The 49634-nt window shown below is 42.0% G+C and carries 44 protein-coding genes, 1 tRNA gene and 1 pseudogene; 36 read left to right on the top strand and 10 right to left on the bottom strand.

Annotated features, from left to right (window positions below; all coding sequences use genetic code 11):
• The first annotated feature begins 374 nt into the window (after positions 1–374).
• The 3 genes from TY16_RS24625 to purB all read left to right on the top strand — a co-directional run bounded on the left by TY16_RS24625 (position 375) and on the right by purB (position 2772).
• Positions 375–1070 (top strand): DUF421 domain-containing protein, encoded by a 696-nt coding sequence (locus TY16_RS24625; protein ID WP_043934340.1) that lies wholly within the window; start codon positions 375–377, stop codon positions 1068–1070.
• Between the two features lie 55 nt (positions 1071–1125).
• Positions 1126–1314 carry an NETI motif-containing protein gene (locus TY16_RS24620; RefSeq protein ID WP_043934339.1) on the top strand — a complete coding sequence of 63 codons (189 nt, stop codon included), beginning with the start codon at positions 1126–1128 and terminating at the stop codon, positions 1312–1314.
• 165 nt (positions 1315–1479) lie between these two features.
• Positions 1480–2772: an adenylosuccinate lyase gene (purB, locus tag TY16_RS24615; protein WP_043934338.1), complete on the top strand. Its 1293-nt coding sequence runs from the start codon at positions 1480–1482 to the stop codon at positions 2770–2772.
• A gap of 19 nt (positions 2773–2791) precedes the next feature.
• Here purB and TY16_RS24610 read toward each other — a convergent pair whose 3' ends face one another.
• A complete protein-coding gene (locus TY16_RS24610; RefSeq protein WP_231505729.1) occupies positions 2792–3151 on the bottom strand; it encodes a YgaP family membrane protein in 360 nt (119 codons plus the stop codon).
• A 157-nt stretch (positions 3152–3308) separates the two neighbouring features.
• Here TY16_RS24610 and TY16_RS24605 point away from each other — a divergent pair, with 157 nt between their 5' ends.
• From TY16_RS24605 to TY16_RS24595, 3 genes are all read left to right on the top strand, one after another.
• The gene (locus tag TY16_RS24605; RefSeq protein ID WP_043934337.1) at positions 3309–5051 is read left to right on the top strand and encodes an adenine deaminase C-terminal domain-containing protein; all 1743 of its coding nucleotides are present in this window, start codon (positions 3309–3311) and stop codon (positions 5049–5051) included.
• A 69-nt stretch (positions 5052–5120) separates the two neighbouring features.
• Positions 5121–6158 carry a DUF3048 domain-containing protein gene (locus TY16_RS24600; protein WP_043934336.1) on the top strand — a complete coding sequence of 346 codons (1038 nt, stop codon included), beginning with the start codon at positions 5121–5123 and terminating at the stop codon, positions 6156–6158.
• Between the two features lie 40 nt (positions 6159–6198).
• Positions 6199–6513 carry a YerC/YecD family TrpR-related protein gene (locus TY16_RS24595; protein WP_043934335.1) on the top strand — a complete coding sequence of 105 codons (315 nt, stop codon included), beginning with the start codon at positions 6199–6201 and terminating at the stop codon, positions 6511–6513.
• Positions 6514–6555: 42 nt separating this feature from the next.
• Here TY16_RS24595 and TY16_RS24590 read toward each other — a convergent pair whose 3' ends face one another.
• The 5 genes from TY16_RS24590 to TY16_RS24570 form a co-directional block, all read right to left on the bottom strand.
• Complete coding sequence (locus tag TY16_RS24590) at positions 6556–7236, bottom strand: ABC transporter ATP-binding protein (protein WP_043934334.1); 681 nt, start codon at positions 7234–7236, stop codon at positions 6556–6558.
• Between the two features lie 20 nt (positions 7237–7256).
• A complete protein-coding gene (locus TY16_RS24585) occupies positions 7257–8108 on the bottom strand; it encodes a hypothetical protein (protein ID WP_043934333.1) in 852 nt (283 codons plus the stop codon).
• Positions 8095–8883 (bottom strand): hypothetical protein, encoded by a 789-nt coding sequence (locus TY16_RS24580; RefSeq protein WP_043934332.1) that lies wholly within the window; start codon positions 8881–8883, stop codon positions 8095–8097. Before TY16_RS24580 ends, TY16_RS24585 begins: the two co-directional genes overlap by 14 nt.
• A gap of 1 nt (position 8884) precedes the next feature.
• Complete coding sequence (locus tag TY16_RS24575; protein ID WP_043934331.1) at positions 8885–10015, bottom strand: hypothetical protein; 1131 nt, start codon at positions 10013–10015, stop codon at positions 8885–8887.
• A gap of 92 nt (positions 10016–10107) precedes the next feature.
• Positions 10108–10512: a hypothetical protein gene (locus TY16_RS24570; RefSeq protein WP_043934330.1), complete on the bottom strand. Its 405-nt coding sequence runs from the start codon at positions 10510–10512 to the stop codon at positions 10108–10110.
• Between the two features lie 370 nt (positions 10513–10882).
• Here TY16_RS24570 and TY16_RS24565 point away from each other — a divergent pair, with 370 nt between their 5' ends.
• The 12 genes from TY16_RS24565 (at position 10883) to TY16_RS24510 (ending at position 25301) form a co-directional block, all read left to right on the top strand.
• Positions 10883–11776, top strand: coding sequence for a helix-turn-helix transcriptional regulator (locus TY16_RS24565; RefSeq protein ID WP_043934329.1), 894 nt, complete (start codon positions 10883–10885; stop codon positions 11774–11776).
• A 182-nt stretch (positions 11777–11958) separates the two neighbouring features.
• Positions 11959–12651, top strand: coding sequence for a heptaprenylglyceryl phosphate synthase (locus tag TY16_RS24560; protein WP_043934328.1), 693 nt, complete (start codon positions 11959–11961; stop codon positions 12649–12651).
• 66 nt (positions 12652–12717) lie between these two features.
• Complete coding sequence (gene pcrA / locus TY16_RS24555; protein ID WP_043934327.1) at positions 12718–15000, top strand: DNA helicase PcrA; 2283 nt, start codon at positions 12718–12720, stop codon at positions 14998–15000.
• Between the two features lie 28 nt (positions 15001–15028).
• On the top strand, positions 15029–17032 hold the full coding sequence (gene ligA, locus TY16_RS24550) for an NAD-dependent DNA ligase LigA (protein WP_043934326.1): 2004 nt from the start codon (positions 15029–15031) through the stop codon (positions 17030–17032).
• 14 nt (positions 17033–17046) lie between these two features.
• Complete coding sequence (locus TY16_RS24545; RefSeq protein ID WP_043934325.1) at positions 17047–18216, top strand: CamS family sex pheromone protein; 1170 nt, start codon at positions 17047–17049, stop codon at positions 18214–18216.
• A 495-nt stretch (positions 18217–18711) separates the two neighbouring features.
• Complete coding sequence (gene aceA, locus TY16_RS24540; RefSeq protein WP_043934324.1) at positions 18712–19995, top strand: isocitrate lyase; 1284 nt, start codon at positions 18712–18714, stop codon at positions 19993–19995.
• Between the two features lie 155 nt (positions 19996–20150).
• On the top strand, positions 20151–20594 hold the full coding sequence (locus tag TY16_RS24535; protein ID WP_043934323.1) for a YueI family protein: 444 nt from the start codon (positions 20151–20153) through the stop codon (positions 20592–20594).
• 193 nt (positions 20595–20787) lie between these two features.
• Positions 20788–21609, top strand: coding sequence for a VanW family protein (locus TY16_RS24530; protein WP_043934322.1), 822 nt, complete (start codon positions 20788–20790; stop codon positions 21607–21609).
• A 240-nt stretch (positions 21610–21849) separates the two neighbouring features.
• Positions 21850–22143: an Asp-tRNA(Asn)/Glu-tRNA(Gln) amidotransferase subunit GatC gene (gatC, locus tag TY16_RS24525; RefSeq protein WP_043934321.1), complete on the top strand. Its 294-nt coding sequence runs from the start codon at positions 21850–21852 to the stop codon at positions 22141–22143.
• 12 nt (positions 22144–22155) lie between these two features.
• Positions 22156–23595 (top strand): Asp-tRNA(Asn)/Glu-tRNA(Gln) amidotransferase subunit GatA, encoded by a 1440-nt coding sequence (gene gatA, locus TY16_RS24520; protein ID WP_043934320.1) that lies wholly within the window; start codon positions 22156–22158, stop codon positions 23593–23595.
• Positions 23596–23608: 13 nt separating this feature from the next.
• Positions 23609–25036 (top strand): Asp-tRNA(Asn)/Glu-tRNA(Gln) amidotransferase subunit GatB, encoded by a 1428-nt coding sequence (gene gatB, locus TY16_RS24515; protein ID WP_043934319.1) that lies wholly within the window; start codon positions 23609–23611, stop codon positions 25034–25036.
• 191 nt (positions 25037–25227) lie between these two features.
• Positions 25228–25301, top strand: a tRNA-Pro gene (locus TY16_RS24510).
• Positions 25302–25452: 151 nt separating this feature from the next.
• On the opposite strand, the gene putP is transcribed toward TY16_RS24510, so the two are convergent.
• The gene (gene putP, locus TY16_RS24505) at positions 25453–26946 is read right to left on the bottom strand and encodes a sodium/proline symporter PutP (protein ID WP_043934318.1); all 1494 of its coding nucleotides are present in this window, start codon (positions 26944–26946) and stop codon (positions 25453–25455) included.
• A gap of 218 nt (positions 26947–27164) precedes the next feature.
• On the opposite strand from putP, the gene TY16_RS24500 reads away from it, so the two are divergent.
• The gene (locus TY16_RS24500) at positions 27165–27719 is read left to right on the top strand and encodes a thioredoxin family protein (RefSeq protein WP_043934317.1); all 555 of its coding nucleotides are present in this window, start codon (positions 27165–27167) and stop codon (positions 27717–27719) included.
• A gap of 108 nt (positions 27720–27827) precedes the next feature.
• On the opposite strand, the gene plsY is transcribed toward TY16_RS24500, so the two are convergent.
• Positions 27828–28460 (bottom strand): glycerol-3-phosphate 1-O-acyltransferase PlsY, encoded by a 633-nt coding sequence (gene plsY, locus TY16_RS24495; RefSeq protein ID WP_043934316.1) that lies wholly within the window; start codon positions 28458–28460, stop codon positions 27828–27830.
• 741 nt (positions 28461–29201) lie between these two features.
• Here plsY and TY16_RS24490 point away from each other — a divergent pair.
• The 3 genes from TY16_RS24490 to TY16_RS24480 all read left to right on the top strand — a co-directional run bounded on the left by TY16_RS24490 (position 29202) and on the right by TY16_RS24480 (position 32333).
• Positions 29202–30143, top strand: coding sequence for a diacylglycerol kinase (locus TY16_RS24490; protein ID WP_043934315.1), 942 nt, complete (start codon positions 29202–29204; stop codon positions 30141–30143).
• A 136-nt stretch (positions 30144–30279) separates the two neighbouring features.
• A complete protein-coding gene (locus tag TY16_RS24485) occupies positions 30280–30831 on the top strand; it encodes a cysteine hydrolase family protein (RefSeq protein WP_043934963.1) in 552 nt (183 codons plus the stop codon).
• Between the two features lie 29 nt (positions 30832–30860).
• Positions 30861–32333: a nicotinate phosphoribosyltransferase gene (locus TY16_RS24480; protein ID WP_043934314.1), complete on the top strand. Its 1473-nt coding sequence runs from the start codon at positions 30861–30863 to the stop codon at positions 32331–32333.
• A gap of 60 nt (positions 32334–32393) precedes the next feature.
• Here the strand turns inward: TY16_RS24480 and TY16_RS24475 are convergent, their stop codons facing one another.
• Positions 32394–33230 (bottom strand): hypothetical protein, encoded by an 837-nt coding sequence (locus tag TY16_RS24475; RefSeq protein WP_043934313.1) that lies wholly within the window; start codon positions 33228–33230, stop codon positions 32394–32396.
• Between the two features lie 85 nt (positions 33231–33315).
• Here TY16_RS24475 and TY16_RS24470 point away from each other — a divergent pair, with 85 nt between their 5' ends.
• From TY16_RS24470 to TY16_RS24450, 5 genes are all read left to right on the top strand, one after another.
• The gene (locus TY16_RS24470; RefSeq protein WP_043934312.1) at positions 33316–33936 is read left to right on the top strand and encodes a hypothetical protein; all 621 of its coding nucleotides are present in this window, start codon (positions 33316–33318) and stop codon (positions 33934–33936) included.
• Between the two features lie 111 nt (positions 33937–34047).
• On the top strand, positions 34048–35415 hold the full coding sequence (gene rlmD, locus TY16_RS24465) for a 23S rRNA (uracil(1939)-C(5))-methyltransferase RlmD (protein WP_043934311.1): 1368 nt from the start codon (positions 34048–34050) through the stop codon (positions 35413–35415).
• 521 nt (positions 35416–35936) lie between these two features.
• Positions 35937–36791, top strand: a complete 855-nt coding sequence (locus tag TY16_RS24460; RefSeq protein ID WP_043934310.1) for a hypothetical protein — start codon at positions 35937–35939, stop codon at positions 36789–36791.
• 424 nt (positions 36792–37215) lie between these two features.
• On the top strand, positions 37216–37704 hold the full coding sequence (locus TY16_RS24455; protein ID WP_043934309.1) for a pyridoxamine 5'-phosphate oxidase family protein: 489 nt from the start codon (positions 37216–37218) through the stop codon (positions 37702–37704).
• Between the two features lie 407 nt (positions 37705–38111).
• Positions 38112–39095: a tRNA dihydrouridine synthase gene (locus TY16_RS24450; RefSeq protein WP_043934962.1), complete on the top strand. Its 984-nt coding sequence runs from the start codon at positions 38112–38114 to the stop codon at positions 39093–39095.
• A gap of 380 nt (positions 39096–39475) precedes the next feature.
• On the opposite strand, the gene TY16_RS24445 is transcribed toward TY16_RS24450, so the two are convergent.
• On the bottom strand, positions 39476–40099 hold the full coding sequence (locus TY16_RS24445) for a uracil-DNA glycosylase (protein ID WP_043934308.1): 624 nt from the start codon (positions 40097–40099) through the stop codon (positions 39476–39478).
• Between the two features lie 172 nt (positions 40100–40271).
• Here TY16_RS24445 and TY16_RS24440 point away from each other — a divergent pair, with 172 nt between their 5' ends.
• The 9 genes and pseudogenes from TY16_RS24440 to TY16_RS24400 all read left to right on the top strand — a co-directional run.
• A complete protein-coding gene (locus TY16_RS24440; protein WP_043934307.1) occupies positions 40272–41273 on the top strand; it encodes an LLM class flavin-dependent oxidoreductase in 1002 nt (333 codons plus the stop codon).
• A gap of 304 nt (positions 41274–41577) precedes the next feature.
• Positions 41578–42678 carry an ABC transporter ATP-binding protein gene (locus TY16_RS24435; RefSeq protein WP_043934306.1) on the top strand — a complete coding sequence of 367 codons (1101 nt, stop codon included), beginning with the start codon at positions 41578–41580 and terminating at the stop codon, positions 42676–42678.
• Positions 42675–43490 carry an ABC transporter permease gene (locus tag TY16_RS24430; RefSeq protein ID WP_043934305.1) on the top strand — a complete coding sequence of 272 codons (816 nt, stop codon included), beginning with the start codon at positions 42675–42677 and terminating at the stop codon, positions 43488–43490. Before TY16_RS24435 ends, TY16_RS24430 begins: the two co-directional genes overlap by 4 nt.
• Positions 43480–44283, top strand: coding sequence for an ABC transporter permease (locus TY16_RS24425; protein WP_043934304.1), 804 nt, complete (start codon positions 43480–43482; stop codon positions 44281–44283). The genes TY16_RS24430 and TY16_RS24425 overlap by 11 nt, the downstream gene beginning before the upstream one ends.
• Complete coding sequence (locus TY16_RS24420; protein WP_043934303.1) at positions 44280–45353, top strand: ABC transporter substrate-binding protein; 1074 nt, start codon at positions 44280–44282, stop codon at positions 45351–45353. The genes TY16_RS24425 and TY16_RS24420 overlap by 4 nt, the downstream gene beginning before the upstream one ends.
• A 429-nt stretch (positions 45354–45782) precedes the next feature.
• Positions 45783–46226: a MarR family winged helix-turn-helix transcriptional regulator gene (locus TY16_RS24415; protein WP_052342852.1), complete on the top strand. Its 444-nt coding sequence runs from the start codon at positions 45783–45785 to the stop codon at positions 46224–46226.
• Between the two features lie 21 nt (positions 46227–46247).
• On the top strand, positions 46248–48071 hold the full coding sequence (ftsH, locus tag TY16_RS24410; RefSeq protein WP_043934302.1) for an ATP-dependent zinc metalloprotease FtsH: 1824 nt from the start codon (positions 46248–46250) through the stop codon (positions 48069–48071).
• A gap of 100 nt (positions 48072–48171) precedes the next feature.
• The gene (spxA, locus tag TY16_RS24405) at positions 48172–48594 is read left to right on the top strand and encodes a transcriptional regulator SpxA (RefSeq protein WP_043934301.1); all 423 of its coding nucleotides are present in this window, start codon (positions 48172–48174) and stop codon (positions 48592–48594) included.
• A 792-nt stretch (positions 48595–49386) separates the two neighbouring features.
• Positions 49387–49634 (top strand): annotated as a pseudogene (locus tag TY16_RS24400) (amino acid permease); the annotation flags it as partial.

Here is a 49634-nt window from a genome sequence, read left to right as displayed (position 1 = left end):
GTTCCCATCCCGAACACGGAAGTTAAGCTTCTCAGCGCCGATGGTAGTTGGGGCGTAAGCCCCTGTGAGAGTAGGACGCTGCCGGGCAACTAGAAAAAGGCAACCCAATATGGGTTGCCTTTTTTGTTATGGAGAAATTAAAAGCCGGTTATAAATAGTCTAATGGGAATTTTGATATTTTTTGGATTTGATATATCTTGCTATGCTCTGTGCCGAGGCCTTCCATTTGAATATACCTATCATTTATTTTGCTCCCTGCTTATTAAGTTAATGGTGCTCCATAATCAAAGAACATGTCAATATACCAGAAGAAGGAATCGTTAATTTTATCGAAGTGGGGTAAATGGACATAAAGAGATTGGGAGGTTGTCCATATGTTATACGGAACTATTGCACTGAAACTTATAGTTGGATTTTTTGCCTTGGTGGCTGTAACAAGAGTTCTTGGGAAGAAGGAAATGTCCCAGGTGACGCCGTACGATTTTGTATACGCAATAATTTTAGGCGGGATAATCGAGGAATCAATTTATGATGAAAAAGTATCCATACTTCATGTCTTATTTGGAGTCGCAGTATGGGGTATTGTCATATTTGCAGTAGAAAAGCTTACCGAAAAATATGATAAAATTCGCAAGCCTTTAAAAGGTTCTGTCTCTGTCCTTATAAAGGACGGGGAAATAGACCACAAGGAAATGAAGAAAAACTCTTTAGAAATGGAGCAGCTCCGCTCCTTGCTTAGAACTCAGGGTGTTTTTTCATTAAAAGAAGTAAAATATGTCTTTATGGAAACAGGCGGTCAAATCAGTGTTATGAAATATGCAAGTGCGGATCCGGTAACCCCGGAAATTTTAAACGTAGATACAAAAGATGAGGAGCCAGCGTTAATGCTTGTTGACGAGGGAAGAATTGTAGAAGAAGACCTGAGTAAAACCGGCAAGGATGAAAAATGGCTTAAGGATGAGTTAAGGAAAGAAGGATATGATGATATCAGTACAATCTATTACGCCGAATGGTCCAAGCAGGGAGGGTTTTATATCAAAGAATTTGAAAAAGAAGAACGCCGCGGTTGATGAATTGCTATCGGGGAATAATAAGACATGAAGATGAATGAAAGGAAAGTGTGTTATGGGGAAAAAGCAGCTATTTGAAGTGCTTGAAAATGAAACCATCAGTGATTGCCTCAATCGAATGAAAGCACAAGGGTTTCGCCCAGTAGGCCGAATTGAACGGCCTATTTTCAAAGAAGAGGGTTCGGACATAGTCCCTGTGGGCCAAAAAATTCTGTTTGAAGGAAAACCTTTGGAAAAAGAGTGAAAAAATCGAGATTAAAGCTCTTAAAAACGAACGTTTATTAAGTTTGTTGTTTGGATAGTTCGCCTCCTTGTTTGACTAGTTCCAATCTGGTTGTTAAGATAGAAAGTGACTAGTGCCGAGAATGATTGCTTGGCTTCATACTTAAAGAAAAACGGGGGAGAAGGAATGATAGACCGTTACACTAGACCTGAGATGGGTAAAGTTTGGAATGAAGAAAACAGATTTGACGCATGGCTGGAAGTGGAAATATTAGCGTGCGAGGCATGGGCCGAATTGGGGGATATTCCTTATGAAGATGTTCGGAAAATCCGTGAAAACGCTGGATTTGATGTAAGCCGGATTAAAGAAATCGAGGAAGAAACCCGTCATGATGTGGTGGCTTTTACAAGGGCTGTTTCGGAAACACTTGGTGAAGAGCGAAAATGGGTTCATTATGGACTGACCTCTACAGATGTCGTTGACACGGCTTTATCTTATCTTCTCAAACAGGCAAATGAAATTATCAGGGAAGATATCAAGAGGTTTATCGCGGTCTTGAAGGAAAAGGCCCAGGAGCACAAGTACACTGTCATGATGGGCCGTACCCATGGAGTCCATGCTGAACCTACTACATTTGGACTGAAACTGGCATTGTGGCATGAAGAAATGAAACGGAATCTGAATAGATTTAATGAGGCGGCTAAAGGTGTGGAAGCTGGTAAAATTTCCGGTGCAGTTGGTACCTATGCGAATATTGACCCTTTTGTTGAAAAATATGTTTGCGAAAAGCTAGGCCTTGAACCGGCTCCAATATCCACACAAACACTTCAGCGTGACCGGCATGCCCATTACTTATCTATAGTGGCTTTGATTGCTACCTCCATTGAAAAATTTGCTGTGGAAGTCCGCGGGCTTCAAAAAAGCGAAACTCGTGAAGTAGAGGAGTTTTTTGCGAAAGGCCAAAAGGGATCATCTGCAATGCCGCACAAACGCAACCCAATTGGTTCGGAAAATATGGCGGGTCTTTCGAGGGTTATTCGCGGACATATGCTGACTGCCTATGAAAACGTACCGTTATGGCATGAAAGGGATATTTCTCATTCTTCTGCGGAAAGGATTATCCTTCCTGACGCGACGATTCTTCTAAATTATATGCTTAACCGATTTAGTAATATTGTGAAGAACCTGACAGTCTATCCGGAGAACATGAAGAGGAATATGGGTAGCACACTGGGACTAATCTACTCTCAAAGAGTCCTGCTTGCACTAATTGACAAGGGCCTTTCTCGCGAAAAGGCTTACGATACAGTTCAGCCTCGGGCGATGGAGGCATGGGAAAAGCAAGTTCCATTCCAGGAATTATTGGAAACGGATGAAGCTGTGACTTCTCTTTTAACAAAAGAGGAGCTGAATGAGTGCTTTGATTATAGCTACCATCTACAACATGTCGATACAATTTTCAAAAGGCTTGGATTATAAAAAGGAGAAGGAGCATCCGCTATCGAGTGGATGCTCCTTCTCTTCTATATCGTATTGAATTAGCTTTCCCTTCATATGAAGACATTTCCTCTTTATAATCCGTATTTTCCCCTTGCTTTCGATGTTCTCCATTTTCCTGTTCTTCAGAAGGCCTTTTCTCCTTGGATTCTTTTTGTTTATCTCCACTATTTTGAATAAAATCTGTAACCGGGCAATACCTGACAATTCCTTCGGCCACCTTCATGGCTGCCAAAAAAGCAAGAACTAGATACGAGTCACGCCAAGGTTTTTTGACCATTTTGGCCGTGCACCAGGAGAGAATAGCCAACCCTGCAGTAATTCGAATCATGGCATTAACTATGCCAATGTTTTGTCTCATCTTCACCTTGTTCACTCCTTCACAATTTTCTTATTTAATACTGTTAAACATTACTGTACGAAAGAAAATTATGTGTTATTATTAAATGAAAGGGCTTACTTTTTATAGAAATTTCAGAAAAATGTTATAGAGACCACTTATATAAGGGGGAGGGACCATGCTTGAACAACGATACCGTTGGAAAAATAAGCAACTTCGTGAACACGTTGAAGTGTTGGATGGCAAACGTGCCCCAACCATCGTTTTAACAAATGCAACCTATTTAAACCAGGCATTTAATAAATGGATGACGGCTAATATATGGATTTATGAAGACCGGATTGTATATGTAGGAAACAAACTGCCGTCTAATCTTGTGAATAGCAGCACAATAGATTGTTCCGGTAAATATCTTGTCCCAGGATATATTGAACCGCATGCACACCCATTTCAGTTATATAATCCCCACTCGTTTGCTGCCTATGCATCACACCGGGGGACAACAACCATTTTGAATGACAATCTATCATTAATCCTTCTTTTGGAAAGAAAACAGGCATTTTCATTAATGAAAGATATGCGAAGTTTACCAGCGAGCATATTTTGGTGGTGCCGATTCGATCCGCAAACAGAAATTCGGAATGAGGAAGAGGTTTTTTCACACGGAACAATCAAGTCCTGGCTGGAGCATGACGCAGTCCTTCAGGGCGGGGAATTGACAGGCTGGCCGAAACTGCTGGCCGGGGATGACATGATGCTCCACTGGATTCAGGAAGCTAAGCGGATGCGGAAGCAAATTGAAGGGCATTTTCCGGGGGCATCTGAGAAAACCTTGGCAAAAATGATGCTGCTAGGTGCGGATTGTGACCATGAAGCGATGAGAGGTGAGGAAGTATATGAGCGGCTCCTCCAGGGCTACACTGTTTCCTTGAGGCATTCTTCTATCAGGCCTGATCTTCCCAAGCTTTTGGACGAAATGAACGACTTGGGCATTGATGTGTATGATCGTTTGATTTTTACCACGGATGGCTCTTCTTCACGGTTTCATAGGGATGGGGTTATCGACATGATGATTAAGATTGCTATTGAAAAAGGTATTCCCCCTATCGATGCTTACAATATGGCAACCATTAATCCAGCCAGGTATTACAATATTGGCCATATCCATGGGAATATTGCTACCGGCAGAGTCGCGAATATCAATTTCCTGGACAGCATTGAAGAGCCTTGTCCGGTATCGGTTCTCGCTAGAGGAAAATGGGTGAAAAAAGATGGCGAAGTTGTTGAGCATTTCCCTGAACTGGATTGGGACAGTTATGGCTTAAACTCGCTTGAACTGGATTGGGAGTTATCAATGGATGATCTTCAATTCTCGATGCCGTTTGGAATAAAATTAGAAAACGCTGTTATTACAAAGCCGTACTCAATTAATTTGGAAGTTTCGAGAGACACACTTTCTGATAGCCATGACGAATGCTTTTTTATGCTGATAGACAGGAAAGGGAAATGGAGAATTAACACGATTCTTAAAGGATTTGCGAATAAGCTTCAGGGGATGGCGAGCTCATTTTCAAATACTGGCGATATTTTGTTGATTGGCAAAAGTAAGGCCGATCTTCTCCACGCCTTCCGTCGAATGAAGGAAATTGGCGGTGGGATTGTGATTGCTGAAGGTGGAGAAACCATTTGTGAACTACCATTGGAACTTGGCGGCCTAATGACTAAAGAGCCACTTGAAAAGCTAATTGAAAAAGAACAAATTCTTCATGATGTTTTGCAGGAGAGAGGCTATTCGTTTGGCGATCCTGTTTATAGCCTGCTGTTCTTTTCTTCAACCCATCTTCCCTATGTAAGGATTACGCAGCAGGGAATGTATGATGTTATGAATAAAAATATACTCTTTCCGTCAATAATGCGTTAAAATGGTAAAGTAAAAGTAAATAAAAACTAGTTGCGATAGAGAGATAGACGATAAATTTGAGGTGTGGAAATGAGAAAATGGGCTGTTGCATTAGTGGCATGCTTGCTGCTTTTATCAGCATGCAGCAAGGAAGCACCAAAGACAGCGGAAAAAGAAAAGAAAAAAGCTGTAGCTTCTGAAAAGCAAGGGAAGGATCTTCCTTACACATTCCCGTTAACAGGGATCGGCTCAGAAAGTTCTACCGATGGCAGGGCATTTGCTGTCATGATTAATAATTTTCCAAAGGCCAGGCCACAATCCGGGCTGCACAAGGCAGATATTGTTTATGAAATGCTCGCAGAAGGGGAAATCACCCGATTCCTTGCAGTGTTTCAAAGTGAAAAGCCGGAAACGGTAGGACCAGTCAGGAGCGCACGGGATTATTATCTTCATCTAGCCAAAGGCCTGGACAGTATTTTTATAGCTCATGGGTACAGCAAGGAAGCAAAACAGATGCTCAGCAATGGTTTCATTGACAACATTAATGGAATTGCCTATGATGGGACGTTATTCAAGCGTGCGGATTTTAGGGTGGCACCGCATAATTCGTACATCACTTTCGAGAATATGCAAAAAGGATCAAGGAAGCTCGGATTTGACCTTAATAAGACTCCAAAGCCATTTACTTTCTTGAATGAAGATGCTGTAAAGGCACTATCGGGGCATGAAGCCCTTTATGCCAGCGTTGCCTATTTTTCTAATGATATTTACAACTCTGTTTATGAATATGATACTGCTCTGGGGAAATATAAGCGTTATAGCAACGGCGAACTAACTATTGACCTTGATACAAAACAGCCTATCCTACTGGATAATATTTTTATAGCAGAAATGAGCCACACACCGGCAGGAGAGGGCGGCCTGCGTGATATTGACCTTGAAAGCGGAGGCAAGGGCCTTCTTTTACAAAAGGGAAAAGCCACTGAGGTTGAGTGGAAAAACAGCGGTGGAAGAATCCTGCCTTATTTAAATGGAGCGGAGGCGGGGCTTATACCGGGTAAAACCTGGGTCAACATTATCCCGCAGGATCCCGGAATTCCTGGAAGCGTATCGCTTGAAGCACACTAGAACCAGAACAATAACAGATGTTTTAAAAGGGGTGAAATACATGCAAATTAATAAATTAAGAGGAAAAGAACTAGACCAGCTTTTCAATGCAATCCTTTCTTTGGAAGACCTTGAGGAATGCTATCGTTTGTTCGATGACTTATGTACAGTCAATGAAATCCAGTCGCTGGCTCAGCGGCTTGAGGTGGCAAGAATGCTTCGTGAAGGCAAGACCTACCACAAGATAGAAAGTGAGACAGGTGCAAGTACAGCAACCATTTCTCGGGTTAAGCGCTGCCTGAATTATGGAAACGATGGGTATGAAATGGTGCTTGAACGGGTGAAGGAGCCTGTATCGACTAATACAGAGGAATAAGTTTTTAGAAAAAGCCGGGAAATTGTTCCCGGCTTTTTCCTTTTATCTTATTTTAGTTTGGGTCTCCAACTTTTCGGCTTTACTAAATGAATTTATTATCTGCCCTTGGTCCAGCTCATGTACCGTGTCACAGAGTATTTCAATATCCTCTTTACCATGGCTGGCAAGAATGATCGTTTTTCCGCGGTCTCTTAATTCAAGAAGGAGCCTGCGGATATCTGCTACTCCCCGATTGTCCAGTCCATTCATAGGTTCATCAAGAATAAGGATATCCGGGTCTTCCATGAGTGCCTGTGCCAGTCCAAGGCGTTGCCTCATTCCTAAAGAATACTTGCCGACGTGTTTTTTGCTTTTAGGATCCAGTCCGACCTTTTCAATCACAGCAAGAATCTGTTCTTTCGAAATTTTATTTTTAATCGCTGCCAGGAATTTTAAATTCGTGTATCCGTCATAATTGGGAAGAAATCCGGGAGCTTCAATAATGATTCCTATGCTTTCAGGTACATCACAATCTTTTCCTATTTGCTTCCCATTTACCCTAATAGTCCCGGATGTTGGGATTACAAACCCACAAATGCATTTTAATAGCATGGTCTTTCCTGAACCGTTTCTGCCAATTAATCCATGTATTTTATATTTATCTAGAGAGAGGGAAATTCCGTTTAAAACAGTTGTATCTCCAAATTTTTTTGTTACATTCGTAATTTTAATAGCAGTCTGCATAGATAGCTGTCCTCTTTTCGTTAAATTGGAGGTAAAACGTTAATGGATTGTTTTCGATTTGTAATAATTGCAGATATTATCATTCCGACAATTAGTAGTGCGAAACTAACATAGATATAAGTTATCGATGGCATTAGTGTAGTACCTTCAATATCAATCCGATCAAGATTGCTCCAAGAAAGAGGAGAAAAGCTGTAGAGATGCGATTTGCCTGTAACTGCTGCATCCAAAACAAGAAAGAATGAAGCCGTTAAAACGCCAAAAATTCTTGTATTTGTGAGAGAATTAATTAGGTAAATTAACAATCCTAAAAAAATACCCGCCATCCATGAAAGCAAAAAAGAGAACCACATCGCCTGGAAAGGTGAAAAATAGTGAAGGGTACTTGAAGTAATTACTGTTTTTAACCCAACCACTACAGATGCATTTGTATTTGCAAGCGTGCCAAGTACTTTTCCCCATTCCATTGAAAACTGGATTGTTGGGAGATTTATTAGGATGGATATGACCATCAAAAAGATAAAGTAAAATGCGGACGCGATGATAATATATCCTATTTGCCCGATACTCCATGGAATCCGGCCGCTCCTTGCAATGATATATGGCTGATTATCATCGATGAACGGAGCATCGCAAAAGAGTAGGATTAATGGAAAAAAGAATAGAAGCTTAATAAACTTCTGGGTAAATAGAAAAGGAAACAACCAGGGGGAAACATCGATATTAATGTCTTGCGAGAAATCCATGATTTCTTTTGTGAAGTTGTGGGTCAATATGGTGAGTAGGATTGCAATTACCCATACTCTGTAATTAGATGGCCACTTACGAAAATTTTGATAACAGACTAACCGGGATGTATTAAACAACCTCATTACGCATTCGCCTCTTTACTTGATAATTAAACAAGAATCCCGCTAAAACAGAATAAAAAATGAAAATAAAAATAAAAAAAGCCAAACTAACTAGCGGACCTTCCTGTATTACATTCCCGCTTCTCGTTAACAAATAAAGGTTAAGCCAAGAAGGCAGGCTCATCGTTAGCTCTTCCAGTATGTAACTGGCAATAACAGGTGTAGCGATTGCAACAAAAGGAATCGGAATGAATGCTGAAACGGCTAAGCCCACAACGGACCATAAGGCAGCAGCCAAACTAAAAACGAGACTCTTTGCCAATAAAAACAGGAGTGGATAATCCCCTAAGGCTAGCGATCCAAATGTTTGATTATTAAATTCCTGATTTAAATATTCAGTTGGAAACAAAGGCAGTTTAAACGAAAGTAATGAAATGAACGTAATTAGCCCAATAAAAACAGTTAAGAAACCGCTAACAAAACAAGTTACAACTTTGGACCAAATATACCTATTAATTCCCGTTCGAATGACTACAGGTTTTATGTATTGAAATTTCCAGTCAGTACAAAAGCTTGAAACATAAGGAAGGGCAGCAAATAGCACGACCAATTTTTTTAACATCGTTAGCCCTATGAAAATATCCAAACTATAGTAGACCGTTATACCTGCTCCGGAGGCAGAAATTTTCTCCCAAATGCTAATAAAACAAAGAACAGTAACCCCAATAATGGAAAGATAAAAAACTGGAGAGGAGAACAACTGTATAAAGGACATGGTAAAGGCTCTTCTATTCATGTCACCGCTCGCCTCCTGTTCGTATTTCTTGACCAGTTTCTCCAGTGATAATAATTGTGAATTCAGCTTTAGTTTTAAAAGTTCCTCCCTTATCATTAAAGGTTACGTCCTGGTTTGCTGTAAAAATCCAAGCTGGGATAAGTTCAAACTTAACTTTTTCTGTATTATTTACAACCGGTAGATATTCCAAAGCAATTTTAGAAATAACAATAGGATCTGTTATTAAAACATCCTTATACTTGTTTTTGACCTTTTCTAAAGCTGTTTCCAACGAAATGGGGGTTATGTTCTTTTTCAGAGTTTCACCTAATTCATAAACTCCGCTACCTGTAAAGAATATTAAACCATTCTTATTTACAACACCCATAATCCGGCTTCCAATAACAGAGATTTGATTGTTAACATCTGCATATCCTTTATTCGTTATTGCTATATTGTCATAAAGAATTGGAAAGGTGACGACGTATGCTTCATCAGCTTTTTCCCATTTTCGTGGATGTCCGCCATTTTTCGTTTCATAGTCCTCCCATTCACTTTGCAATGTTTCAAAATCAAGGGCAAATACTTCTGGATTCCCTAAATTGGTTATACCCACTTCATTTGCGACTTTTTTTACTATTTCAATTGACTTAGCTTTATCGATTCCTTCAAGGGATTTATTTTTGAATACCTCCTTTAAATCAGAGCGAATAAAATAAGTAGTTCCGCTTATGACGGTATCGTATTCCCGCTTACTGTAATAAATATCTGTATACCGCAAAGAACCTAATTCCATGGTTAAATTTGACTCGTCTGACAATTGAAAATACTTGTTTTTATAATGAAACAGCCAGTCTTCATCTTCATGAATTTCTTTTATAGTCTTATCCTTTAAAAAAGTTTTTTTTACTTGCTCAGTATCAAATTCCTTCAGAAAAATAGAACTAATTTTAATTTTTTTTTCATTATCACTCACTATGTCTGCATCAATCAATATATTATCGTCCAATTTCCTTTCCAAAACCTCAGGGGTGGGACCATTGGATGTTTTAGTGCTTCTAGAATTTAGAGAATCCTTATGTTCGCCTGTGGGAAAACATGCACTTAGCACAAACGCAGATATACAGACAAACAATATTACTACCTTGTTCACTTTAAACCCTCCAGACCTTTAATAAACGACAGAGAAAAAAGCAGACCGATGCAGGTTATCGGTCTATGTGTTTGCTTTAAGTAAATTAAGTATTAAGAGTACCAATAGCCTTCTGCAAAAACACCATACTTATCGGTGTCAGCTTGAAGGTGAAGGGGATAACCAGCACCAACATATGAAGAGTAACCTTTTACAATTCTTGATGCGTTAGTTGGGGTTACCCTAAAGTATCCTGTTAATGATGTTGCGGAGGTACTGTCATCCTTTCTTACATTATAATAAAAAAGATCTGTATCAATAATATTGTGATTTGTTGTGTAAATATAAGCGTTTTGTTCATTATCATCCTTTGGATTAGGGGCAGAAAAAGCTACCCCATTGTTAACTGAAGGATTGACACTAAAAGAAATATTTTTTTTGGCCGCAAATCCAGTAGGTGCAAATAGTGAGAAAGCAAATGCTGTTGCCAGTATTCCTGAGATTAATTTCTTTTTCATTTAAGAAACTCTCTCCTTCTCTATTAAAGTTATTATAGAATCTGCCAGTGACCTGCATGACAGAATGCTACCGCTAGTAAAGGTGTCTTTATATAATCGCCACCATCAGTGCTCACCCTCAATTAAAGTATTTAGTTCGGCCGTTGCATCAGCTACTTGATAAGTTTGATAGGGTCCATAAATTTTTGAATCTTTATTAATGGAAGTATCTAAGTTTAGTAAAGAAAGAATCATCATAATGATAAAAAAATACCGTTTCACAAAATCCCTCCCAATTTTTAGTACTACAATTATTATCCTTCAAAAATATTTGCTAAAAAATATGCATTTTTGCAATAAATTGGTAATATTGTAGAAAGGGGAGATTTATTTGGGGAAAATCGGGGATAACTTGAAATATTATCGAACCATGGTTGGGCTTTCTAGAAATGAACTTTGTGAAGGCATCTGTGACACATCAACTCTTTTTAGGATAGAAAATGATGATCAAATTCCTAGGCTGGATTTACTTAAAACTTTAAGTGAAAGATTACAAGTCCCTTTAAATTATATTGTGAGTGATTTAAGCAGGGATGATTTTAATCAAATTCAAAAATATAAAAAATTATGCAGGGAGTTAACCTATTCACAGGATTTCACAAGTTTAGGGATCGTTTTACAAGAATTTAATAAATTGATACAGATTTATATAAATCAACCTGAATATGAAGAATTATATAAATATATAGAATGGCATAAAGCAGTTATTTTGCATAAATCCAACAAGAATCCTCAAAAGGCTGAAAAAACTTTAAGAAAAGTCAATACTAATAAACTGAAGACCGAACTGGATATCAGTATTTGCAATTCATTGGGGCTTATTATCATGGAGAGTAGTGGACATTCACAAGCCCTATCGTATTTCCAAAAGGCTTATCAAAGCATAGAAAATCTTCCTTTTACGAATGATTTAACATTACTTCCTAGAGTAGGTTATAATCTGGCTTACTGTCTGTTTTATCTAAATAATTTGGATAGCGCAATTAAGATCGGATTTAAAGTTTTGGAACATATTGAAGTGAATCATCTATTTTATATGTACGCTAAAATTAAACATATGATTGGCAGATTTCATGAAGAGCAGGGTCATTTGGAACAAGCATTAACAAGTATAGAACATGCTGTTAATCTTTTTATAATAGAAGGGAAACAGCAGTATGTGAATCAAGCAAGCAAGGATATAGACAGAATTAAACAGAAACTATTAGGAAGCCTTAAGCATTGATGTTTGATAGCAAATAGTTGCTATTGACCATCAAAAAACATAAGGCTTTTTTTGTTTTACAAAATTTTATTGCCTTGATGTATCTGGTTATCATTTCTAAATCTGTTTTCCCTGTTTTGTTTTTTTATCGTTTTACCAGATGCTATAATGGACTAATGGAGTAGTGAATGGAGGATTCATCAATGTACGATTACCGCGAATGGCGCCATGTATTCAAGCTTGACCCTGCCAAGGAGCTATCTGATAAGGACCTTGAAATAATTTGTGAATCAGGTACGGATGCCGTTATGATAGGGGGAACGGACGGAGTCACACTTGAAAAGGTACTTGACTTGATGGCAAGAGTTCGCCGCTATACAGTTCCATGTGTCCTGGAGATTTCGAATCTTGATTCTGTTTCGCCTGGGTTTGACCTCTACTTCGTTCCGTCTGTTTTGAATAGCCGCGACCCAAGGTGGATCAATGGCCTTCATTTTGAGGCAGTTAGGGAATTTGGGCATATGGTGGATTGGGACGAGTTCGCCATGGAAGCGTATATTATTCTTAACGAAGACTGCAAGGCCGCAAGACTGACAAAAGCAGATACAAATCTGTCAGTCGAGGATGTACAGGCCTATGCAATGATGGCCGAAAAGATGTTTGGAATGCCAATTGTTTATCTTGAATATAGTGGAGCCTATGGTGACCCAGAAATGGTGTCTGCTGCGAAAACAAGTCTTGAGAAATCTATTCTTTTTTATGGAGGAGGAATCCGGACAAAGGAGCAGGCAGAGGAAATGTCCAGGCATGCAGATGTAATTGTTGTTGGCAATATCATATATGAAAACTTGCAACAAGCACTTGAAACTGTAAAAGCAGTTCGCTCAGGAAAATAAGTGCGTATTGTTCATAAATAGATTAAAATGAAATAAGAACATATGTTTTGTTATGGTGGTGTAGAGATGCAATATCTTAAAGATAAACTGCTTGGCGGGCTTAACCCCCAGCAACAGGAAGCTGTTAAGGCGACAGATGGCCCCCTATTAATTATGGCAGGGGCAGGAAGTGGAAAGACCCGGGTTCTGACGCATCGAATCGGGTATCTGATGCTGGAAAAGGGGGTCAATCCCTATAACATTCTGGCAATCACATTTACAAATAAAGCTGCACGTGAAATGAGGGAACGTGTTGCAAGAATGATGGGCGGTGTAGCGGAGGAAGTCTGGATTTCGACATTTCACTCGATGTGTGTGCGGATTTTACGGCGCGATATTGACAGGATTGGCTTCAACCGGAACTTTACAATACTCGATACTACTGACCAGCAATCTGTAATTAAGGGCATCCTGAAGGAGCAGAATCTTGATCCGAAAAAGTTTGATCCCCGTGCTATCCTTGGTGCCATTTCTTCTTCGAAAAACGAACTGACAGGCCCAGAGGAATATGAAAATATGGCCGGTGATTATTTCCAGAGGCAAATTGCTGCCGTGTATAAGGAATATCAGAAGAAGCTGCGCAAGAACCAGGCTTTGGACTTTGACGACTTGATTATGATGACGATCAAGCTATTTGACCAGGTGCCGGATGTTTTAGAGAGATACCAGCGCAAATTCCAGTACATCCATGTGGATGAGTACCAGGATACAAACCGGGCGCAGTATACGCTCGTTAAAAAGCTTGCGGCACGGTTCAAGAATTTATGTGTTGTCGGTGATTCCGATCAGTCCATCTACAGGTGGCGCGGAGCTGATATTGCCAATATACTTTCGTTTGAAAAAGACTATCCTAATGCAAGAGTGATTTTATTGGAACAAAATTACCGTTCCACTAAGCGAATTCTCCTCGCGGCAAATGAAGTGATTGCAAAGAATCTAAACCGAAAACCTAAGAATTTGTGGACAGAGAATCCTGAAGGAAATAAGCTCGTCTATTACAGAGCGGACAGTGAGCAGGGAGAAGCTCAGTTCGTCGCTGGTAAAATTAAAGAGCTTACTGAATCGGGGGACTACAGCGCCTCTGATATTGCGATTTTATACAGAACGAACGCTCAATCACGGGTAATGGAGGAAGTTTTGCTTAAATCGATCATTGATTACCACATCGTTGGAGGCATTAAGTTCTATGATCGGAAGGAAATCAAGGACATCCTTGCCTACTTAAGGCTTATATCAAACCCTGATGATGATATCAGCCTTCTCCGGGTAATCAATGTTCCGAAACGCGCACTTGGAGCCACTTCAGTGGACAAAATAATTGATTTTGCTGCGCTGCATGATTTGACACTATACCAGGCACTGGAATCTGTCGAGTTGATTGGGCTTAGTCCTAAAGCTGTTAAAGCAGCCGCTGGTTTCCGTGATTTGATTGGCAACTACAACCGGATGCAGGAATTCCTGTCTGTTACTGAAATTGTTGAGGACCTGCTTGATAAATCAGGCTACAGGGAGATGCTTCAAGCTGAAAAGTCGATTGAGGCTCAAAGCCGGCTTGAGAACCTTGAAGAATTGCTGTCGGTTACAAAGAATTTTGAGGAAACAAGTGAAGACAAGACCCTTGTCTCTTTCTTGACAGATTTGGCGCTCGTAGCCGATATTGATTCAATGGAAGAAGGGCAGGAAAAGACAGAGAAGGTCACCTTGATGACTCTCCACTCTGCCAAAGGGTTGGAGTTTCCAGTTGTATTCCTAATTGGGCTTGAGGAAGGTGTATTCCCTCACAGCCGCTCGTTGATGGATGAAGGAGAAATGGAAGAAGAACGCAGGCTTGCCTATGTTGGGATAACAAGGGCTGAAAAGATCCTGTATCTGACAAACGCCCAAATGAGGACGCTATTTGGACGGACCAATATGAATCCTTCCTCGAGGTTTATTAAAGAAATCCCATCAGATTTGCTAGAAGTGGTGGAACCTGCTGAAAGGCAATTTGGTTCTAGCCTATTCGGGAACGACAGGGGCCGCTTTGGTGGAGGCAGCGCCGGATCTTCCGCTTCCGGCAGCTGGCAGCCTGCGCGGCAAAGCCAGCCTGCACAGCCCGTTATTAGGAAACCAGTTTCACGGCCTGCTGCAACTGGCGGTGAAGGACTTGCCTGGGGCGCCGGTGACAAGGCTGAACATGGAAAATGGGGAATTGGTACGGTCGTTGGAGTAAAAGGCGAGGGAGATGGCATGGAACTTGATATTGCTTTCCCTAGCCCGGTTGGTATCAAGAGGCTATTAGCTAAATTCGCCCCAATTAAGAAACTGTAACAATTTCTGCGAAACGAGGGATTGATGGATGGATCTGCACGCTGCCGAAATGAAAGTAAGGGAACTGCAAACCCTGCTGCATCAATATGGATATGAATATTATGTTCTTGATAAACCATCAGTTCCGGATGCTGAATACGATAGGCTGCTCCGTGAATTGATTGAGCTAGAAGAGATGTATCCGCAGTTTAAAACCCCCGACTCCCCTACTGTACGGGTAGGAGGGGCTGTGCTGGATATGTTTGAAAAGGTTCGGCACCGGAGTCCGATGCTTAGCCTTGGCAATGCCTTCAACGAGGCTGATCTCCGGGATTTTGACAGGAGGGTCCGGCAGGTTGTTGGAAACAATTTTTCCTATGTTTGCGAACTGAAGATTGATGGTCTGGCGGTATCACTTAGATATGAGGACGGACGCTTCGTCCAGGGGGCAACAAGGGGCGACGGGACAACTGGAGAGGATATCACCGCAAATCTTCGCACAATTAAATCAATCCCTTTGCGGTTAAGGGAGCCTGTTTCATTAGAAGTGCGCGGCGAGGCATTTATGCCGAAGCTCTCCTTTGAAAAACTGAATGAAGCAAAGGCCGAACGCGGTGAGGAGCCATTTGCAAATCCGAGAAATGCGGCTGCAGGTTCTCTTCGCCAGCTTGATACAAGCATAGCGGCATCCAGGAACCTAGATATATATCTATATGCGGTGGCTGATGCTGCTGCCCTCGGTCTTGAATCTCATAGCGAAGCCCTTGATTATATTGAAAAAATCGGATTTAAGACGAATAAGGAAAGGCGCAAATGTGGAAGCATTGAGGAAGTCCTGGAGTATATAAATGGCTGGGGTGAAAAACGGCCAAATCTGGATTATGACATCGACGGTATCGTCATCAAGGTTGATTCCTATTACCAACAGGAGGAACTGGGCTATACGGCAAAAAGCCCTCGCTGGTCTATTGCGTATAAGTTTCCTGCTGAAGAAGTTGTCACAACCCTTCTGGATATTGAGCTGAGTGTTGGCCGAACCGGGGTAATCACACCGACGGCCATCCTTGAACCAGTACGTGTTGCCGGGACAACGGTCCAGCGTGCATCCCTTCATAATGAAGACCTGATTAGAGAAAAGGATTTGAAGATCGGCGATAAGGTTGTCGTCAAAAAAGCCGGCGATATTATTCCTGAGGTTGTCAACGTACTTCCTGAGCAAAGGACTGGTGATGAAAAGGACTTCTTTATGCCAACAAACTGCCCTGAATGCGATAATGAACTTGTCCGTATCGAGGGTGAAGTTGCACTCCGCTGCTTGAACCCAAAATGCCCTGCACAAATCAGGGAAGGGTTGATTCACTTTGTTTCACGGAATGCTATGAATATCGACGGCCTTGGTGAGAAGGTCATATCTCAATTGTTTGCCCATAAATTGATTGAAGATGTTGCTGATATCTATAAGTTAACTGCGGACCAACTCCTCGCACTGGAAAGGATGGGTGAAAAGAGTGTCACCAACCTGCTCAATGCAATAGAAGCCTCCAAGGAGAATTCGCTTGAACGGCTCCTATTTGGGCTTGGGATTCGCCATGTCGGTGAAAAGGCTGCGAAAACTCTGGCGCAGGAATTTGAAACAATGGACAGGCTGGCTGCAGCAACAGAGACTGAGCTAATTGCCATAAGTGAAATTGGTGAAAAAATGGCCAGTTCAATTTCCGCGTTCTTTGCAGAGGAAGAGGTAATGGAATTACTTGCAGAACTGAAGGAAGTTGGCCTTAACATGGACTATAAGGGTCCGCGTAAGTCCACTGCGCCTGCAGATTCAATGTTCGCGGGCAAGACAGTTGTTTTGACCGGGAAATTGGAAAAACTGACTAGAAATGAAGCGAAAGAAAAGCTTGAAGCGCTCGGGGCAAATGTAGCCGGCAGCGTCAGCAAGAAGACAGATATTCTTGTCGCCGGTGAGGATGCAGGCTCAAAACTCACAAAGGCGACTGAGCTGGGAATAGAAATCTGGGATGAAGAGAGGCTGCTTGAGGAAATCGAACAATAAGAGGTGCAGGAAACGTGAGAAAGCTATCAGTCGCGCTTATATCCCTGGCCCTTCTGCTTGGGGCCTGTGCCCCGAACTTTGATAAGCAGGAGGAAGTCATAGACAATTCGACTAAATCCAAGGAAAATGCGATTATTCCGAAATACCAAATATCAGATAAGTTTTATAGGACGCTGCTTCCTTTTGAACCAAGTGAAGCAAGAGGTTTGACAGTAAATAATCTTAACACCCGATATGATATCAATGAATTTGAAATGGGCTTGATGCGGATTGCCCAAAACACATTCGACCCTGATACGTATGTGTTTCGCGAAGGGCAGCAGTTGAAGAAGAAAACAGTTCAGTCCTGGCTCGCAAGGAAATATACAAAAAAGCAGCTAGCTGAGTTGAAGTTAAAAGAAGAGGAAAACCTTGGCTTAAATCCGGTTGATCCAGGTACAGGTTCCATAGAGGCTCGAAATGAAAAAGCGCCGATTTACCTTGCTCATATCCTTGAACATAATTACTTGATCAAGGGTGAGGATGACAAGATGAAGCTGGCTGGGGTAACGATTGGCCTTGCCCTTAACTCGGTTCATTATTATCAAAAAGAGCAGTATGGCGATGTTTTTGATGTGAATATAAAGAGGGCTGATATGGAGCGGGAAGGCAAGAAAATCGCTCAGGAAGTTCTTAAAAGGCTCCGCTCAATGAACCAATTAAAGAATATTCCAATTACTATTGCCCTCTTTGAACAAGCGAGCAGTGATTCTGTAGTGCCGGGTAACTTTTTTGCTTACACAACAGTAAAACAGGGAAACTCCATTAGCGACTGGGAAAAGGTAAATGAAAAATACTACTTATTCCCGTCAGATGATGAGGCAAAAGAAAAACATCGTGAAGACGTTGTTGCATTTGAAAACTTTAAGATGGATGTTGAGAAGTATTTTCCGAATTATAATGGTGTTGTAGGTAAAGCCCATTATCTTGAGGATGAACTCCAAGAATTAAGTATATCAATCCCAATTCAGTTTTATGGGAAGGCAGAAGCAATCGGTTTTACCCAGTATGTAACAGGGCTTATCATGGAATACTTCCCAGAATACATTTCAGTATCAGTCGATATCAATTCAGTAAATGGTCCAGAGGCATTAATTGTAAAAAAGGCAGACCAGAAAGAACCATTTGTCCATATCTATGAATAAGGAACAAAAGCGGAAGCGCCTTCGTGACAGGCGAAGAACGCCTGTCCCTGCGATGATTATTCTAAGGAGCTTTCCTTAGTGGTCATCGCCGTACAAAATGGAGGGGCTTCGACTGAGATAAAGGAATCACGAAGAGCGTAAGCGATTCGATGATGACTTATCGTAGGGAGGAGACCTGAAATTTGCTAGGCGATAGGCGCTGGAGCTAGACGTAGACACGCTGGACAAAAGAATAATCACAGTTGTGTAACCTATAACTTCTAATAAACATGTTTGTACCCAGGGTTTTATAGCCTGGGTACTTTTTATTTTACGTGAATCAACCTTTCCCAGTCGGATAAGGTTTTTTATTTCTTTAGTCCTATTTTTCAGGAATTTGGTAAAAAAGTGAAAATTTTATACTTAAAATAGTTTCCTTTTTGAAAAGTGTGTTATATAATACTATTAGTTTAATAAGGTTGTATTATAACAGAAAAATCAAGGAGGATTTTGGAGATGAACAATTCACGTGTAAAGCAATTGGAGGAAAGCTGGCAGATGGACAGCCGCTGGAACGGAGTGGAGAGAACTTACACTGCACAAGATGTTGTTAAGCTGCGGGGGTCACTTGACATTGAACATACACTTGCAAGAAGGGGAGCTGAAAAGCTATGGAACCTTCTTCAGGAAGAGGATTATATTAACGCCTTGGGCGCTTTGACTGGGAACCAGGCCATCCAGCAGGTCAAAGCAGGCCTAAAGGCAATATACTTAAGCGGGTGGCAGGTCGCGGCTGATGCAAACCTTTCAGGCCATATGTATCCTGATCAAAGCCTCTATCCTGCTAATAGCGTGCCAAGCGTCGTCAAGCGTATCAACCAGGCGCTTCAGCGTGCTGATCAAATTCACTACAGTGAAGGAGATGCTTCGACAGATTGGTTTGTGCCGATTGTGGCCGATGCCGAAGCAGGATTTGGCGGCCAGCTGAATGTTTTTGAGCTGATGAAGGGCATGATTGAAGCGGGTGCGGCGGGTGTTCACTTTGAGGATCAGCTTTCTTCTGAAAAAAAATGCGGGCATTTGGGTGGAAAGGTTCTCCTGCCAACTCAGACTGCGGTTAAAAATCTGATTGCAGCCAGACTTGCAGCTGATGTAATGGGTGTTCCAACTGTTATCGTCGCACGCACAGATGCCAATGCTGCTGACTTGATAACAAGTGACATTGATCCATATGATCACGAATTCCTGACTGGTGAACGAACACCTGAAGGATTTTTCAAAACAAAATCGGGCCTTGACCAGGCAATTGCAAGAGGGCTGGCGTATGCTCCTTATACAGACCTTGTCTGGTGCGAGACTTCAGAGCCGAATCTCGAGGAAGCCAGGATTTTTGCTGAAGCGATTCATGAAAAGTATCCAGGCAAGCTTCTCGCATATAACTGTTCACCTTCGTTTAACTGGAAGAAGAAGCTTAATCAGGAGACAATTGAAAAGTTCCAAGTTGAGCTCGGCAATATGGGCTACAAGTTCCAGTTCGTGACATTAGCAGGCTTCCACGCCCTCAACCACAGCATGTTTGAGCTTGCTCGCGGATACAAGGAACGCGGAATGGCAGCCTACTCTGAGCTGCAGCAGGCGGAGTTTGCTAGCGAACAATATGGCTATACCGCGACAAGGCATCAGCGTGAGGTAGGCACGGGATACTTTGATGAGGTTGCAATGGTTATTTCCGGCGGCACATCCTCAACAGTTGCCCTCAAGGGTTCTACGGAAGCGGAACAATTCACGCCAGCTAAATAATTGATAGGCAGTCCCCCAGGGGGCTGCTTTTTGTTTCTCAGCATTCAAGATTAAAAAGCTGGCAAGAGTTGAGTTTTTTTACTAGTATGAAGGGAAGTTGCACGGTTTTTAGGGAATAATCATACATAATAAGAAACAGGAGACGGGGTGAAGCGATGGGGAAGCCAACGGTGGAGGATGTTCTGCAGCAGGGGATTCATGGGCAAAAGCAGCTGAAGCCCGAGGAACGGCGTAAATTCCTGGGAACAATCAGGGAGCGTGTGCTCATTGCGCTAAAAAAGGGCCAAGTGCTTGCTGAAGGAACATACGTCCAGGTGGAACAGTTAATGAAGGAATTTCAGGACGCCCATTTATACATGAACGGCACTATCTCTTATGAGGATTTTTCCAAATACCTGAAAATGGCCAGGGAAAATAATATCGAGTATACAATTGTAACCAATAAAGAACACGATTCAGATCTTGGATTGGTGTTAGCTTGCCCGTATGCAGTAGATAAGAAAGAAATTTACGTGAAAGCCAATGTAGTTCAGGAAGAAATTCAGCCTGAAGCGAAGAAGGGGTTTTTTGGAAAGCTGTTTGGATGGGCACGAAAATAAATGTGGACCTCGGATTGCCGGGGTTCTTTTTTTGCTTTAGACTGTTATCGCCTATGAATCCTATGGCGGTCGAATTCATATTTCACAATTTTGGCAGGTTTTGGCGATAATTGCTTTGAAAACCCCCTTTTCTTTTTAGATAAAAGAGATTAGTATATGGTTTGGAAGATTTGAAGAAAAGGGGCCAAAACAAATGAACATGGCTGAAATACGGCCAAAAGAGCGTTCTGATATAAGGATCAAGCTTGGTAAGACATTTTATATATGGAAACGATATTTTGAATGGTTGATAGATAGGAATATATATGCGAATGAACGAGACAGGGTTCTTCTGTCCTACTCAGCCTTCGGACATCAAACACCCTTGATGCGAGAGTTGGAGGGTGTGGATATAACCTGCCAGCAAAATAAAATAAAGAATCTTAAGCTTGCAGTAGAAAAGGTAAATGGGATTATTATTAAGCCAGGTGAGACGTTTTCCTTTTGGAAGTTGATAGGCAATCCTACCAAAAGAAAAGGGTATGTCGACGGAATGGTCCTCCATTATGGACGCTATTTGAAGGATACTGGTGGGGGGTTATGCCAGCTTTCTAATTTGATATACTGGATGGCTCTCCACACACCTTTGTCGGTGACAGAACGCCATCGCCATAGTTTCGATGTGTTTCCGGATTCTAACCGTACACAGCCATTTGGGAGCGGAGCAACCTGTTCATATAATGACCGTGATTTACGGATTAAAAATGAAACGGATGTGTCATACCAGCTACATGTCCGGATGACTGATACCCATCTTGTGGGTGAGTGGCGCTGCGAGGAGCCCCAAGTCCATGCGTATCATATTTATGAAAAAGACCATAGCATTAGCCGCACCTATTGGGGTGAATATATAAGGCATAATGAGCTCTGGCGCAAAGCGTACAACCGCCAGCATAAGCTTGTCAGCGAAGAATTCATTACTGAAAATATTGCTATAATGATGTATGAGCCTCTGCCGGAGCAGAAGGCTGAGTAAAGGGTACCCGCTACATTTACGGGTGCTCTTATTTAGTTTAAAAGAATAAATAAGTCCTTTCGTATAATGTAGCTCGATTACACAATAAAGCCACTTTAAAAAGGGGCTATTTTTTCAGATAAATGGCTACTTCTAGATATAGGATTATTTTACAAAAAGAAATCTAACTACTCCCCATTTTAATCCTACTGAAGTTTCTGTTATTATCAATAGTATTATGATTGAACGGGAGGAATGAGGATGTCGAGAATTTCACTTGATCAGGTCCGGCATGTGGCGAACCTTGCCCGGCTTGATATTACCAGTGAGGAAGCGGAAAAATTTGCACACCAGCTTGATGCGATTATTACTTTTGCTGAACAGCTGAATGAACTGGATACGGAAGGCGTTGAGCCAACGTCCCATGTGCTTCCGATGACCAATGTTTTAAGAGATGATAAAGCTAGACAAGGCCTTCCTCGGGAACGGGTCTTGAAAAATGCACCAGACCAGCAGGATGGTTACTTCCGGGTACCGTCAATTTTAGAGGAATAAGGAGGAACGTTTGTGAGTTTATTTGATCATACTCTCGAGGATTTAAGGGAGTTATTGCAGAAAAAGGAACTATCCTCCTTGGATCTTGTTGAGGAGTCTTATAAGCGGATTGGCGAGGTAGATGGGAAGGTTCAGGCCTTTCTAACACTCGATGAGGAGGGTGCCCGTACCAAGGCACAAAGGCAACAAACTGCTAATGGTATTCTATCCGGAATGCCGATTGGCATAAAGGACAACATTGTCACTAAGGGACTTAAAACAACATGTGCAAGTAAGATTCTTGGCAACTTTGACCCAATATACAATGCGACTGTCATGGATAAGCTCGATGCTGCAGGAACGATTACAATTGGCAAACTCAATATGGATGAATTTGCGATGGGATCGTCAAACGAAAACTCTGCTTATCAAAAGACACGGAACCCATGGGACCTGGAACGGGTACCCGGCGGATCCTCTGGCGGTTCTGCAGCATCGGTTGCTGCGGGGGAAGTGTTGTTTTCGCTTGGCTCCGATACAGGCGGATCTATTCGACAGCCGGCTTCTTTTTGTGGAGTTATCGGGATGAAACCTACATATGGCCGTGTATCGCGCTATGGCCTTGTTGCTTTCGCGTCATCGCTTGATCAAATCGGCCCAATTACAAGGAACGTGAAGGACAATGCGTATCTCCTGAATGCAATTTGCGGAATTGACCCAATGGACTCAACATCTGCAAACATGGAGGTTCCGGATTTCACAAATGGGTTAACGGGCGATATAAAAGGAATGAAAATTGGGATTCCAAAAGAGTACTTGGGCGAAGGTGTGCAAGAAGAAGTGAAAAACTCAATCAGGGCGGCGTTAAATGTACTTGAGGAACAAGGGGCTATCATTGAAGAAGTATCCCTGCCACATTCGAAGTATGCTTTAGCGGCTTATTATATTTTATCTTCATCAGAAGCATCGGCTAATCTTGCACGCTTTGATGGGGTACGATATGGACACCGCACCGAACATGCCGAAGACCTGCTCAGCATGTACAAAAAGACACGTTCAGAAGGCTTTGGTGACGAGGTAAAGCGCCGCATTATGCTTGGAACTTTTGCATTAAGCTCGGGTTACTATGATGCGTACTACAAAAAGGCGCAAAAAGTTCGGACTTTGATTAAAAAGGACTTTGAGGATGTATTCCAAAAGTTTGACCTGATAGTCGGGCCAACCACTCCTACTCCAGCTTTTAAAATTGGGGAGATCATTGATGACCCGCTGACAATGTATGCGAATGATATCCTGACTATACCAGTCAATCTAGCAGGGGTTCCAGCAATTTCGGTGCCGTGCGGGTTTAGTAGTGGGCTTCCACTTGGGTTGCAGATAATCGGCAAGCATTTTGATGAAGCAACGATTTATCGGGCCGCGTATGCTTTTGAACAGGCAACCAACTATCATAAACAGCGGCCGGCGCTTTAAGGAGGGGAACAGAATGGATTTTGAAACAGTCATCGGCCTTGAGGTCCACGTTGAATTAAAAACCGAGTCGAAAATTTTTTCAACTAGCCCCAATCATTTTGGTGCTGAACCAAATACAAATACAACCGTCATCGACTTGGGCTACCCGGGTGTCCTGCCGGTACTGAATAAAAAGGCTGTTGAATATGCAATCAAAGCGGCGATGGCGCTGAATTGTGAAATTGCGCCAGTTACGAAGTTCGACCGGAAAAATTATTTTTATCCGGATAATCCAAAAGCGTTTCAAATTTCACAATTTGATAAGCCGATTGGAGAAAATGGCTGGGTAGAGATTGAAGTGAACGGATATAAGAAAAAAATCGGTATTACAAGGCTTCACTTGGAAGAAGATGCAGGGAAACTAAACCATGTTTCAGGTGCTTCGCTTGTCGATTACAACAGGCAGGGTACTCCGCTAGTAGAAATCGTCTCTGAACCAGATATCCGAACCCCGGATGAAGCATATGCCTATCTTGAAAAATTGAAGTCAATCATTCTGTACACTGGAGTGTCCGATGTCAAGATGGAGGAAGGATCACTTCGCTGCGACGCGAATATCTCAATCCGCCCTGTTGGACAGGAAGAGTTCGGTACAAAAACGGAATTGAAAAACCTTAACTCTTTTAACTTTGTGAGAAGGGGCCTTGAACACGAAGAAAAACGCCAGCGGGAAGTCGTAAGCGCAGGAGGGGAAATCCGCCAGGAAACACGCCGTTACGATGAAGCAACCGGCACAACAATTCTGATGAGGGTAAAAGAAGGTTCTGATGATTACCGTTACTTCCCGGAACCTGACCTTCTTGATGTTGTAATCGATGAAGAGTGGAAAGCAAGAATCCAGGCGGAAATACCAGAGCTTCCTGATTCCCGGATTGAGCGGTATGTATCCCAGCTTGGATTGCCTGAATATGATGCGAAGGTGCTGACGGCGACTCGGGAAATGGCAGATTTCTTCGAAGCCACTGTTGCTGCCGGGGCGGATGCGAAACAAGCATCGAACTGGCTGATGGGTGAGGTTTCAGCTTATTTAAAGTCCGTACAGAAAGAATTTGGGGAAACAAAGCTGACCCCAGAAAATCTGTCTGGATTGATTAAGCTAATTGGTGATGGTACGATTTCCTCCAAAATTGCCAAGACTGTCTTCAAGGAACTGATTGAAAACGGGGGCAATGCAGAAGAAATTGTTAAGGCAAAAGGCCTGGTTCAGATTTCCGATGAAGGGGCCTTGCTGAAAATCGTCAACGAAACACTTGATGCAAATCCTCAGTCGATCGAGGATTTCAAAAATGGAAAAAGCAAAGCAACTGGTTATCTTGTCGGCCAGATTATGAAAGCTACAAAGGGCCAGGCAAATCCACAGCTGGTCAATAAAATCCTCGCAGAGGAAATAACCAAACGTTAAAGGCAGGCGGGGAGAGTTTCCCGCCTGTTTTTTCGACGATTCCTGCAGACCAAGTTTGGTTAAAAAGCACTTGCAGCAGGAGTTTTGAAAAATTTAATCAAACGTTTGATTAAATTGGGTTTTGTCGAAAAACAATATATAAATCTTCTGGAAATTGAATTAGCATAGAGCTATACTAATCTTGACCGCTGCGGGATGTAGCTCAGCTTGGTAGAGCACTAGCATGGGGTGCTAGGGGTCGCAGGTTCAATTCCTGTCATCCCGATAGAACAAAAGCGCAAGCGCCTTGGTGAGATGCAATTTCGGGGTGGAGCTAGACGTAGACAAACTAGATAAAAAAGCCACCCACAATCCCGAAAATCTATACTAACGAAAATAAGGAGCCAGGCACTGAGATGCCTGGCTCCTTAATTCATTTAATCTTGTGTTAACAATCGGATACTTTCGTCGAATTCTTTTTCTATAGCCGGATCCTTCTTATAGGTTGCCTTACTTACAAGCCAGGTAACCAGGAGGTTCAGTAGAAAGCCAGGAACGATTTCATAAAGTGTTTCGCCAAATAATACCTTGCCAAGGTCAAGCTCTGCCCAGATAATGACCGTAACAGCACCGACAATCATACCTGCGATGGCGCCCTGGCCAGTCATTTTCCTCCAGAATAGGCTAAGCAGTATGATTGGACCAAAGGAAGCTCCAAACCCCGCCCAAGCGTACGCTACCAAATCCAAAATGGTGTTGTCTGGATTCAAAGCAAGAAGAGCGGCAACGAGTGCGACAACGAGGACTGCCAACCTGCCGAGAAAGACAAGTTGCTTATCTGAAGCGTCCTTTTTGACAAGGACTTTATAAAGATCCTCAACCAATGCACTTGATGTAACAATAAGCTGGGAAGAGACAGTACTCATAATAGCAGCCAGAACCGCCGCAAGCATGAATCCGGCAAAAATTGGATGGAACAGAAGCTGCCCTAAAAGAAGAAAAACTGCCTCCGGATTGCCTAGTTCTACATCAGGATTTTGTTTAAAGTAGGCAATACCGACGAGAGCAGTAAAAATCGTCCCGAGTAACGAGAAAATCATCCAGCCCATTCCAATTCTCCGAGCGCTTTTCATTTCTTTTACATTGGTTATTGCCATAAAGCGGACAATGATGTGCGGCTGGCCGAAATAGCCGAGCCCCCAGGCCAGTGCGGAAATGACACCAATTATGGTTGCACCTTTAAAGAGGCTCATGAATTCAGGGTTTACCATACGAACGGTCTCAAATGTTTCAGAAGGTCCTCCAGTTGCAAAAATGCCGATGGCTGGTACAAGCAAGAGGGCAATCAGCATCATCAGCCCCTGAATAAAGTCAGTATAGCTGACCGCCAAAAAACCACCAAACAGTGTGTAGGCTACAACGACACCACCGACAATGAAGAGTCCGGTGAGGTAGCCTGTATCAAAGGAACTCTGAAAAAATACAGCACCTGATACTAAACCAGATGAGACATAAAAAGTGAAGAAAATTAAAATAACAATTCCGGATACTATTCTTAATAGGTTCGTATTATCTTTAAATCTGTTTTCAAGATAGCTCGGTATCGTAATTGAATCATTCGATACTTGGGTGTAGGAACGAAGGCGTGGAGCGACGAAGAGCCAGTTAATATAAGCCCCAATTGTCAAGCCAATTGCAATCCAGGCATCCGCTAAACCACTTACATAAATTCCTCCCGGCAACCCCATCAACAGCCATCCGCTCATATCGGCTGCGCCAGCGCTTAAAGCTGTTACTGCCGGACCCAATGAGCGTCCCCCAAGCATATAGTCGGTCAGGTTGCTTGTCTTCCGATAAGCGTACCATCCGATCCATAACATCGCGGCCATATAAATGCCTATCGAGATGAGTTGTAACGCCTCATTTGACATAATGTATCCCCCTTTATATTTCTAGAAGAATGTTTTTAAAATATTCAGCATATAAAAAATATTCTTCATTTACTATATATAATATAACTTGGATATACTCGTCAAATTTAAAAATATTCCAATATAATAAAAGTAAGTAAGTGGAAAACTATGAACCAGGAACTTGATATCTTTAACAAGTGAGGTATGATGGAAGAAAAACAGAAAGGGTGGCTTGGATGGAGTTGAATAGCTGGTTTGAAAAAGGACTTACTGCAGATGGGTATATAGAAGGCATGGAAAAAAATAAAGAGAGCATGCTTAAAATTTTGGAGAAGTTTGAATTGGCCCAGCCTCAGAAAGCCCGACTTGAATCGCTGAAGGATAAAGAGCTTAGAGTCCTTGTCCTTACCGAGGACTGGTGTGGGGATGCTATGCTTAATAACCCAATCCTTATGAAGATTGCAGAAGTAGGCGGCATGGAGGTTCGTTTCCTGTTGCGCGATCAAAACCTCGAGCTAATGGACCAATATCTCACGAACGGAACATCACGGGCAATTCCAATTTTTATTTTCATAAATCGTGATGGAGCTGAATATGCAGTCTGGGGACCTCGTGCCCCGCAAGTTCAAGAGCTTGTCGAGCGGGGAAGAGCCGGGCTGCCAGCCAAGGAAGACCCTGATTTTGAAAGGAAGCAAAGGGAGTTTTACACGACACTGACTGAGTCTTACGTAACAGATAAAGGAATCTGGCAGACAGTTTCAGATAGCATTCTTGAAAGAATTACGGGTTAATAGAAAAAAGCAGCCAGTGCGGCTGCTTTATTCATTTTTTAGGAGCCTAAGTCCCACGGCGAGAAACCTTCATGCTATACCGCTAAGGGGCACTTGGCTTTTTCACCACTAGCCGAAAGGTAGTGTTCCTCCTCCTGAGGGCGGTATCCGGTCTTTCTTTAAATTCTTGTCGTTAATTTTCGGCTCAATTCCTAGAAGGATATTCCGGATGTTCGAGCGGTGCAGGAATATAAGAAGTAGAGTAAATCCACAGAACAGCAAGGTTAATCCTTCGGTTGGTACAAATAAGGAATAAATGAATAAAGACAGTCCAACTGAAATGGAACCGAGAAAAACATACTTTGTTACAAAAATGACTAGAAAGAATGAGACATATGCAACGACAAGCATGGGAAAGCTCGCAACAAGGAGAGTACCGGCAGTCGTGGCAATCGCCTTTCCACCGCGAAAGCCAGCAAATACCGGGAAGCAGTGCCCGATTACGGCAACTAGACCAAGGTAAAGAGGCTCAGCCGGAATTGAAAGCAAAAGCGGCAAAGACGCGGCCAGGGCTCCCTTGCCAAGATCGAAAATTAATACAAAAACTGCTGCTGCTTTTCCGAACACCCGCAATGTGTTAGTGGCGCCGGGATTATTGCTTCCGTGTTCACGGATGTCAACACCGTAAACCAGTTTGCCGACTATCAAAGCGGTAGGAAAAGAACCGATAAAATAGGCTGCCAGAAAATAGACTGCAATCATAGAATCATTCCTTTGCGCACCGGTATTGGGTTCCATTTTACCATAAGAATTGCATTATAATTACCTTTTTTGGAAAAATAAAGACATTCTTAGCTTCTTGTCCTTCAATAAAAATATATTCAGGACAGTTCAAATTAGTAGAAAGAAATTTTTATTTACTTGTAGGGATTGTCATATCTGTTCCGTCTAATAGTATGGGAGAAAAGAGGGGAGAAAGAGAGCAGTGATACTGAATTATATTGAAAGATGCTGGCCGGGAGTGACCATACTTTCAGTCTGGGTTAAAAAGGACACATAGATGAATATAAACTGGATTAAAGTCGTGATTTGAATGGTGATGCTTACGGGGGCGCTCTTGACTCTCCTGTTTAAAAGGAAAGGGAAGGCGCAGGAAAATGAGAATAATGCGGGGCGGTATGTTTTGAATGGGGCGGCACTCACAATTCATTAGTATTATTAAAGAAAAGGATCGTGCAGGCAGAATAGCTCTCCGCCTTAATGCTATCCTTGTAATTTTGATTTCGTTTCAACTTTTGTAAAAGGATTCCTGTCTATATAGTATAAAAAGCTTGCCTAAAAATTGGGAATGGTACCTCGCATGAATTTTCTTTACAAAAGATTTTTCCAGGGAGTATGATTAATATCGGACTTCCTGCAGAATTGCGGAAACATAAATTTTAAGCTATGATGGTAAATGGTGGAATAAGACTATTTTTGTAATTTATTATAAGGATGATACCGATGAAAAGAGCGCGAATCATATATAACCCAACATCCGGAAGAGAAGCATTCAGAAGGCACCTTCCTGATGTGCTTGAAAAGCTTGAAAAGGCTGGCTATGAAGCATCCTGCCACGCAACTGCCGGGGAAGGGGATGCGATACTGGCAGCAAAGATTGCTGTTGAGCGGAGATATGACGTTGTGATTGCTGCCGGAGGGGACGGGACCATTAATGAAGTAGTCAATGGACTTGCCCAGCAGGATTACCGCCCGAAACTGGGGATTATCCCGATGGGGACAACAAATGATTTTGCACGAGCCCTGCACATTCCGAGGGATATTGAGAGAGCAACTGATATTATTGTAAAGGGTGACCGAATCCCGGTCGATATCGGACGGATGAATGATAAATATTTCATCAATATTGCTGGTGGAGGACGCCTGACCGAACTGACATATGATGTTCCAAGCAAACTAAAGACCGTACTGGGCCAGCTGGCTTATTACCTTAAGGGTATGGAAATGCTGCCATCGATAAATGCCAGCCATGTTTGCATTGAATATGATGGGAAACTGTTCGAGGGAGAGGCCATGCTCTTTTTGATTGGTCTGACTAACTCGATTGGGGGCTTTGAAAAAATAGCACCTGATGCGTCTTTGAATGACGGAATGTTTTCATTGTTGATTCTAAAAAAGGTAAATCTTGCGGAGTTCATCAGGGTGGCTACACTGGCTATTCGTGGTGAACATATCAAGGATGAAAATGTCATTTATACGAAAGCTAATCGGATTAAAATCCGCTCTAATGATAAGGTCCTCCTCAATCTTGATGGGGAGTACGGGGGCTTGCTGCCTGCCGAGTTTGAAAATTTATACAGGCATTTTGAAGTGTTTGCTCCGTTGGACGCGCTTCGACCAGAAGACCTGCCAGCCGATTGGGTACCAGGAAAAATCTACAGCTAAAATGAAATCCCGCCGTGAAGGCGGGATTTTTACTATTCACTCATTTAGCATCCGAGAATACCGAGAAATGGCGTTGCTCTACCAGAATTGATACAATATTAGAAGAGATATTTATTTTATGAAACGGGGTGGCAAAATGACGAAAAGGGCTTTAATCAATGTCGATTATACATATGACTTCGTTGCAGATGCAGGTGCTTTGACTTGCGGTGAGCCAGGCAGGGCGATTGAAAAACGCATAACTGATTTAACTGAGGAATTCATTACGAATGGCGATTATACAGTCTTTGCGATTGATGTCCATGATGCTGGTGATGAACTTCATCCAGAAACAAAGCTGTTTCCTCCCCATAATATCCGGGGAACAAGCGGAAGGGACCTTTATGGTGCGCTTCAATCGGTGTACGAAGAGCATAAGGATGCGGAAAATGTGTATTATATCGATAAAACGAGATATTCCGCTTTTGCCGGAACAGACCTTGAAATCAAGCTAAGGGAACGCGGAATTACCGAGGTTCATCTTGTTGGAGTATGTACGGATATTTGTGTCCTGCACACAGCAGTTGATGCCTACAATAAAGGCTTTAAAATTGTTGTGTATAAAGATGCGGTCGCTTCCTTCAATCAGGATGGACACGATTGGGCGCTCGGTCATTTTACCGGTTCACTTGGAGCGGAAGTTAAATAAGAGATACGCAAATTGCGGAGGTTTTTTAGATGAAGCATATATATATGGATGACAGCTACGCCCTTCACACTGATTTATACCAAATCAATATGGTCGAAACCTACTGGAGAGACGGGATTCATAACAGGAAGGCCGCATTTGAATTGTTTTTCCGAAAACTTCCATTTGGGAATGGCTATGCTGTTTTTGCTGGACTTGAAAAAATTATTGAATATGTTAAAGGATTCCGCTTTTCAGAAGAGGATATCGACTATTTAAGAAATGAAGTTGGCTATGCTGAGGACTTTCTAGACTATTTAAAGGATTTGCGTTTTACCGGCAGGATTAGGTCGGTGCAGGAAGGTGAGTTGGTTTTTGGAAACCAGCCGCTTGTCAGGGTGGATACGACTCTTGCTGAAGCACAGCTTCTTGAGACAGCGCTTCTTAATATTGTTAATTATCAAACGTTGATAGCCACGAAAGCATCCAGGATTAAACAGGTTATTAAAGATGAAATTGCAATGGAGTTTGGAACGAGGCGGGCACATGAATTTGATGCGGCAATCTGGGGAACCAGGGCTGCCTATATTGCTGGCTTTGATGGCACAAGCAACGTCCGGGCCGGCAAGAAATTTGGCATCCCGGTTGCGGGCACCCATGCGCATTCCATGGTCCAGGCATACCGTGATGATTATACAGCATTTAAAAAATACGCTGAAACCCATAAGGATTGCACGTTCCTTGTGGATACGTATGATACGCTCCGTTCCGGGGTTCCCGCAGCAATTCGCGTCGCTGAGGAAATGGGTGACAGGATTAACTTTGGTGGAATTCGCCTCGACAGCGGAGACCTGGCTTACTTGTCCAAAGAAGCAAGAAGGATGCTTGATGATGCCGGATACAAAGATGCGAAAATTTTTGCCTCAAGCGACCTTGATGAAAATACGATTCTCCACCTGAAGGCTCAGGGAGCCAGGATTGATAGCTGGGGAATCGGCACAAAGCTGATCACGGCGTTCGACCAGGCTGCACTGGGGGCGGTCTATAAAATTGTCTCAATTGAAGATGAGAATGGTGTAATGAGGGATACGATCAAGATTTCCTCAAATCCCGAAAAGGTCACAACACCGGGACTGAAACGGGTTTATAGAATTATCAATAATACGAATGGTTACTCAGAAGGGGATTACATTACGATGGAAGATGAAAACCCGCAGAATGAGGGCCGTTTGAAGATGTTCCATCCTACCCACACCTATATCAGCAAATTCGTCACCAACTTTACAGCCAGGGAGATTCAAAAGGATGTTTTTGTAGATGGCGAGCTTGTTTATGAGGTACCATGCCTGGAGGAGACTCGCGAATTCCTCCGTTCGAACCTTGCGGAGATTTGGGATGAGTACAAGCGAACTTCTAATCCTGAGGAGTACCCAGTGGACTTGAGCCAAAAGTGCTGGGACAACAAGATGCGCAATATTGAGGAAATAAAGGAAAAGGTTTCGGCAATTCAAAAGAACCAATAAGTTGATGGTATACCTTGTAACGACAAAAGTGCCCCGGAGAAATACTTCCCGGGGCTGTTATTATTGAGCCGATTGTAAGTCATATTGCACTACATCTGACAGATGGGGGTTTTGGCCCTGCACATACATATCAACACCCAGCCAGTCCCCTGGTACTTCAAAACGAGTGACTGTAAAAAAGTACAGCCCTACTGTTTCGCGAAGAAGCCCAGCCTGTTTCCAAGGGACGGTATAAAATAAAGAGGAAGCTGGACTATTGTCAAAAAAGGGATAATCTTCATTTACATTGGGTGGGTCCCCAGCCTCGACAGCAGCAGTACTGGACTTGATTTTATCATGGTTGAAGCTTGGAACAGTCCAGGAAATCTGCCTTGCCATATGCTCAAGGAGTGTGTAGTGGGAATTTAACTGCAGCTCAATTCCCAATGGTTTTCCGGACATTGGATTAAAATCAAAGTGGTGTTCAGTTATAGCGAGATATCTATTGTTGCCCTCGTCAATCAGTTTCATATGAATCTGTTGAAGCGTCTTGAATTTGGGTAAAACTGACCCAGAATAAGACTTTACTCGTTTCTCATACTCTTCTTTTGTAAGGCGCAATTCACCATCACCGTTTAATTCCCGATAAATATCATTTTCCGCAACAACTTTTCCGTTTACACCCTTTAAGTTTTCTATCTCCCCCTCTTTCAAATGGGTAATGGACATGTCGGAAAAACCAAGCTGCTTTAGGTGCTGGAAATCGCTCTTAGAAACACTTCCTGGTTTTGTAAGCTTGCTATAATCCGTAACAACCGCGCTATGAGAAATTTGGTCGAGGTATGTGATTCCAGCATAAGAAAATAGAAAGATTGTAAGGGATCCAGCTATGCGGAGAAAGCTAAAATTAATTTTCAATAACGCCCCTGCTTCCTTGCGAAAGATAGTATAATAATACCAATATTATACATTACATCCTGAATTTATGTTAGGGGGGAAATCAATGGGATTCGGAATCTTGATTGCGGGCTATTTCTTTTTGTTTTTTAATTTTAATGTGGGGCCATTGAATATTTTTCCTGATATTGTTGGATATGCATTATTGGTTTGGGGAGCGAATGAAGTAGCAGGAAGGATAAGCAACGCTCATTTTTCAATTATAAAGAAAGCGAGCCTTCTGCTGTTAGCCCTGGGGCTCTTGGATTTATTTTTAAAAAACTCTTCGGTGATGAGTGGAACGGTCACCAGTCCAACGGTTTTCGGAAGAATTTTCTCGGTAATTTTGCTTCTGACTATGGTTTCCTTATCACTTTACTTTTTCTACAAGCTTACGAGAGGGATTAAGGAAGAGGCGCTAAAGGTCGAGGAAACAGCTCTTGCTGAAAAAGCCGATAAGGTGTTTAATCTTTATTGCATTTTCCAGGTTGTTCTGACTGGTATCTCCGCGGTAACGATCATTTTAGTTGAAAATCATACAACGGTGGATATAGGAGGCGCAGGCTTTTTTATCATCATTCCGATAATCATATTTATCATATACTTGTTCGTCCAGGTGAGAGGGCTGCTAAAGCGTTCTAATGAAAAGCTGGAGCCGCATTTTCCGATCATAATAAAAAGCGACTAGAGTTTTATCCCTAAATATAAGCAGAAGAAGCCTTGTTAATGAAACAGGGCTTTTCGCATTCCCCCTTCAGTTATGGTAAAATCCTTTTATCAAAATAGTGAGGGCGTTGGCATGAATAAACAAATCCCTGTTAAAAAGAATGAACATATTGAGGTGCGGTTTGAGGATTTAACCCACGATGGGGCAGGTGTCGCCAAAGTGGATGGTTTTCCGGTATTTGTAGCCGGAGCGCTTCCTGGAGAAACGGCAAATGTTAGAATCATTAAAACCCAGAAGAGCTATGCGATTGGCAAGCTGATTGAGCTCCGTGAAAAAAGTCCGTACAGAGTTGAAATTTTGCCTGGTGATGAACATAAATATGGCGGCTGTCAGCTTGAACATATGTCATATGAAGGCCAGCTGAAATACAAGGAAAATCAAGTCCGGCAGGTGCTGAGGAGGATTGGCAAGCTTGAGGATGTTGTGGTCCATCCCGTGCTCGGCATGAATGAGCCATGGCATTATCGGAATAAGGCTCAAGTTCCTGTTGGCGAGAAGGATGGCAAACTGATTGCGGGATTCTTCAAGCCAAGAAGCCATGAAATTGTTGATACAAATGAAAGCTTGATTCAGCTTCCTGAGGTGAATGAAGCAATTAACACTGTGAAGGAAATATGTGGAAGTGTTGGGGTCAGAGCCTATGATGAGCAAACCCATAAAGGGGATTTACGCCATATAATGGCCCGATACGGCAAGCAAACGGGCGAACTCATGATTGTGCTGATAACGAGGACAGCGGAGCTTCCCCATAAAAATAGGCTTGTTGAGGAAATCATCGCTAAACTGCCAAAGGTAAAGTCGATTATCCATAATCTTAATTCAATGCGAACGAATGTGATAATGGGCCCGAAAACAACGGTGATTTGGGGAAATGAGTTCATTTACGACTATATTGGTGAAGTGAAGTTCGCCATATCAGCATTGTCATTTTACCAGGTTAACCCTGTTCAGACAAAGGTGCTATATGAAAAAGCGCTTGAGTTTGCAGGATTAAATGGCGGCGAAACTGTAATTGATGCCTACTGTGGAATTGGTACGATTTCATTGTTCCTCGCACAAAAGGCGGGAAGAGTCTTTGGCGTTGAGGTTGTTCCACAGGCGATTGAAGACGCGAAGAGGAATGCCGAATTGAATGGAATCACCAATGTGGAGTTCGAGGCAGGGCCAGCTGAGGAAGTGATTCCGCGATGGTACGAAGCGGGCAATGAAGCGGACGTGCTCGTTGTCGACCCGCCGAGGAAGGGCTGCGACGAAGCGTTGCTGCGGACTATTATCGAAATGAAGCCAAAGAAGGTAGTTTATGTGTCCTGTAACCCGGGGACACTGGCAAGAGACTTGCGGATACTTGAGGATGGCGGCTATAAGACCGTCGAAGTCCAGCCTGTCGATATGTTTCCGCAGACGACACATGTTGAATGTGTGGCGCAAATTACTTTATAGTGATTGAGCCACGTTACTTATAACGACTAGGAATAGTTAGCCGAAGCGTTCCTTCAAGTTGGGAACGCTTTTATAGTTTCCAGACCGGCTAAGAGAAATTACTGAGGTTTCAAGTATTTATTTCATTTTCACTACACGTACCTACGCCACTTATCAACGGCATCAATAATTATTTATAGGCCCATTCAAGAAATTTTGCGACTTTTTGAAGGAGTTTATTTCAAGTAATTAAGAGAATAAAAAACTTCATTTTACCTCACAATAAAATGTATTGTCAATAAGGAGTTTGCAATTTTTTCGAAAAAATGTTACAATAGTCTTACAATTGTTTTTTAATCGTATTCCGAATTCCGCTGTATTTTTTGCAGAAAGAATTATGGATGCGTTTTTTTAATATATTTTTGTAAACCGAAGAAAAAATCAAACAGTTGTGTGAGCTTTAAAGGAATTGAGTTGAATAAAATTATCAATTTACTATCTAAAAGTAATCGAGTTTTTATTCTACAAGGAGGACTAGAATATTGAATCTAATCAATAAGAAAGTTACACACAAGCGTTTTGGCATGGGTAGTATAGTAAAACATAACGATTCTGTTATCGAAATTAATTTCGCATCGGAAAATAAAAAGTTTGTTTACCCCGATGTATTTGGAAAACACTTAAAACTGCATGATAAAATGGTTGCTAATTCACTTGAAAAAATTATACAAAAAAGGGAAACCGAACGACAGGAGGAAGAACGGAAGAAGGAAGAGGAAAAAAAACTACAACAAAAAAACCTGGAACTTCGCTTGGAACATGAAAAACTTATGAAAAATCATAAACTTCACCCCGAATCACAAATGGTTTTTTGGTGTGACGCAGAAGAACAGAATAATTCTTTTTCAGAGTGGAAGGTTTTTTCAGGCGTAATAAAAAGTGGCAATAACCAGGGAAAACCAAACAAACCGATCCGCTTGCACCAAAATAGCGCTGTCCTGTTAACAGCAGTAGATGCCGGCATGCCTGAAAAAGACAGGCGTATCTTAGGTGTCTATATGGTGAATGAAGATTTTATCGGTAAGCTTAGTGAAGATGGATATATTCCTGCGCATTCAACGTACAGACTCCAACTTACTGAACAAGAATCGGATCAGATGCATTTCTGGAAATATTATGTGAATGAAAAATATCCGAACAAAATGACATGGAATACAGGTAAATACCGTTATTTTGATAATTTATGGATGGCTCAAATTTTACTTGATATAGTTTCATTGAAAGTTGACCCAACAGAACGAGAGTTGGCACAGCAGTTTTTTGAGCATTTCTGTAAAATGAATCAGATAATAGACCAAGATTTACCTAAGCCTAATGGTGCATTAATGCGTATTTAAGATTAGCCCATTGATAGTAAGAATGACGGGGACTAAAGGATAAATAGGAATAAACTTAAATATAAGATACTTCCAGCACCTTTTATTGTGTCCCCGACATATACTCAGGACTGGTTGACAGTGCGAGATTAATTTTAAAAAAGGCAACTAACCCTATGGTTGTTGCCTTTAATTAATAATCATCGAACTAGGCCCTCTTATTATTTCTACCGGATAGATTCTCTCGTTTTGTTATTATTCTTCATAATGTCCGAAAATTTCTATATAAATTTTTAGGTTTGAGTATTCTACCATAAAAGGTTACCCTCATCTATCCGTTGGGGTAGTTTGGTTTGACTTAGTTAGAAAGTAATCCCCCGTACCTGAATAAAATTTGGTGTGAAGGGTAGTATACCTCTGAAAAATAGTAAAGGAGGTATAGGAAATGTCTAACATAATAAAACAAGAAGAAATGGAAACTTTAAGAGAGTTAATTAAAGATGTGGATACAGCCATGCTGACTACGGTAACTGATGAAGGTCTTGTTTCTCGACCTATGAAAACACAAGAGGTAGAGTTTGATGGTGACTTATGGTTTTTTACTAAAAAAGAGACTAATAAATATGAAGAAATTTTAGATGATCAGGATGTTAATGTAGCATATGCAGGTAAATCGTATGTTTCCGTCCGGGGAAAAGCAGAAATCGTTGAGGATTTAAACAAGAAAAAGGAATTGTGGAGCAAAGCATACGAGAAAATTATGCAAACTTCTTATGACGATCCTAACGTGGTCTTGATAAAGATAAAAGCGGAAGCAGCGGAATATTGGGAGACCGATAATTTTACGAAGAAAATCGCCTTTATGTATAAACACATGACAGGGCAAAATTCTAAATCGGCTGATATTAATGAAACAATTGAATTAAATAAATAATAGTAATGCTCATTTTTTATCATCCATTTAAAGTGCTTCTTTATTAAGGAATAAACCCAGCAGCATCTCTATGCGTTGTCAATAACAGTTTACACATGTTGAATCAGTCGCGAAAATAGTGTTAAATTAAGCAGAAACCGTATATGGTTTCTGTTTGTTTTTTGAGGGTTGGACTTTATTAGCTTGAACATGTAGCGGAGATCAGATCAGCTAATATTCTTTATTAGCCCTTTTAAGCGGAAGATGTAATGGTTTTAGGGGTTTGTGAAATTAAATAAACCTTTCCGACCAGTTGATAACAAGTGCCCAAGATGGTATTAGTGTAAAATAAGCAGGGGCATTTTGCTTTTTAATTTTGGGATAAGGGGTTGGCTGGAATCCCATAATGAAAGGATTTGAATGGCAATATGAAAGATAACTTTTGGCGTGATTTACCACGGCCTTTTTTTATACTAGCACCAATGGAAGATGTGACGGATGTTGTTTTTCGCCATGTAGTAAGCGCGGCAGCCCGACCGGATGTGTTTTTCACTGAGTTTACAAACAGTGAGAGTTATTGTCACCCCGAGGGAATTCGCAGTGTGCGTGGGCGTTTGACTTTTACAGAGGATGAACAGCCCATTGTAGCCCATATATGGGGGGATAAGCCTGAAAACTTTCGGAAGATGAGTATTGGGATGGCGGAACTTGGGTTTAAGGGTATCGATATCAATATGGGCTGCCCTGTACCTAATGTGGCACAGCATGGGAAGGGAAGCGGGCTTATCCTTCGTCCGGAAGTGGCTGCAGATTTAATACAGGCAGCAAAAGCAGGTGGATTGCCTGTAAGTGTTAAGACAAGGCTTGGCTACACGAATGTGGACGAATGGCGCGACTGGCTTACACACATATTGAAACAAGACATTGCCAACCTTTCCATTCATCTGCGTACAAGAAAGGAAATGAGTCAAGTAGATGCCCATTGGGAGCTGATTCCGGAGATTAAGAAACTTCGTGACCAAGTGGCACCAGATACACTTTTGACGATTAATGGAGATATTCTTGACCGTCAAACTGGCTTGAAGCTGGCTCAACAATACGGTGTTGATGGGGTTATGATTGGGCGCGGTATTTTTAAAAATCCATTTGCCTTTGAAAAGGAGCCGAAAGATCATAGCAGTAAGGAATTGCTTGATCTCTTAAGGCTGCATCTGGATCTACATGAGACATATTCAGAATTACAACTGCGTTCATTTAAGGCTCTTCATCGCTTTTTTAAGATATATGTCAAAGGATTTCGAGGGGCGGGTGAATTAAGAAATCAATTAATGAACACCGAGTCAACTGATGAAGTGCGGGCCTTGCTCGATAACTTTGAAGCAAAGAATTCCGATATAATGGGGGAACAGTAGAAGTACCCTATTTCAGCTAAAAGTTAAGCAGGTCCTAAGACTTATGTGTTACTCCAAATGTTAGAGTTTATACTTAGCAGTAGTTGGCTGGTGTGAAGGCGGTTTGAACCGTACTCATTCCAGCCAATTTTTGCTTAATAGCGAATATAGTGCTGTAAAAGGCTTTACAGCTGTTAGTGATCATACGACTAAATTAAATACACTTAAAGGTCAGTTTGAGGGTCTTAGACTTGAAATTAATGTATGGTTCTTCTTTGGTAGCGCACCTTGAATGTCTTTCATCTTACCCCATCACCGAGCGGAAAAATATGAAGAAATGTACAAATCAATTGTTTCGACTTTATGAGCAATATCTATAGCTTTTTACAAAGAAGGAGAGCTTAATCGGTCTCCTTTTTCTGTGATCCAGATTGTAAACTATTGTGCGATGGTGAATCATGAAGATAATGTTTGGCTAAAAGCTTCCAATCCTCTAAAAAGAGCGGCCAGAGATTAGGGCGGCGCCTTACTGCCAGTGGGTGGTAAGCGGCAACTGTTCTGAACCCATCAATAGTATGTACTTTGCCACGCAATGATTTCACATCAACTTCCTGGCTATGGAAAAAAGATTGGACAGCTATGTTGCCCAGACAAATGATAAATTGAGGTTGCTTTGACAATATCTGCTCCTTCAGGTGTTTTGCGCAAATTTCTCTAGTTGCTTCTTTATCATACTTTTTTATAGGTCTTCTTTTTAAAATATAGGTTACATATACGTCGCCGGCATTTATTCCGACCTCATATACAGCTTGCTGTAATGTTTGCCTTGTCCCACAGACAAAGGGCTTATTTTCCCTATCCTCGCGAGCTCCAGGGTTGTCCAATAGAATCATGATTGGAGCATATGGATTCCCTTCACCCCAAACCATTCCCGTACCATGTTTAATGAGCCCGCACTCATCACAATCCTTTAAATGTTCAGGTGGTGGTTCCTCTGGCCACAATGAGGTGCAAAAATTATGCAAATACTTGACCCTCCTAATTCATTCTCATTTTTATCATGCCCCTTAGCCTCAAGCTTTTTCATAACTAAACACTTAATAATAAGATATTTAGTTAAACAGGCAGATTAATCGGGTTTCAGAGGAAGATTGGTTACAATAAAGGAGAACCTTCTTATCGAAAGGAGACAATCTCTTGTCTAATTTAAATATACCAGTTTCTGTCCTTAACCTAGCTCCGATTCGCCAGGGAGAAGGCCCAAGGGAAGCTATAAATGCAGTAGTTGAACTGGCACAGGCGACTGAACAGATGGGCTATACCCGGTACTGGATCGCTGAACACCATAACGCACCGAATTTAGTCAGTTCTGCGACTTCCATTTTAATTAATCATACTCTTGAACATACGGAGAAAATCCGTTTAGGTTCTGGAGGAATTATGTTGCCCAACCATTCACCATTAGTTGTTGCCGAGCAGTTCGGTACAATGGCAACGATTTATGGAGACCGACTTGACCTTGGACTTGGCCGCGCGCCTGGTACTGATATGCTTACAGCTAGTGCATTGAGGCGATCAAAACATGACTCGGTCTATACATTTCCTGAGGATGTGAAAAGCCTTCTTAATTATTTTGGCTCTGATGAACAGCAAGGCTATGTCAAGGCCTATCCAGGAGTCGGAACCCAAATTCCAATCTACATTTTAGGCTCATCGACTGATTCCGCCTATCTGGCTGCAAGCCTGGGACTTCCGTACGTTTTTGCATCCCATTTTGCCCCACGCCACATGACGGAAGCAATTCAAATTTACAGAAATCGGTTCCAGCCGTCGGCTTATCTGGACAAGCCGTATATGATGGTATGTTTGAATGTCATTGCAGCTGAAAGTGATGAAGAGGCAGAGCGGGAGTCAACTACTTTACTTCAGTTTTTCCTGAATGTTGTCCGGGGTTCGCAAACGCCGCTTCAGCCCCCTATTGAAGATATAGAGGCAATCTGGAGTCCGCAAGAGAAGGAAATGGCCTTGTCAATGACCAGTGTTTCGTTTGTGGGGGGTAAAGAGACCATCCGTAGTCAGCTCCAAAATTTTCAGGATAAGTACAACATTGATGAGATAATGGCTGTGACCTACATGTACGATAGAGGCAAGCAAATCAGATCCTATGAAATCTTAAAAGAAGTAGTCGATGGAAGATAAGCAGGTCTAAATTAAACATGCATGTGTTCTATATAATAAAGAAAAATTACGAGAAGAGTCCTTCGATGACGAAGGGCTCTTTTTATGGAGCGGAAATTACAGGAAAGCTTAATCTATATAGTGGATAAAACGAAAAATTAACTACACTTTCCATATCGCATTTTGTCAATATATCGTTTCTTCTCTTTAATTTTTTTATATTAATAGTATAGTAATAAATTGAAGGAGTTCCATCACTGTTCATCATCAATTCAATTGGTATTTTTACCATGTTCTATAAAAACGTAACAAAAGGAGGTTGCACATGAATTCAACTATTATCCAGTTCAAGAACGTGACGAAGCAATATGATAACGATCAGCCAGTCCTTGATAATGTCAGCTTTGAAATTGAACGGGGAAAATTTTACACACTGCTTGGCCCTTCCGGTTGTGGAAAAACGACAATCCTAAGACTGATTGCCGGATTTACGGAAGCCTCACAAGGGGATATTTACTTCAGTGAAAGACGGATAAATGACGTTCCTGCCAATAAGCGGCAGGTGAATACGGTCTTTCAGGATTATGCTCTTTTTCCACATTTGAATGTGTTTGAAAATATAGCATTTGGGCTTCGGATTAAAAAAATGAAAAATGCTGAAATTACCGCGAAGGTGAAAGAAGCACTGGAGTTTGTTAATCTTGCGGGTTATGAAAACAGGGAAATCAGAGAGATGTCTGGCGGTCAGCGGCAGCGGGTTGCCATCGCACGGGCAATTGTTAACGAGCCTGAGGTTATCCTCCTGGATGAGCCATTGTCGGCACTTGACCTGAAGCTAAGAACTGAAATGCAATACGAGCTTCGCGAACTGCAAAGAAGGCTCGGGATTACGTTTATTTTTGTTACTCATGATCAGGAAGAAGCCCTTGCGATGTCGGATGAGATTTTTGTTATTAATAAGGGGAAGATTCAGCAAAGCGGAACACCTACGGATATTTATGATGAACCTATAAATCGGTTTGTCGCAGATTTTATCGGCGAATCGAATATTGTTCATGGCACAATGACAAGAGATTACCTCGTGGAGTTTACTGGCAAGCAGTTTGAATGTGTTGACCAGGGGTTGCACCCAAATGAGCCAGTCGAGATTGTTATCCGCCCGGAGGACCTGGAAATTACCGCAACTGAAAAGGGCAAACTCCAGGTCCGGGTTGATTCTCAATTGTTCCGAGGCGTTCACTATGAATTAAGCTGCTATGACAAGGAAGGCAATGAGTGGCTGGTTCATTCTACGAAAAAGGCAGCAGTTGGTGATGAAATAGGGCTTTACTTCGATCCCGAAGCCATTCATGTCATGAGGCTGGGTGAGACAGAAGAAGAATTTGACCGCAGGCTGGAAAGTTATAAGGATGGGGAAGAGCGATGAACCAGAAGCTGAATCGCCAGTTGTACATGCTTCCCTACTCACTCTGGATGGTTTTCTTTGTTATCGCACCAATTGTATTGGTTGTCTATTATTCTTTTCTAAATGTTGATGGCGATTTTTCATTGGCAAACTACCAGAAATTCTTCACTCCTGTCTATTTAAAGATGACATTGAGTTCCTTTTGGTATGCATTTTTAATTACATTTTTCTCTTTGCTAGTATCGTATCCAACTGCATATTTGCTGACGAAAACACGGCATAAACAACTCTGGCTTTTGCTGATTATCGTCCCATCCTGGATCAATCTGCTTCTTAAGGCATATGCGTTCCTTGGTATTTTCGGGACGTATGGAATGACAAATGCCTTTCTTGAAGCAATCGGAATTGGAACGCAGCAAATCCTGTTCACGGACTTCAGCTTCGTATTTGTTTCTGTATATATTTTCATTCCATTTATGATTTTGCCGATTTTCAATTCATTGAATGAACTCAACCCCGCGCTGATCGATGCGGCCAATGACCTTGGTGCTTCCAAATGGACGACGTTTAGCAGGGTTATTTTTCCGCTATCAATTGAAGGCGTGAAATCAGGCTGCCAGGTTGTTTTCATTCCAGCACTATCCCTGTTCATGCTGACAAGGCTTATTGCAGGGAACAGGGTAATTACACTTGGAACAGCAATTGAGCAGCATTTTCTTGTTACCCAAGATTGGGGAATGGGGTCAGTTATCGCAGTATTCCTGATTATTGCCATGTTTGGGTTTATGGCCCTGACAGGTAAAGGTAAGCGGGGTGTGTTGAATGGAAAATAAATCATCCGCTTTGGCGAAGTCATTTCTGGTTCTTGTATTTGCCATTCTGTACGCGCCGATTTTCTTTTTGATTTTTTATTCTTTTAACAGTGGCGGAACTATGTATGATTTCGAAGGATTCACACTGGATTGGTATAAGGAATTGTTCGGTGATACAAGACTGTTGATTATTGTACTAAACACGTTGGTTGTAGCGCTCTTATCAGCACTTTTTGCGACAATTATTGGGGTTGTCGGTGCACTTGGGATTCATTCCATGCGGAAGCGGTCTGCAAAGAATACATTTCTTTCATTAAATAATGTCTTGATTGTCAGCCCAGATGTCATTATTGGGGCATCATTTTTGATTTTGTTTACAATTTCCGGATATAAACTTGGGTTTTACTCAGTTTTGCTTTCGCACATTGCATTTAGTGTTCCGATTGTCGTACTGATGGTTCTACCAAAGCTTTCTGAAATGAGTCCGTCATTAGTCGATGCTGCAAAGGACCTGGGAGCGAGCAGCAGGGATGTGTTGGTGAAGGTAATCCTGCCGTACATTGCCCCTGGAATCATGGCTGGTTTTTTCATGGCTCTGACCTATTCGCTTGATGACTTTGCGGTGACATTTTTCGTAACAGGCAATGGTTTCAGTACACTGTCGGTTGAGATTTATTCATTGGCACGCCGAGGGGTGTCGCTGAACATCAATGCTTTATCGACACTTTTATTCCTGTTTACAACAATTCTTGTTGTTATCTATTACTTCATCAATCAGCGCCATAAGCCGACCTCGATGGGGGTGAAGCAATGAAGCAGCTAGTAAGAGTATTTGTTGGGGTTATTAGCGCTTCTGTGATTTTGTTGGCGATAATCTCGCAATTGAATTCTGCGGAAGGCTATTCAGGGGACAATACACTGACTGTCTATAACTGGGGCGATTATATTGACCCGGAGCTGATTGAGCGCTTCGAGGAAGAGACGGGCATCAGTGTGGTTTATGAAACCTTTGATTCAAACGAAGCAATGATGACAAAAGTCCAGCAGGGCGGCACTTCTTATGATGTAGCAGTCCCATCGGAGTATATGATTGATAAAATGCGGCAGGAGGACTTGCTGATACCACTTGACCACAGCAAGATATCAAACCTGAAAAATATTGATGAGCGATTTATGGACCTTCCATTCGATCCGGGTAATACGTATTCCGTTCCATATTTTTGGGGTACAGTCGGGATTGTCTATAACTCCTCGATGCTTGATGGGAGAAAATTCACAAGCTGGAATGACTTGTGGGATCCTGAGTTGAAAAACGAAATCCTGCTTGTGGATGGCGCTCGTGAGGTCATGGGAATGGGGCTAAACAGCTTGGGGTTTTCCCTGAATGATACCGATAAGGAGCATTTGCAACAGGCCAAACAAAAGCTTGATAAACTTACTCCGAATATAAAGGCCATAGTTGGAGACGAAATTAAAATCCTGCTTGCCAACGAGGAAGCAAGCATCGGACTTGTATGGTCGGGCGATGCTGCTGATATCATGTCTGAAAATGAAAATCTTGATTATGTTGTTCCAAGCGAAGGTTCGAATCTGTGGTTTGATAACATGGTCATTCCCAAAACCGCCAAAAATATAGAGGGTGCCCACCAGTTTATCAATTTCATGCTTGATGCCGAGGTTTCCGCCCAAAATACAGAGTGGGTAAGCTATTCGACGCCGAACAAGGAAGCTATTAAGCTAATGCCGGAGGAAATGACTGAGGATGAGCGGTTCTATCCTCCAGCCGAGCTGACGGAAAAGCTTGAAGTGTATGAAAATCTTGGGCAAAAGAACCTTGCTTATTATAATGAGCTATTTTTGCTATTTAAAATGCACCGGAAATAGGAATTGGCAGAGGTCCCAGTTGAAGCTGGGGCCTCTTTTTATAAATAAGAAAGAATATCTTTGATAACTGTCTAGCTCCACAAGGAAAGCTTCCCCGAAATTCATCGCACGAAATTACGCGATAGCGTAATGAGGAGCGCCTAGCGCCTAGTGTACTTCGGTCCCCTCGTTACGATAAGTCAACATCGATTCGCTTACGCTCATCGTGTTTCCTTTATCTCCTTCGAAGCCCTCCAGTCCATACGGCGCTGGGCACAAAGGAAAGCTACTAAGAATAATCATCGCAGGGACAGGTGCACTTTGCCTGTCACGAAGGCGCTTGCGCTTTTCTTGTATAAGTGTTCCAGTTTGATAATTATGCTAAAATAATATAATATATAATATATATGAATCATATATTTCTATATTTATATGCAACGGAGGGGAATTATGGATGTCATCGAATTTAAAAATCTCTTGTGGGACTATACAAGAAAAATAGGTGAACATACGAACATCCTTACACTTTCTCTTTGTGAAAATCTTGACTTAACTATAGTGCAAGTTAGAATTCTAGTCGAAATAAAGCAGCATGGCTCCCATACAATTGGAAGTCTTGCTCAACGTTTAAATATGGCTGGTACCAATATTTCAACAATGTGCAAAAAGCTAGAGGGGCTGGGCTACCTGGAACGAGTCAGGGATCGAAGTGACGAGAGAGTTGTTAAAGTAGCTCTAACTGACAAAGGGATTATCGCAGTTGAGGAAATGGACAAGATGTTACTAGAAAAAATATCCACGTCGATTAACGGAGTACCAGAAGAAACTTTGTATGTGATTATTAATGGAATGACGAAACTGAATGAAATTCTCGAAAATGTCAATAAACAGTAAAGACCAAAAGGGGATTGATTAATGAAGGTTCAAAAAAACCCGAAAAAGCCACTTGTTTACTATGTGCTTGTTTCAACGATGATAGTGTTGTTATTAAATGCGTTTATTTTTCCAGTCATTATGGAACGGAAAATAAAACAGGTTGATTATGGGACATTCCTTTCACAAGTTGAAAAAGGAGATGTAACAACTGTAGAAATTCAGGAAAAGCAAATTGGCTATAAAGTACCTGATGATGAGCGGACGTATGTGACAGGACGGGTGGATGACCCGGAGCTAGTCAATCGTCTGTATGAGGCAGGTGTGAAGTTTACACAGGTAATACCGAAAGAAACTTCACCTTTAATGAACTTTCTATTAACCTGGATATTGCCATTTGCAATTTTTATCGCAATTGCCCAATTCTTTATGCGTAAGATGCAAGGGAAAATGGGCGGAGGAGCAATGACATTTGGCAAAAGCAATGCAAAGGTCTATGTGGAAGCACAGACAGGCAAATCCTTTGCTGATGTCGCGGGACAGGAAGAGGCAAAAGAAGCATTAAAGGAAATTGTCGACTTCCTTGATAATCCGAAAAAATATAAGGAAATTGGGGCCAATATTCCGAAGGGTGCCTTGCTGGTGGGACCCCCGGGAACAGGAAAAACCCTGCTTGCGAAAGCAGTGGCTGGAGAGTCAAAGGTACCGTTCTTCTCAATTTCCGGATCGGAGTTTGTTGAGATGTTTGTTGGTATGGGTGCTGCCAGAGTGAGAGATTTGTTTAAACAGGCCCAGGCTAAGGCTCCATGCATAGTTTTTATTGACGAAATCGATACAATTGGGAAAAGCAGAAACTCTGGCGGAATGGGCGGAAACGATGAACGCGAGCAGACATTGAATCAGCTTTTAACTGAAATGGATGGTTTTGATGCGGATAAAGGCGTAGTTATCCTCGCGGCGACAAACCGTCCGGAAACACTTGATAAGGCACTGCTCCGACCGGGCCGTTTTGACAGGCGCGTTCCCGTTGAATTACCTGATTTGCCTGGCCGGGAGGCGATTCTGGACGTTCATGCTAAAAAGGTAAAGCTGGGAGAAGACATTAATTTTAATGCAATTGCCAGAGCAACTGCTGGTGCATCTGGAGCAGATCTTGCCAACATTATAAATGAAGCTGCCCTGCGAGCTGTTCGCTTTGGCAGAAAAATGATCAACCAAAGTGACCTTGAGGAGTCGGTAGAGGTAGTAATTGCTGGTTATCAGCGCAAAAATGCCATGATTTCGATGAAGGATAAGTTAATCATTTCCTACCATGAAATTGGCCATGCCCTGGTCGCTGCCAAACAAAGCCACTCCGCGCCAGTCCATAAGATTACGATTATTCCAAGGACTTCCGGCGCACTTGGTTATACAATGCAGATTGACGAAGGTGAGCGTGTCTTGCTCAGCAAGGAACAAGCTATAGACAAAATCACGACCTTCATGGGTGGCAGGGCTGCTGAGGAACTAATTTTCAATTCCATTACATCAGGAGCATCAAATGATATTGAACAAGCAACAAAAATTGCGCGTGCAATGGTCACCCGATATGGAATGAGCGATGAATTTGGAATGATGGCGCTTGAAACAGTCAATAATCCATATTTGGGCGGGGACACAACCTTGCTAGTTTCTCCGGAAACAGCTTCAAAAATTGATACTGAAGTTCTGAAAATTATTAAGTCATGCTATCAAAGGGCAAAACAAATCCTTGAAGAAAACCAGGATAAACTGCATGAACTGACAAAATATCTTCTTGAAAAAGAAACCATATCTGGCGAGGAGTTTATGATGATTCTTACTGGAAAGCCAAATGGTACCTTGTAATTTGACATAAATTTTTGGAGAGCTGTATAATTAATTTTAATTAAAAATACTCCAATTGAAGATATACAAATAAACTATAACGTTAGGGAGTTTTGTGTATATGGTTAACTTGTATACGTCACCTAGTTGTACGTCATGCCGGAAAGCGAAGGCTTGGCTTGAAGAGCACAATGTGGAATATATTGAACGAAACATTTTCTCCGAACCATTGACAACAGATGAGATTAAGGGAATTCTCTCAATGACGGAGGAAGGAACGGATGAAATAATCTCGATCAATTCGAAAACTTACAAGAGTTTGAATGTGAATTTGGAGTCTCTCCAGCTCCAGGAGTTGTATAAAATTATCAAGAATAACCCGGGTATGCTTCGAAGGCCGATTATTAAAGATGAAAAAAAGATGAACGTCGGCTATAACGAGGAAGAAATTCGCAGGTTCCTTCCCAGGAGTGTCCGGACTATCATTCGCCATGAAACACATCAAATGGCTGATGCGATTGAAAGCCAAAGCGTTGGAATGTAAGAAATAAATCCGAGAAGAAAGGATGGCAAATGCTATCCTTTCTTTTTTTATAGGCGATGTTATAGGTTATTGTAGTTCTTAAACGGAGTTGATTGTAGCGGAAGGCGCGAAGACTCGTTCGAAAATGCAAAAAACGCATTTTCTCCTACGGTGCTTTTTCAAGGATGATTATTGAACGTCCTACGGGAGAAAAGGTCAATGGGAGACCCCGCGGGCGTTCACGCCGAGGAGATAGAAAAGCGAGGCGACTGCAGCTCCGACAAGCGCTCCTCGAAAATGCAAAAAACGCATTTTCTTCGTGCGATGTCTATGCTTCCGAAGCATACTCTTGTGGGGGGCCTGAAGCAGAAGTCGCTCCTTGACTTCAGCTGAAGGACCGAAGCGACCGCGAGCTGTAACAATCATCGCTTTTCCAAAGCCATGATTGTTACAAGATACTCAGGATGCTTAGTCAAGAAGAAAACTAGCTAGGAGCCGCAGCTAGACAGGCCCCCAGGCCGCCCGTGGAAAGCGAAGCGTATCGTGACAGGCAAAGAACGCCTCGAGCCAGGCAAAGTGCCGCCTGTCTCTGCGATGTTAATTCACGGATGCTTTCCTTTGTGTCCCTGCGATGATTATTCTTGGAAGATTCCCTTTGTGGAGCGGAAATCAACAGAGTTGTTTAACATAATTTTTTTATAAAAAGAGATTACAGGCCACTGCACAATTGGATGGAGTAGCCATAGCCGAATTATTTTTCCTCTTTGGGCAAATAATATCCCTGACATATAAAAAAGGTTGGGGGAAAGAAACATGCAAAAAACGCAAAAAGGGCTTTCTGCAGTACAGCTTACGATGATGGCGCTAGGGAGTGTCATTGGGGGATCGTTTTTCCTCGGATCCTCTGTAGCAATTAATGCGGCTGGCCCTTCAATTTTAATCTCTTATATTGTAGCGGGAGCGTTGATTTTTATCATTTTATACGCTTTGTCGGAAATGACTGTGGCTGCCCCAACCGTTGGCTCATTCAGTACATTTGCCGCAAGGGAACTTGGGGCGGG

Source organism: Bacillus sp. EB01, from assembly GCF_000613125.1.
Classification (GTDB): domain Bacteria; phylum Bacillota; class Bacilli; order Bacillales; family Cytobacillaceae; genus Bacillus_D.
This window is presented reverse-complemented; position numbering and strand designations above follow the sequence as displayed.

Bases quoted from the DNA above. Each gene is read 5' to 3' on its own strand.
- TY16_RS24625 (WP_043934340.1), top strand. From the start codon at position 375: ATGTTATACGGAACTATTGCACTGAAACTTATAGTTGGATTTTTTGCC.
- TY16_RS24620 (WP_043934339.1), top strand. From the start codon at position 1,126: ATGGGGAAAAAGCAGCTATTTGAAGTGCTTGAAAATGAAACCATCAGT.
- purB (WP_043934338.1), top strand. From the start codon at position 1,480: ATGATAGACCGTTACACTAGACCTGAGATGGGTAAAGTTTGGAATGAA.
- TY16_RS24610 (WP_231505729.1), bottom strand. From the start codon at position 3,151: ATGAGACAAAACATTGGCATAGTTAATGCCATGATTCGAATTACTGCA.
- TY16_RS24605 (WP_043934337.1), top strand. From the start codon at position 3,309: ATGCTTGAACAACGATACCGTTGGAAAAATAAGCAACTTCGTGAACAC.
- TY16_RS24600 (WP_043934336.1), top strand. From the start codon at position 5,121: ATGAGAAAATGGGCTGTTGCATTAGTGGCATGCTTGCTGCTTTTATCA.
- TY16_RS24595 (WP_043934335.1), top strand. From the start codon at position 6,199: ATGCAAATTAATAAATTAAGAGGAAAAGAACTAGACCAGCTTTTCAAT.
- TY16_RS24590 (WP_043934334.1), bottom strand. From the start codon at position 7,236: ATGCAGACTGCTATTAAAATTACGAATGTAACAAAAAAATTTGGAGAT.
- TY16_RS24585 (WP_043934333.1), bottom strand. From the start codon at position 8,108: ATGAGGTTGTTTAATACATCCCGGTTAGTCTGTTATCAAAATTTTCGT.
- TY16_RS24580 (WP_043934332.1), bottom strand. From the start codon at position 8,883: ATGAATAGAAGAGCCTTTACCATGTCCTTTATACAGTTGTTCTCCTCT.
- TY16_RS24570 (WP_043934330.1), bottom strand. From the start codon at position 10,512: ATGAAAAAGAAATTAATCTCAGGAATACTGGCAACAGCATTTGCTTTC.
- TY16_RS24560 (WP_043934328.1), top strand. From the start codon at position 11,959: ATGTACGATTACCGCGAATGGCGCCATGTATTCAAGCTTGACCCTGCC.
- pcrA (WP_043934327.1), top strand. From the start codon at position 12,718: ATGCAATATCTTAAAGATAAACTGCTTGGCGGGCTTAACCCCCAGCAA.
- ligA (WP_043934326.1), top strand. From the start codon at position 15,029: ATGGATCTGCACGCTGCCGAAATGAAAGTAAGGGAACTGCAAACCCTG.
- aceA (WP_043934324.1), top strand. From the start codon at position 18,712: ATGAACAATTCACGTGTAAAGCAATTGGAGGAAAGCTGGCAGATGGAC.
- TY16_RS24535 (WP_043934323.1), top strand. From the start codon at position 20,151: ATGGGGAAGCCAACGGTGGAGGATGTTCTGCAGCAGGGGATTCATGGG.
- TY16_RS24530 (WP_043934322.1), top strand. From the start codon at position 20,788: ATGAACATGGCTGAAATACGGCCAAAAGAGCGTTCTGATATAAGGATC.
- gatC (WP_043934321.1), top strand. From the start codon at position 21,850: ATGTCGAGAATTTCACTTGATCAGGTCCGGCATGTGGCGAACCTTGCC.
- gatB (WP_043934319.1), top strand. From the start codon at position 23,609: ATGGATTTTGAAACAGTCATCGGCCTTGAGGTCCACGTTGAATTAAAA.
- putP (WP_043934318.1), bottom strand. From the start codon at position 26,946: ATGTCAAATGAGGCGTTACAACTCATCTCGATAGGCATTTATATGGCC.
- TY16_RS24500 (WP_043934317.1), top strand. From the start codon at position 27,165: ATGGAGTTGAATAGCTGGTTTGAAAAAGGACTTACTGCAGATGGGTAT.
- plsY (WP_043934316.1), bottom strand. From the start codon at position 28,460: ATGATTGCAGTCTATTTTCTGGCAGCCTATTTTATCGGTTCTTTTCCT.
- TY16_RS24490 (WP_043934315.1), top strand. From the start codon at position 29,202: ATGAAAAGAGCGCGAATCATATATAACCCAACATCCGGAAGAGAAGCA.
- TY16_RS24485 (WP_043934963.1), top strand. From the start codon at position 30,280: ATGACGAAAAGGGCTTTAATCAATGTCGATTATACATATGACTTCGTT.
- TY16_RS24480 (WP_043934314.1), top strand. From the start codon at position 30,861: ATGAAGCATATATATATGGATGACAGCTACGCCCTTCACACTGATTTA.
- TY16_RS24470 (WP_043934312.1), top strand. From the start codon at position 33,316: ATGGGATTCGGAATCTTGATTGCGGGCTATTTCTTTTTGTTTTTTAAT.
- rlmD (WP_043934311.1), top strand. From the start codon at position 34,048: ATGAATAAACAAATCCCTGTTAAAAAGAATGAACATATTGAGGTGCGG.
- TY16_RS24455 (WP_043934309.1), top strand. From the start codon at position 37,216: ATGTCTAACATAATAAAACAAGAAGAAATGGAAACTTTAAGAGAGTTA.
- TY16_RS24450 (WP_043934962.1), top strand. From the start codon at position 38,112: ATGAAAGATAACTTTTGGCGTGATTTACCACGGCCTTTTTTTATACTA.
- TY16_RS24435 (WP_043934306.1), top strand. From the start codon at position 41,578: ATGAATTCAACTATTATCCAGTTCAAGAACGTGACGAAGCAATATGAT.
- TY16_RS24430 (WP_043934305.1), top strand. From the start codon at position 42,675: ATGAACCAGAAGCTGAATCGCCAGTTGTACATGCTTCCCTACTCACTC.
- TY16_RS24425 (WP_043934304.1), top strand. From the start codon at position 43,480: ATGGAAAATAAATCATCCGCTTTGGCGAAGTCATTTCTGGTTCTTGTA.
- TY16_RS24420 (WP_043934303.1), top strand. From the start codon at position 44,280: ATGAAGCAGCTAGTAAGAGTATTTGTTGGGGTTATTAGCGCTTCTGTG.
- TY16_RS24415 (WP_052342852.1), top strand. From the start codon at position 45,783: ATGGATGTCATCGAATTTAAAAATCTCTTGTGGGACTATACAAGAAAA.
- ftsH (WP_043934302.1), top strand. From the start codon at position 46,248: ATGAAGGTTCAAAAAAACCCGAAAAAGCCACTTGTTTACTATGTGCTT.
- spxA (WP_043934301.1), top strand. From the start codon at position 48,172: ATGGTTAACTTGTATACGTCACCTAGTTGTACGTCATGCCGGAAAGCG.